This is a genomic window from Pseudomonas sp. MWU12-2037 (genome assembly GCF_023242345.1).
Classification (GTDB): Bacteria; Pseudomonadota; Gammaproteobacteria; order Pseudomonadales; family Pseudomonadaceae; genus Aquipseudomonas; species Aquipseudomonas gingeri_D.
Window position 1 is genome coordinate 115,343 of record NZ_JALLIZ010000006.1, and the last position, 57,671, is coordinate 173,013.

The following is a 57,671-nucleotide window of genomic DNA, read 5'->3' on the forward strand; positions in this document are numbered from 1 at the left end:
AACTGGGTGCGCCTGCTACAACGGTCCTGATGGCTTGGCTGCTTGCACTGCCCAGCCGGCCACTGCTCATCTCGGGCTCGAGACGCATCGAGGTGCTACGTGAGTCGGTAGATGCCTGCCAGCTAACGCTGACGAAAGATCACTGGTTCGAGCTTCTGAGCTCGGCACAGGGCCATGAGGTGCCGTAGATGGGCGATAACCGCACAGGTTTTCTCTGACTCAAACGGCTCTCCCAAACCCGGCACCAGAGCCAAACCTCCCTGCCCATCACGCTTTGCGGCCGACGTGTGCCCTCTCGTCGGCTTTTCGGCCTTCGCTCAGGCTCAACATCGATGCGCCACCCCGTTGACGAAATTAACCATTTGGTACATTTTCACGACGCCTGCTTGGCTGCCTCTGCCGATGCGTGAAAAAACAATGGAGGTCATTGCAATGACTCATGTAATCCTGGTGCTCAATGGCCCGAACCTGAACATGCTGGGCACTCGTGAGCCGGCCACTTACGGCTACGAAACACTGGCTGATGTCGCCGATCTGTGTGAACGCACGGCCGCCTCTCACGGTCTGCAAATCGAATTTCGCCAAACCAATCATGAAGGTGAACTCATCGACTGGATTCATCAGTCCCGAGGTCGCTGTGGAGGCATCGTGATCAACCCGGCAGCCTGGACCCATACCTCCGTGGCGATCCGCGACGCCTTGATCGCCGCAGAGTTACCGGTGATCGAAGTGCACCTGTCCAACGTGCACAAACGTGAAGAGTTCCGCCATCACTCATTTGTCTCGGCCATTGCTGTCGGCGTTATTTGCGGAATGGGAACCCACGGCTACCGTCTCGCCCTTGAACATTTCGCCCACTTATTGAAAGTCTGATCACCATGAACCTGAACAAGAAATCCGTACTGGCCGGCCTGATTGGTGCTGGTATCCAAGCCTCGCGTACACCGGCCATGCATGAACAGGAAGGTGATGCCCAGGGCATTCGCTATGTGTATCGGCTGATCGATCTGGATGCCTTGAAACTCGACGTCAACGGGCTGCCCGAACTGCTCAAGAGCGCTGAACGGATGGGTTACACCGGGCTCAATATCACCTATCCCTGCAAGCAGGCCATCCTCCCCTTGCTCGATGAGCTTTCTGACGAGGCGCGCGGTATTGGCGCGGTCAACACGGTGGTGTTCAGGGAGAGCAAGCGCATCGGCCACAACACCGATTGCCTTGGGTTTGCCGAGGGGTTTCGCCGTGGTCTTGCCCAGGCCGCACGTCACCGTGTGATACAGATGGGGGCTGGCGGCGCCGGTGCGGCGGTGGCACATGCGTTGCTGTCCGAAGGGGTCGGGCAACTGGCGATATTTGAAGTCGATCCGAGTCGCGCCCAGGCTCTGGTTGATAACCTGAACGCACACTTCGGAGCTGGACGGGCGATTGTCGGGCGGGATCTACCAGCAGCCCTTGCGGCGGCTGATGGCGTGGTCAATACCACCCCGGTGGGCATGGCAAAACTGCCTGGCACGCCACTGCCGGTGACACTTCTGCACGCCGGGTTATGGGTGGCCGAGATCATCTACTTCCCACTCGAAACCGAGCTGCTCAAACAGGCTCGCGCCTTGGGTTGCCGCACGCTGGATGGCGGCAGCATGGCCGTGTTCCAGGCAGTCAAGGCCTTCGAGCTGTTCACTGAGTGCCCGGCCGACGCCGAGCGCATGCAGGCGCACTTTAACAGCATGAACAGCTGAGCCCGAAAAACCGAGGCGGTGCGTCTATCAATCGCGCCGCCGCGGGTCTTCGCGCGGGAGCGTGAATATCAGATGCCGGCCTGCAAGTAGTGCAGCACCGACTCGCAAATCATCGCCTTGTGCCGATGCTTGATCTGTTCCTCGGAGAGATCGATCTGGAATATCTCACTGAAGGTATGCCGGTTGGAGACTCGATAAAAACAGAAGGAACTGATCAGCATATGCAAATCGATGGCCTCTACGCCCCGACGAAAAACCCCTTGGGCTTCACCGCGCAGTAACGTTTCCTTGATTGTCTCCAGGACGTGATGGCTCATCGAGCGAATCGCCGGGGACTGCTTGACGTTGGCACCGTTGTGGATGTTTTCGATGCCGACGATGCGTACGAAATCGACATTGCGGTCATGGTGATCGAACGTGAACTCCACAAGGCGCTGGATGGCTTGCAGTGGTTCCAGCTCGGCCAGCTGCAGCTGACTTTCTGTTCGCCTGATGTCGCCGTAGAGCTTCTCGAGGACTTCAACGTAGAGCTGTTCCTTGCTACCGAAGTAGTAATAGATCATGCGCTTCGATGTTTTCGTGCGCTCGGCGATGGCGTCGACCCGCGCACCGGACAAACCCAGGCTGACAAACTCGACAATGGCTGCCTGGAGGATGTCCTTGCGGGTTTGTTCCGGGTTGTTTTTTCGGCCTTTGTGCCGTGCTTCGAGGGGTTGAGGTGCACCGGCATCGGCGAAATTCGTCATTCTGGGCTCACGACCGCGTTGGAGTCGCCCGATTATGGGCTGAGCGTCTCCCGGAAGGAAGTCTCATTCAGAGCCTGGCCTGGCGCACGGCACCTCTACGGGACTTGGCCATCGCGGCCAGTCGCACCGCTACGTTGGCCGCGCCATAGCCGACATAACCCTTCTTGCGTTGCAGGATCTCGAAGAAAAAGCGGTCGCCGAACGGCTCCGTGTAGACGTGGAACAACTCGCCACCCTGGGCATCGCGGTCATAGAGCACGTTGAAATAGGCCAGCTCGCTGAGGAACTCATCGTCGAAGTCGAAGCGCGCCGCCAAGTCGTCATAGTAATTGAGCGGGATATCCAACAGCGGCACCTGAGCCGCCTTGGCGCGGCTGACTTCAGCAAAGATATCCTCACAGGAAAATGCAATATGGTGCACCCCTGAGCCCTGATAACTGGACAGTGCATGGGAGATCGCCGTGTTACGATTTTCCGAGATGTTCAGCGGCAAACGCACGGTGCTGCATTGGCTGCGCAACGCCCGGCTTTTGACCAGGCCGTAGGGATCGGGCAGCACCACTTCGTCGTCGGCCTCGAAGTCCAGCAAGCTTTTATAGAACAGTACCCAACTGTCGAGACTGTCCGCAGGCAACGCCATCGCCATGTGATCGATGCGCTGCAAGCCTCCTCCCGGCATCGCTTGTGGGTCCAACTTGAAATCGCTGTCGTAGATCGACTTGCCCGCCTCGGTCGGTTCAACCAGATAGATCAGGCTGCCATCCGGCGCACGTACGGAAGGAATCTCGCGTTCGTTGGGACCGACCAGGCCACGGTATGGCTGCCCCTTGTACATCTGCGCGCGTTCCAACGCCGCACTGCCGTTCTCGACCCGTAACGCCATGGCACATAGCGAAGGGCCGTGCGCCTCGAAAAAATTATGGGCGAACGAATAGGGTTCGGCGTTGAGCACGATCTTGATATCGCCTTGACCCAGCAGGCTGACCGCTTTCGAGCGATGCTGACCGAGACGGGCAAAGCCGAGGTTCTCCAGCCAAGTGGACAGCCGTGCACCCTGGGCTTCATCTACCGCGAACTCGAGGAACTCAACGCCGTCATAGCGGCTTGCCGAAGGTGGGTTGAAGAGTATGTCGGTGTTGATAGGCTCGGCATCTTTCTCCAACAGCCTGCGGGTCTTTTCTTCCAGGTACAGTAGCGAGCGCAGGCCGTCCGCAGCGTTGGCTCGAGGCGGCGCGGCACGGAAGCCATCGTTGAAGATTTCCAGCGACAACGGCCCGGTGTAACCGCTACGCAGGATTGGCGCGAGGAATCCGGCCAGATCAAACTCCCCCTGGCCGGGGAAGCAGCGGAAATGTCGGCTCCACTCCAGCACATCCATGGCCAACAGCGGCGCATCAGCCATCTGCACGAAGAAAATCTTGTCGCCGGGAATCTGCGCAATGGCACTGGGGTCGCCCTTGAGTGACAAGGTATGGAAGCTGTCGAGCAGCACGCCAAGCGCCGGATGATCGACCTGGCGTACCAGGTTCCACACCTGCTGCCAGGTGTTGACATGACGCCCCCACGCCAGCGCTTCGTAGCCAATCCGCAGGTTTCGAGCGCCGGCGCGCTCGGCGAGCAGGCTCAGGTCATCCAGAAGAATACGTTCATCGCCCAGCGAATCCGTAGCGGTGTTACTGCACACCAGAACCAGGTCGGTGCCCAGCTCCTGCATCAAGTCGAACTTTCGCTCGACGCGGTCGATATTGCGCTGCAAGCGATCACGACGGCAGCCTTCGAAGTCGCGAAACGGTTGAAACAAGGTGATAGCGATACCCAGATCAGCACACATCTGCCGGATGTTGCGCGGACTGCCATCATCGTAAAGGAGATCATTTTCGAAGATTTCCACACCGTCAAAACCCGCGGCCGCAATGGCTTCGAGTTTCTCCGGCAAGGTACCGCTCAAGGAAACGGTGGCAATCGAACGCTGCATGCTGCGGGCTCCTGGATGAATGCGGCTGCTACGGGCCGCCCTGTTAAAGCACCGGATTGATCAGCCTGTTCGGGGCCATGCTGGGTGCTGCAGCGAATTATTCGCTTGAGAAATTAGCACGACAATCACAAATGTACTAACCAGTTAGTTTTGTGTTCGATTATCGAACAGAAGCCGCCTTTGCCAATTGACGCTGTTTCGCTCGCTGCTCAAAACTAGCTGCACATTCATAGGACGAGCCCGCAACACCGTTAGCCAATGCCTTGGGAATTTAATCGTCCCCGGTCGTGTCACCCGCCAGCTCATAACAATTTCAAGAATAGGGCCTTAGCCATGTTTCAAACCGAAGTAACTTCCCGCACAACTGCGGCGCCCCCGGGTATCGGTGAAAAAATCCGCGATGCCATGGCCGTTGGCAAAACCCGCTGGGGCATGCTCGCCCTGGTATTTTTCGCCACCACACTGAACTACATAGACCGCGCCGCCCTTGGCATTATGCAGCCGCTCCTCGCCAAGGAAATGAGCTGGACGGCGATGGATTACGCCAACATCAACTTCTGGTTCCAGGTCGGTTATGCCATCGGCTTTGTGCTGCAAGGCCGCTTCATCGATCGGGTCGGCGTCAAGCGTGCGTTCTTCCTGGCCGTGTTGCTGTGGAGCTTCACCACGGGCGCCCATGGCCTGGCGACCTCTGCCGTCGGCTTCATGGTCTGCCGTTTCGTTCTCGGCCTGACCGAAGCCGCCAACTACCCGTCCTGCATGAAGACCACGCGACTGTGGTTCCCAGCCGGTGAGCGCGCTGTCGCGACCGGCATATTCAATGCCGGGACCAACGTTGGCGCGATGATGACCCCTGCCCTGCTGCCCTTGATCCTGTCCGTATGGGGCTGGCAAGCGGCGTTCATCTGCATGGGCCTGCTGGGCTTGATCTGGGTGGTGTGGTGGAGCTTGAAGTACCACAACCCCGAAGATCACCCCACCGTGCGCCAAAGCGAGCTGGATTACATCAATAAGGACGTCGAGCCGGCGTCGGCCAAAGTCCCCTTCTCACGCATCCTGCGTATGCGCGGCACCTGGGCGTTTGCCTTGGCCTATGCGCTCACGGCACCGGTGTTCTGGTTCTACCTGTACTGGCTGCCGCCGTTCCTCAATCAGCAATACAACTTGGGTATCAGCGTTACCCAGATGGGTATTCCGCTCATGCTGATCTGGTTGACGGCCGACTTCGGCAGTATCGGCGGCGGGATCCTTTCTTCCTGGCTGATCGGTCGCGGCATGCGTGCGACCACATCGCGACTGCTATCGATGTTGATATTCGCGATCACCATCATCGGCGTGATTTTCGCCGCCAATGCCAGCGGCTTGTGGATTGCGGTACTGGCCATTGCCCTGGCCGTCGGCGCACACCAGGCCTGGACTGCGAATATCTGGAGCCTGGTGATGGATTACACGCCCAAGGACCTGATCAGTACCGTGTTCGGTTTCGGCGGCATGTGCGCTGCGATTGGCGGCATGTTCATGACCCAGATCGTCGGCGCGGTACTGACCGCGACAAACAACAACTACAGCGTGCTGCTCATGATGATCCCGGCGATGTACTTCATCGCCCTGATCTGGATGTACTTCATGTCCCCGCGCGATGTTGAAGTCATCAAGGACTGATCACCCTTGATTGTTGGTAAAAGAGGCCGCCCTCCAGGCCTCTTTTCTTGAAGCATTCCCCGCAAGAAATGTTCAAAAGCACTAACCAGCCCCGAATTCGATGCCCTCATATAACTATAAGAAGGTCCCTTGCCATGCCCGAAATTCGTCATCTCATCAGCGCACTTCCAGCCGCTGTCGCCGCCAGCGTCCTTGTTCCAGTCACCACCCAGGCAGCCGGATTTATCGACGATGCCAACGTCAATCTGAATATTCGGAACTTCTTCATCAATCGTGATTTCGTCAACCCCGCCAACGCGCAACGCACTGCCCAGGAGTGGACCCAGAGCTTCATCCTCGACGCCCGTTCCGGCTTCACCCAAGGCACGGTCGGCTTTGGTGTCGATGTGCTGGGGCTGTATTCAATGAAGCTCGATGGCAGCAAGGGCACGGGGGGCACGCAGTTGCTGCCCATCCACAGTGACGGCTCTCCGGCAGATGATTTCGGACGTACTGGAGTGGCCGTCAAGGCGCGCTTTTCCAAGACGGAGTTGAAGGTCGGAGAATGGATGCCCGTACTGCCCATCCTGCGCTCCGATGACGGCCGCTCGCTGCCGCAAACCTTTCGCGGGGGACAGATCACGTCCAGGGAAATCGATGGCCTGACGCTTTATGGCGGCCAGTTCCGTGGCAACAGCCCACGCAACGATGGCCTCATGGAGGACATGTCGCTATTCAACGTGCCGAAGGTGACGTCCGACCGCTTCAACTTTGGTGGTGCCGAATACACCTTCAACGACAATCGCACCCAAGTCGGCGTGTGGCATGCCCAATTGGAAGATATCTACCAGCAGCAGTATTTCAACCTGACTCACCGTCAGCCGATGGGCGATTGGATACTGGGCGCCAACCTCGGTTTCTTCACCGGAAAGGACGATGGCAGCCATCTGGCAGGTCATCTTGATAACAAAACCTGGTCAGGGATGTTTTCGGCAAGGTACGCAGCCAACACCTTTTACCTCGGCCTGCAAAAGGTCAACGGCGACAACTGGATGCGGGTCAATGGCACCAGCGGCGGCACACTGGCCAACGACAGCTATAACTCCAGCTTCGACAACGCCGGCGAGCACTCCTGGCAACTGCGGCATGACTACGACTTCGCCGCCCTCGGCATCCCCGGCCTGACGATAATGAACCGCTACATCCGTGGCGACAACGTGCACACCACCAGTACCAGCAACGGCCGGGAGTGGGTGCGGGAGTCGGAGCTGGCTTACGTCATTCAGTCAGGCACCCTCAAAAACCTGTCGCTGAGGCTACGTAACTCAAACATGCGTCGAGACTACAGCACCAACGAGTTCGACGAGAATCGGTTGATTATCAGCTACCCGCTGTCGCTGCTGTAACAAGACGAAAAAAGCAGGGCGCCGGTCAACTGCGCGCCCTGCCGAGTTGCAGTCTGTGGCGCAGTTCCCCCCGATATCACCTCACGTAATATTGCCCCTCTATCCAAATGGTTACGGATAACGTCCATCTCGATACTCCTGCCCGACCTCGCGCAGCACATCCACACACCACTGGGCCGCCAATGACATCGGCAGCGCCGGATTGCTGCACAGCCCCACCGAACCACCGGGCTCGCGAATCCCCAGCTCCAGCTCCACCAACTCACCTCGACTCAGGTCTTGCCGTACAGCGTCGAATGGCGCCACCCAGATCGCCTGGCTGCACTGCACGTAACGTCGGCTCAAGGTTAATGACAGGGTTTCCAGTCTCTGGCTTGGCGGGCTGATGCCATGCTGCACAAACAGACTGTCGGCAAACTTGCGAATCGTCGTCCCCGCCAATGGCAACACCAATGGGTAGTCTTCAAGATTTTTAGGCGCCCGCGAATCGGCCAATAGCGGATGGCCGTTACGCACCACCAGGGTCATGGACTCGCTGTACAGATGTTCGAATGCCAGCCCAAGAATCTGCGGACTCTCGGTCATGCGCCCGACCACCAGGTCCAACTCACCGACCCGCAGTTGGGACAGCAGGTACGCACTCGGCCCAGTGACCACACTGACGACCAGCGCAGGATGTCGAGCGTGCAAACGGCAGACGACTTCCGGTACCAGCAAGCTTTCCACGGTGGAGAGTACGCCGAGCCTCGCGGTGACAGGTTCATGCTCGCCGGAACGCAGGCTGTTCACCCCCTCGCGTAGCGCTTGTACACTCGGCCCCGCATAACGCAGAAAAGCCACCCCGGCTTCAGTCAACACCGCACCGCTTTTACTGCGCGCGAACAGAGTTGTGGCCAGCAGGGTTTCCAGCTCTTTGAGGCTTTTGGAAAGCGCCGGCTGGCTGATCGCCAGTTTGTCCGAGGCGCGCGTCAGACTGCCTTGGCGGGCCACTTCGAGAAAACACAGCAGATGGCGGAATTTGATGCGGGTATCGATGTTCACTATGGACCTTGCCTGTCGGGTGAATGGATGAAACTGTTCGACCTGGAGGTGGATGACCGTCGCCAGTACTATCTGTGCCGACGCTCAGGTAGCTAACTGTCGAGGGATGGCGCCAACCTTTATGACTGGATCAAACGTTTGAAACAATAGCCCTGTATTCATATAGAGGTGGGCAACCTTGACCTCCATACTTGTCATCGGTGTAAACCGTTGCCCCTCAACAGCATCGCTCACTCCCCCCTTCCCGGCGCAGCACTCTTGAGGTGTATCGATGGACGTTGAACGCGCTCCCCGTACCAATATTTTCCGGGTTCTGTGGGGGCGCCTGAAAGAGCACCCGCTGTCGAAGCTGGGCCCCGGGCTCATCACCGGCGTGGCCGACGACGACCCTAGCGGCATCGCCACCTACTCACAGGCGGGCGCCCAATTCGGCTTGAACATGCTGTGGACGATGCCGCTGACTTTTCCCCTGATGGCCGCCGTTCAATCGATGTGCGCCAACCTCGGCCGAGTCACCGGCAAGGGACTCGCGGCCAACATCAAGACGGCCTTTCCACCCATTGTGCTACAGAGCGTCGTTCTGCTCCTGCTCATCGCCAATACCCTGAATATTGCCGCTGACGTGGCCGCCATGGGAGAGGTGGCGGAACTGGTCAGTGGCATCAACCGACACCTCATGACCGCGCTCTTCGTCTTCGGGACACTGGCACTGCAGATGTTCGTCCCTTACCACCGCTACGTGTTTTTCCTGAAGTGGCTGACGCTTTCGCTGCTGGCTTACGCCGCCGTACTGTTTACCGTGCATATCCCGTGGGAGCAGGTCGCCCTGCGTACCGCCTGGCCCCACTTCACCCCGGACGCGACCGCTGCCGCTGTGGTCGTCGCGATGTTCGGTACGACCATCAGCCCTTATCTGTTTTTCTGGCAGACCTCGGAAGAAGTCGAGGACATGCAGAACCCACCCCTGAATGCACCGCTCAATCAAGACCCGCGCGAAGCGCGCAAGGAGTTGCAACGTATCCGCTGGGACACCTGGAGTGGCATGCTCTACTCCAACATCACCGCCTACTTCATCATTCTCGCGACGGCCGTAACCCTGAACGTGGCTGGCGTGACCGACATCAACACCGCGGCACAAGCCGCCAGCGCCCTGCGGCCACTGGCCGGTGACTTCGCCTACCTGCTCTTCGCCCTCGGCATACTCGGCGTTGGCATGATCGGCGTACCGGTGCTCGCGGGCTCTGGCGCCTACGCCCTTTCCGAAGCGTTGGGCTGGAATGAAGGCCTCGAACGTAAAGTGCGCGACGCCCGGGGGTTCTACGGCATCATCGCCATCAGCGTACTTGCCGCACTGGCCATCCAGTACTCGCCCATCAGCCCCATGAAAGCGCTGTTCTGGAGTGCCGTGATCAACGGGGTCGTGGCGGTGCCGCTGATGGTGGTCATCATCATGCTGGTGTCGAAGAAATCGGTGATGGGTGACTTCACGGCAAGCCGGCCGTTGATTGCCCTGGGCTGGGTGGCGACGGCCGTGATGGGGGTGGCGGCGGTGGCGATGTTTGTTCTGGGGTAGGACTCAATGGGTCAGGGCCTTTATTGATTTTGTGCTTCAGGTGCTCCGATGGGATGTTGCCGAGACGGACTAGCAATGGAGCCAAAGGCGCGGCCAGCGGCGCCGGAGCGGGACCTTGCGAAACGCCTCCAGCAACTGATCAGTATTGATGCTCCGCTGCTCGGGGTCGAAGCTCAGCGTCTGGCGCAAGGCAGGCCAGAGACGGCCCGGCAGTTGTGCCGGACGTCGCAGGGTTCGCTCCAGACCTTGGTCCCTGGCCTTGAGCGCATCCAGACGATGGAAAGGGTGCATGCCGCTGGCCAGCTCATACAGCACGCATCCCAAGGCATAGATGTCCGTCGCGACCGATAACGGCGCCCCTTCCAGCAGTTCGGCTGCCGCATACGCCGGTGTCCAGGCCTTGAAGCGCGACCGGTTCAACTGCGCCAGCCCGGGCAACACACCCGCCATCGGCCGACCCAGGCCGAAATCGAACAGCCGCGGGCCATCCTTCGCCAACAGGACATTGCCGGGTTTCACATCGCCATGCAGCACCCCGCGCTGGTGCACATGGGCCAATGCCTCCGGCAGGCCAATGGCAATAGGCTGCAACACAGGCCAAGACAAGCCCTCGGGCCGCTCGCACAGCAACCGGTCCAGGCCCATTCCCTCGATCAACTCCTGGGTCATGAAGGTCCGCGCACAAGCAGTGTCGACTTCAAAACTGTAGGTACGTACCACACAGGGATGACACAGCCGTCGCATCAGGGCGAACTCGCTGTAGAGCAACGCACTGGCATCCGTGACATCGACAAAGTCGGGATTGAGCAGTTTCAACGCCACCCAAGGCGCCGGATCACCGAACTGCTCGTGCAGCAGATCCCGGGCCCGGTACACCACCCCCATTGCACCCGCCCCCAGCAGACGTTCGACACGGTAACGTTGCGCCAGAAGCAAAGGCAGTTCGCTGAGACGAGCCGTTGCCAAGGGTTCAAGACCTGGCAGGCAACCCTGTTGCCAGGGCCGAGGCGCCGTCATCGCTGCACGACCACGGCCGTCAGGTTGTCCTGCGCCGGACCGGCCAACGCGCACTCGAACAGTCGGTCCACCGCCCGGCGAGGTGAGCCGAGAGCCAAGGCGCCGCTGAGCTGTGTGTTGTCCACTGACTGATAAAGACCGTCACTGCATAACAGAAACGCGTCGCCCGGACGCACCTCGAACGTCAACACCTCCAGGCTCAGACGCGGCTGAGCACCGACCGCCCGTGTCAATGCATGATCGCCCGACTGTCGAGCTGCCCCCTCGGTCCCCCCGGGTTGCTCGGAGAGCCTTTGCTGCCAAAGCGAGTGATCCTTCGACAGCTGGTACAGGGATTGGTCACGCCACAGGTAACAGCGACTGTCTCCCGCCCAGATGCAGATGCCCTTGCCCTGCTCGACCAGCAGTGCAACCACGGTGCTGCCGATCACTCCACCCTGACGGTCGCACGCCAGGGTCAGCTCCTCGGTCAGGCGCCGGTTCAGCCAGTGCAGGCAACGCCTGACCGCTTCGCCGCGCAACTGCACATCAGGTTCGGGTGGCAGCATCGCCAGGTGGTTGACGATCAACTGGCTGGCAATGTCCCCCGATTGATGCCCCCCCAGACCGTCGGCCACGGCCCACAGGCCCAGGGCCGTACTGTCGAGAAACGCATCCTCGTTGCGCGTCCGAACCTTGCCGGGATCGGTACGCCCGGCGCTGCAAGGGAATTTCGAGCGCACCATCAGAGTTGCGCCGGCAGTTGAAAGCGCCGCACCGTTTCCAGTTCAAAAGGATTCGGTGAGCGCTGGCTGGCCAACAGGTAGTTGAATCGTGCCCCCGCCAGGTCCGCCTTCATCACCAGGACATCACGGCCACTGAGGTATTCGGTCTGCATCAGGTCCAGCAGGCGAAACAACGACCAGGGCCCGGTGTTCTTCTCGATCCCGACGGGACGCTCGGCCACCCGCTCCAATACCAGGCTGGTGCGTCCATCCTCGACTTCGCTGGGCCAATGGAACAGCACCGGTACCACCGGACCATGGCGGTACTCCATAGACTGATTGCCGAAACGGAACTCGGCACGGCTGACCACCGGGTCCAGCGTGTAAGGTTCTAGCCGGAAGCGAACCGACGGCTCCGGTGAATCGGGTTCGAAGAAGCTCTGGCGAATACGTTGCGCCCGCCCCATCTGTTGCAGCACCAGCGATGACATCGGCAACCCGAGTCCATCCACGCGACGCAACTGGTAGGCCCCCGACTCGTGGCTGACAAAAGGCCTCAGGTAATCATTGAAGAAACGTTCGACGACGCCTTGGGCCTTGAAAAACTCACGAAAGTCATTGAGGGCTACATCGCTGCTGCTATGGGCATGAAACGGATAACGCTGATGAATCGACTCCTTGTAGAAGCCATACACCTCATGCTGGTAGCGGCGGTCGACGTACTGATGGGCCAGCGTCAGGACCTGTCCCCAACTGTGATCGGCGATCACACCGAACCACTCGCTTACCGGCACCGGCAAACGGGCGGCGGCGGTACGCAGGTGCGTCATGGCATCGCGCTGGCCGCTCATTCGCGACTTTGCCAGTTCAAAAGCGGCCTGTTCCGGTTGATGGGCGCGCACCAGGGTCGCCAGTTGAGCCTGTAATTCGTTCAGCGCCTGCAAGGCCATGCGTAACTCGGCCGTGGGTGCCCCTTCATCGTCGAGCAGGTGGTGCAGAGGCTCGAAACGACGCTGCAAGGCCTCTCGACCGGCACTCGGCAAGCTGTTTGCCACGGCACCCGCGGCCTGGTCGGCGAGCACTGCCAAGGCTTTGCCCGGAGTGGCCGGCATGGCGTCGGTAGTGCCCTTCTCGCCATCGCTGCCCGCCGAGAAACGGGTATTTTCTCGCACCAGCGCCAAGGTCTTGATCAACGGCGAATCAACCGCGGACAAGGTCGTCAGGTAGCCGCTGCCCAAGCTCGCCTCCAGTAGCGGCTGCAGGGACAACGCCGCCACCGCCTCGCCCCAGTGCCGTGCATAATCGGAAAAGTAGAGTTGCTCCAACTCGACCATCAATTGACGCAACTCGGCGGCGCTCAGCGTGCGTTCTCCGAGCACCCAGTGCTCACGCTGGATCTGTCCGGCCAACGACGTGGCCAGGCTCAGGGCAAACTGCTGATAGCCGCGCTGGGTATACAAGCCGGCAATCCTATGATCGATGCCGGCCAAGGCGGCGCCCTGGCTGCCGAGATGCTGGCTGAGGCGATAGTCGGGCAGACGGCCGCCGTTCTGGCGCAAGCTGCGATAGACCACGCTCGCCAATGCCTCCTGGCGCAACAACTGGCGGGTTTGTGCAACCAGGTTGTCGTCGAGCGAATAGCTGAACGGTTGGGCCAGCAGACGATCCAGATGCGGCTCCAGATCGCCCGGCAGGCCCGGCTGTGCCTGGTGCTGGGCGGACCACTGGACAAGGATTTTCTCCTTGAGCCAGGACGCTTCGCGATGCTCGACCAGGCCCAGCATCAGGTAGGCCCGCAGGCTGTCGAGAAGGGTTTCACGATCAGGATGCTGACCACGCACCTGAGCCTCCAGACCACGGGCGATGTAAGGCAACAGCCGCTCACGCAGCGTTTGTTCGTAGGCCCGCTCGACCGGCGGCCGACTTTCGCCACCCTGGTAGAGGCCGTTGCGCTCGGACAGAGGTACCTCGCCGGGCGCCGGAAAGACCTGGGTCGCGGCATAGCTGATCTCCAGCGCCGCCAGCAAGGCTTGCCCGTCGTCCTGTGTAGCCGGAAGCAGCGGGTGTCGTGTCAATTCCCGGGCAAACTCACGGATTCGCTCAAGACGCTCATGATTGGAGGAAAAACCAATGCTCCAGATCAGCCCGAACACGGTCAGCACCCCCAACGCCGCGCCATACACTGCCTTTTGCCCCCACTCGATACGGCGTCGCTCTCGCCCGTCGAGCCCGGCGACATGCGCCTCGGGAAACACCACCTGCTCAAGCAGATCGGCGATAAAGCCTGGACGCTGGTCGCGCGCACACGTCAGGTAGACGCCGCGCAAGCGCAGGTCGCGGGAATGACTCTTGCCTGAAAACACCGCCTCGATGAAGCTCCCCAGTGGCGTGACGATACGCTCCAGGTGACGGGGAAACGCGAGAATCCGTGCGCGACGCTGGAGCAGGCGTTCCTGATGCAAACGTTGAATCAACTGGCTGTTGAGGCGCTGCAACAGGGCATCGAACATCTCCCGAAACACAGCTTTTCCAGGGCTGGACAGCGTCTTGGGGAAACTGAAACCCAGGACCTGCCCCCACTCCTCCCGTGACAAGGAATCAAAGAACTCCTCAAAACCAGCCAAACTATCGGCGTGGCTCAACACCAGGTAAACCGGCACCTCAACATGCAACGTCCGGCGTATTTCCAGCAGCCGTGAACGTGCTTGCAGCGCCAGCTTGTCGGCGGCCTGATCGTCCAGTTTGTCCAGGCTTTTCAGCGAAACCACCAGCAGAACACCATTGAGCGGCTGATGGCGACGACGGCGACGCAATAGCTCCAGTAGCGCCGACCAGACTCGGTTGTCGACAGCACCGTCGGGTTGCTGCAAATGCCCACCTGGTGCTTCAAGCAGCACCGCCGGCGCGGCGAAAAAGCCCTGGATATCCTGCCCATCTCCACCGCTGATCCGGGATTCCTCGTCTGCGGATCCCAGAACGGGCTCGAGCCCAAAACCTTCCAGCAGCGTGCTTTTCCCCGCGCCTTGAGGACCGATTACCAGGTACCAGGGCAGCGCTTTGCGTCCCTGCTTACCCTGACGTCGATAGAGTTCCGCGCTGTTCAAACGTCGCACCAATACCTGTAGACGCTGCTGCTGAGTGTCCAGGCGCTTATCGAGTCGGCGTTGCGTCAGCAGCCGTGCGTGGCTTGAATTCCTGTCTGCCTCGGCGTGCTGACGAAGGTTACGACGCCAACTGACCACGACCATGGACAGCCCCCAGCCCAGGAACAGCACGCTGATACTCAACAATCGGGCCGCGGCGGCGGCCCAGAACCGATAGTCGGCCACGGCGAGCCAGGGCCCCGCGAACCAGATGAACAAGGCCATGCCCAGCACCAGCAACAGGCTCCAGCACCAGGTCTGGCACAGCCCGGTGATCAGGCTCTTCAACATTTTTTTCATTTCACATCCTTGCGCAGATCGACCATCGGCGGGTTCAACGGTGGGTAATGTTGCAGCACCAACTTTCTCTGCTCCCCGAGCACCCAGGCAAATCCGCCGTACATGACGCCCAGGCAGGTCAGGGTAAAGAGTGGTACCAGCCAGCCGGGGACCGAGCGGACCCGTCTTGCCGGTTGCCGTCCCACCCCCTGCCAGCAGGGCGACAGCTCTCGGGCGGGCTCACCGCGGAGCTGACGAATCTGTCGATAGAGACTGTCGCGGGTGGCGTCCAGCGCCAGGGAACCGCGGTTGGCGATGCGGTATTTGCCTTCAAAACCCAACGCCAGGCAGAGGTACATGAGCTCCAGCAGGAAAAGGTGCTTGACCGGGTCCTGCAACAGCCGCTCCAGCAACTGGAAGAACTTCTCGCCACCAAAGGTCTCGTTGTGAAAGCGGCTGAGCAGGCTCATCTTCGACCAATGACCCTCCTGGCTGGCGGCAGCGCTCATGACCGCCTCGTCCAGCGCGGTACAGAGCACATAACGGGCGCTCATCACCTGGCTGGCCTCCAGCTCCAACTGCAGGGCGCGTGCTTCGAAAGCCTCGAGTTTCAACACCAGGCGCTCGTGTAGTGCACCCAGGCTACGGTCGCTTTCGTGACGACTGATGGCCGCCAGTTCTTCCAGCAGATCGGCCGCGGCGATCACCAGGCGGTTTATGCCCTGGGTAAGGGTTTCTTGCGGCCGGGTGCGGGAGGCATGAATCATCCGCGCCTGTAACTGCTCGACCTTCGGTACGGCATCGGCGTCCGTCAACGGCCCCTGGAACACGTTGCTCTCGTCGAGTCCGACCAGTACCGTCAGGTCGTCCCGGGGGGCCTGGGTTTCGTCCTTGTGCATGTTCAACTCCTGATAGCCCAGAAATGCAGTTCAAGTTCACCAAGCTCGCCCGACTGGTGAAAGGCGAACCCACCCGAACGGGCCAACTGCGCCAGTTCCTGGGCATTGGGCTCCAGGCTGAAATAGGTCTGGCCCGAATCAAAGGGAATCTGTCTCGGCGCGACGGGTAATGGCGTCACGCGGATGCCGGGCAGGTGCAGATTGACCAGGTCGCGAAGCCCCTCGACAGTGCCGACCTTCAAGTGCGCGGGCAGGCGCTGACGCAATTGCTCGCGGCCACAGTTGGCACTTGCGGCGATCACGAAGGTGGCGGAGCCGATCAGGTCAGAGTCCACCAGGGGAGAAACCAGGATGCCGTAATGGCGGGGCTCCAGGATCAGCTCGATGGCATGCTGTTCAAGGACCATGGACAGCAACTGACGCACCTCGACCATCAAGGCGCGAAAACTGCCGCCCTGGTCACCGTGTCGATAAGCAGGCACGAACTCAGGACGCCGGGAGCCGGCGGAGAACGTGGTCAACTCGCCGAGCACTTCGAGCAGCAAGCGATAAAGGCGTTCCGGGTGCAGCCCGGCCTGCTCCTGATGGTGGCGCAGCAACAGTTCGGTACGGTTGATCATTTGCAGCATGATGAACTCGCCCACCTCTGCCCCGCCGACCTTGCCATTGGAACGTATCCGCTCGGCCAGGCAGTGAGCTCGATTGTCCAGCAAGGCGATCACTTCCCTGAGGCAGGCACTCAGGAACTCGGAGGACTGCGTTTCGATCACCGTCGGCATGAACTCGGGGTCGAGGCTGATGGTCCGGTCGGCATTGCTGCCCTGTATCTGGCACAACGGCAGCTTGACCCAGGCCTGGTCGTTGCCTGACTCCCCCGCCAGCAATTGCAGATTGGGTTGGGCGCAGAGGATCGAACTGCGGGTCTGCGCGCCGGCATTGGAGTCCATGACTTCGGCTTCATAACTGCAATAACGCGCCAATACCTCTTCCTGGCTCGCTGACCGTGCCTCGATGTGATGACCCGTGACCAGGGGCAACGCCAGGTAGATCGGCATGGGACCACTGTTAGCCGGTATCTCCAGCATCAGGGGCTGGCGGCTGCCCTCCCTGTCGAACAAGCTGCCATCGGGCAATACGCCGGCCGCCCGATTGAGCACGACCTGGCCGATCTGCAGGAACTGCGGGTCGATCTCCACCTGGGTAAACCCCCAGAAATGACGGCTCGACAAGCGGGTCCGGGTCTTGAGTTGGTGGTCGTAGTACCGATCGTTGTGTTGCAGATGCTGAGGACGCAACAACATCCCTTCCTGCCAGATGACTTTGTGTCTGTTCATGGTCGGTGCTCCGTCCGGTCAGGTAATCCGGAAGCTTGATGAATGCCGGTGTGATCGAGCACCAGTCGGATCTCGCTGCGCTGGGTGTCAGGCAAGGTCAGGACGTGGCGCCAGCGGGTGTGGGGCAGATCGCGATAGGCCGCCAACAGCCCCACGTAGCGGCTGCCCGGGGCGATGCGCAGCTTGAGCGCCAGGTCTTCCCCGGGACGTAACTCCAGCTCCTGGGTGGCAATCAGATCCTGGGGAAGAGACTCCCTGGCGCGGTCGTAAAGACTGAAAAAATCGGCGTTTTCGAAGGCCACCGGGTGTTTGAGTTCAAACAAGCGCAACACGATGGGTGACGGTCGCCCATTGAGGTCGTGGTTCAACTGCTCACTGGCCTTCAGTTGCAAGTCCAGCTTGGTGACCGACGAAAAAGGCGATAGCGCCGAGCAGCCCGACAGCAGCCAGATAGCCGCGCCAAGTAACAACGAGCGGATCTCAAACATGCTCGTTCCCCTGGCTCGCGGAACGGGAAAGCCTGTCGGTCTGGCGAGCCAGTTGTGAACAGCTCGCGAGAAAATCCGTGGCGCTGACATGCCGTGCCAGTCGGGCGGCCTGCAGGGCCAGGTCTTCACGGCTGTGCTCATCGAGATCGCTCAGGTCGACACCCAGCACACGGCCGAAACGTTGCCAGAAATCAGCCGAGGGTGGCCCTGGCGAGTGCCTGCTGGCAATGACTGTCGAGGTGCCCCATTCGGGCAGTGGCACACGTTCCATAAGCCCGGGAGCATGATCCGAGTGCATCGACACCCGAGCGCTGGCCGCGGCGCTCAAGTGGTCCAGTTCACTGTAGATACGCTCCTGTTGATCCAATGCCCGCAACGGGTCGAGATCGAGCAGGACAGCCTCCGCCAGCTCCGGCCCGGGTTGAGGCAACGGCCTGACCACCGAGGGCCGTTGACGCAGATTGGCGCGCAGCTCGATACCTGCCAGCACATAGACTTCGCCGTCCTCGATACGCTGCTCGCGTCCTCTGGCCAGGAAGGCGCCACCGGGTTTGAGCTGGATGCCGTTGCGACTGGTATCGGTCAGGTAGAAAGCCCCATCGTGATAGCTGACCAGCGCGTGAAAACCGGAGAGATGCCGCGCCGGATCGACAAGGCTCAAATGGCATTCGGGGGCACGCCCGATGGTGCCGCCAGCGCGGGTGAAGGGACGGCTTTGCAAGGGACTGCCGACTCCCCTCTGTCCGGCGGACACATGAAAAATCAGTTCCATGAAACAGCACTCCTTGAACTATGAACGGCGATCGACCGCGGTGGCGTCACCCAACGAGCGATAGGCCTCGTCGTCAAATCTGTAGTTGCCGCTGCAACTCCAAAGCACAGCGATCACCAGCAACAGACACACACTCGATAACCAACGGCGAACAGACATTGTTTTCTCCACTAACAAAAACGAATACGCAGGCAGAACCGCTCAACTCGCACACTGGGCAAGATCGATGTTCAAACGCGCCATGCGATACAACAGGGTGCGACGAGGCAGCTCCAACTCACGGGCCACCTGGGATTTGTTGCCGCCGTTCTCACGAAGGGCCGTCAACAACAGATTTCGCTCTATCTGATCCATCCGGTCGCGCAGGCTTTTGCGGCCAGGGGCAGAACGCCCGGGATGCAAGGCAAAATGCCCGGCCAGCAGGACATCGCCCTCGCACAACAGAACGGCACGCTCCACCAGCGCCTTGAGCTCGCGAACATTGCCGGGAAAACCATAGGCACAGAGTTGCTCGATAGCCCCGTGCGACCATTGCAGCGGCGCTCGTAGCAGGCGCTGGCAGGTGCTTTGCGCAAAGTGTCGAGCCAGTAGCTGGATGTCGCCTTCGCGCTCACGCAAGGGCGGCAGCTCGATGGGAAACTGTGCCAGGCGGTAGTAGAGATCTTCGCGAAAGCGCCCGCTGGCCACCAATGCGGAAAGGTCGTGATGGGTTGCCGCGAGAATCCGGACATCTACACGATGGCTGTCATTGCAGCCCAGGGGACGGATTTCACCTTCCTGCAATACGCGTAACAGCTTGGCTTGTAGTGGCAACGCCAAGTCGCCGATCTCATCGAGCAACAAGGTCCCGCCATCGGCCAGGTCAAAGAGGCCACGGCGATCCCGATCAGCCCCGGTAAAAGCCCCCTTGCGAAAACCGAACAGCTCGCTTTCCAGCAGATTCTCAGGAACCGCGGCGCAGTTCTGCACGACGAAAGCACGGCTACGTCGAACACCATGCTCATGGATCGCACGCGCCACCAGTTCCTTCCCAGTGCCCGTCTCACCGCCCAGCAGGACCGTGAAATTGTTGTCCAGTACCTTGCCGATCAACCGCCAGGTTCGCTGCATGACCGCGCTGGAGCCGATCATCCCGAAGCGCTCGGTACCCTGCACAGGCAGACGAGCCGTAGTAGGTGGAGCAGATTTCAACAGTGGCAGCTGGGCCAATACCAGCGTTCCCAGCGCACCCAGCGCTTCCTCAAGGCCGGCCGGATCGATGCGCCGGGCGCTCGCGCAAACCAGCACACCCTGCTTGTGCCCAGGCAACGCAATGCACAGCAATGAGCGCCAGGGCTGTTCACTTCCCGGTAGAAAGCCGGTGTCATGGAGCCTGTCGTCAAGGTCGGCCAGATACAGCGATCGACCTTGTTCAAGGACATAACGTAGCAACGGCGGCACGGCCTGAGATTGAAAGGACCTGGCGAGCGAGCTGCTCTTGAACTGCGGTATATATTCATGACTCAGATGCAGGGTCGAGTCCTGCTCGTCCAGCCAGTACAACTGGCATAACTCGCAGACACTCAGCTGGCCCGCCATGCAAACGAATTCTTGCAATAGCGAGACGCTATCTTCTGCACGCGCCAGCTGAGCCAGTTTGGCCACCAGAGCCCTAGCCTCGTTAATCAACATAGTTGCCATGCTCAATAAAAGGTGTGATCAACCGTGACCGTGCCGTCGGATTTTTCCGGTTCCAGCCAACTGGACCAGCCCAGGCGACAGCTGTTTTCCGCACCCAGATGCAAATCTCGCCGCTGCGTCTCGCGTAACACCAGACGCACATCGAAGTTCAGTGGATCACGCAGGGTAAAACGCACCAACGCATTCAATATCGGATGGTTGGAACCACCGGGAAGAAACTCATGAAAACCCAGCCAATCCAGGTTTCTGATATGAACACGAAACTTTCCACTGCAGTCCGATACACAGGTTCCCAACACCAGATCATGTCCCAATGAACTGTTGGCAAGACTCAAGCGGTTCCGTTGATCCGGCACAATCATCAGCGTTCGCTTGACGCACTGCTCTATGGTTATTTCAACCCGGTTGAAGTAGTAACGCAGCACTGCCTCGATCAACGCCGCGCAATGGGCCCGCTGGCTCAGCAGCCCCAGATAGGGCAGCAGGCGCTTCCAATCCAGCTCCTCGGCCTGGCGAATATCCTCTCCCCCCAGGCCCGCCAGGGCATAAAGTTGTTCGGACAGCGGATCCGTGGCGCCATGGCGAAAACGCTTGTAATAACGATACTTCTGCCAGACGGGTAATATCAGCCGTTGAAGACGGTGATGAAAGACATCCAGGAAAGCTCGGGTTGCCTGTCCGGTTTCTGTTTCCTGAAGTACCTGTTCGGCATAAAACATCGGCAATGGAGAACTGGCACCACACAACGCCATCAGGTTGAAACGCAAACACGCACGTAACGAACCGGCCTCTTCAAAGAACGTCACCTTGTCAACGTCACTGCCGGGAAAAGCAAAACTTGGGTTGGCCTGAAATTCAAGTTTCTCGTACAGGCTGTCTTCATCCAGATCGGGGTAGGCTTCACGTAATCTGGTAATCACCACCCGGACGGCTTGAAACAGCGTGTATTCTCGAATCGTACAGGTCAACGCATTCAAAACAGCGGTTGTTGCCCCAAACGTGGCGTCCATTTATAAACCTCTCCCTTGGCACTGAGAACGTGCAACTCATGAAATGAATTAAGTCCGACATACAGTGCGAAAAACTCGTTGAGTACCGTGGCAAACAGGAACAGGTCGCCTTCTCCGCCAAAGTGTTGCGGGTCCATCGCCAACTCCGTGCGCAGGCCTCGCAGGGGAAGACCGCCATAAAGTCGATCGGTCGCTTGATGGCGGATGGACTTGAGACCGGCGAGGCGCTGCTGGCTGACTTCCTGCAGCCGCGTGTCGTGGTGACTGGCAAAGTCATAGGTCTCGAGCACCTTGCGCAGTGCCGTGATATTGGCCAACGACAAGTAATTCAGTGACATGTTGCTGATGAGTTTCCAGAGCATGCCCTGCCCCAGGGGCGGCGGATAAAAGCGACTGGCCGGGGTGATATTGCGAAAACTCAAGGACTCCGGAAGACCGCTGCCGGCATGACAGATATCGCCCACTGAAAGACGCTGGGGCAGATTCTGATTGGTGCAGGTGAGTTCAGTGGATAGCGTCTCGGCCAGTAACACACCCTCGCTGCTAAAGCGCACATAAGTGTCCAGACCGTCGTGTGCCAACGAAGGGCGCTGACGCAGGGTGTAATGCGCGACCGACTGCCCCGGGCCGCAATGGCTATCGTGCTCGAAGGATTCGAAAGGCACAAAATCACGATAACCCAAGCCTCCCGCGCGCCACCCGGTCATGCGATCCACCGAATACACACCGCACTGACCGGCCTCGTACTCGGTCGGCAGCAACAGGTACTCGTCCTGCTTGCCATCCAGTTGCAGGGGCAACCCATCGTGCGGGAACAAATTGACAATGGGTGTGCAGTACAACTTGATGTTCTCAAGCGTGGGCCGCAACTCCCGCGTCTCATCCGCCGCCTTGATCGTGAAACGAACTTCCAACCCACGCACGTTGGCCAGGACATCGTCCGGGAACTGCTTCAAGGCCTCCAGCCCGAGCAGATCGACAAACAGGAACTTCTCCTTGAAGGAGAAATACTCCTGCAACAGGCGATAACCGCGGAAGGTGTTGAGCGGGTACGGAATCAAGGCTTCGTCTTCGGCGAAACCCACGGGTGACATCGATTGGGCCGCCAGGGAAAACGACTGCGGCATTCCCCCGTTGTCCAATAGTACCTGCCCATCACGGCCCAGTAATACGACACTAATGCCTTGCAGATGACGTGAAAAATTGAGATAGAGCATCTGGCTGATATAACGCTCACCCGCCAGGTGCAGACGCAAGCGTTTGAGTTCCAGCTGCCCCAGGTGACCTTCGCCCGTCATGTTCAATTGCAGGCTCAACAGGCTCCGATCACCCTTTGTCGAATAGCTCAAGGCACTCAAGGCAAGTGGCAGCACCTCAGTGGAATAGCAGGTGCGAAAACGGCAACGCACACCGTCGATACCACGGCTCTCGACCGACGAATGACGAGGTATCTCCAGCGCCGGCGCGGCCAACGGCGACGGATCGAACTCGAGCACACTGAAGGCCGGCAATGGCCGCATATAGTTGGGCCATAACAGTTGCATGAGTGAGTGCGTCAGTTCCGGCAGTTCGTCATCCAACCGTTCGCGCAAGCGCCCGGTCAGAAACGCGAACCCTTCGAACAAACGCTCGACATCCGGATCACTGCCACTCTCCCCCAGAAAAGGCGCCAGGGCCGGATTACGCTCGGAAAAGCGCCGACCGAGCGTGCGCAGGGCACTCAACTCACTCTGGTAATATCGATTGAACGACGACACAGCTCACTCCTCATCCGCTTTGACGGTCACTTCGCAGCGCTCATCCAGTACCGCCAGAAAACGGACCCTGTGTTTCAGATTGCCCACTTCGAGCATTCCCTCGATGCTGAAAGACAGCCTCAGCGAGCCCGGCGCAGAAGAACCGGGCACGACCGAAACGGCAGAAAGTCGCGGCTCATAGGTTTCTATGAATTGACCTATGGCCCGGGCGGTTTCGACCAGGACGTCGTACTGGCTCAGGCGCATATCGTTGATATCCGGAAGGCCATAATCCGGCAGCGCCTGGACGCTGCCTCGCCGACTGCCCAGCATCCGTGTCAAGTGGCTGGCCACCGACGCATTGACCGCGCGTTCCAGGCTCCAGCCCTGGCGATGCAAGGCCTGGCCACTCAACCGTTCGAACAGACTGCCGTAAGCCATGGCCTTAGACCGGTTGGTCTTTATCGAGCTTGCCGACCAGGGACAACGTGAAGTCGGCCCCCATGTACTTGAAGTGCGGTCGAACGCTCAAGCCGATCCGGTACCAACCCGGCTCGCCCTCGACATCGCTGACCGCGATGTTGACTGCCCGCAAGGGCCGTCGTCCGCGGACTTCCGCACTGGGGTTGTCCTGATCGGCGACGTACTGGCGTATCCATTTGTTCAGTTCCAGCTCCAGGTCGGTGCGTTCTTTCCAGGAACCCAGTTGCTCGCGCTGCAGGACTTTCAGGTAATGTGCCAGGCGGTTGACGATAAACAGATAAGGCAGCTGTGCACCGAGCTTGTAGTTCAGTTCGGCATCCTTGCCCTCTTCGCTGTTGCCGAAGAACTTCGGCTGCTGAACGGAGTTGGCCGAAAAGAACGCGGCGTTGTCGCTACCCTTGCGCATCGCCAATGAAATGAAACCCTGCTCGGCCAATTCGTACTCTCGGCGGTCCGACACCAGGATCTCGGTAGGAATCTTGGTCTCGATTTCACCCATGCTTTCAAAATGGTGCAGAGGCAGGTCCTCCACCGCCCCGCCGCTTTGCGGCCCGATGATGTTCGGACACCAGCGGTACCGGGCAAAACTGTCGGTCAGCCGGGTGGCAAAGGCGTAGGCGGTATTGCCCCATAGGTAATGCTCGTGATCGCCACTGACGTTTTCCTTGTAGACAAAGGTCTTCACCGGATTGTTTTCCGGATCGTAAGGGCTGCGTAGCAGAAACCGTGGCAGTGTCAGGGCCAGGTGACGCGCATCTTCCTGCTGCCGGAAGCTCTGCCATTTGGCGAATTGCGGTCCCTCGAAGTGATCCCGCAGATCCTTTATGTCGGGCAGCCCGGTAAAGCTCTCCAGGCCGAAGAAACGTGGGCCGGCAGCGGCAATGAACGGCGCATGGGCCATGGACGCCACGCTGGCGACATACTGCATCGTTCGCACATCGGGTGCACTGGGCGAAAACGCATAGTTGCCGATGATCGCTCCGACCGGCTCACCGCCGAACTGGCCGTACTCCGCCGTATAGACATGCTTGTAGAGACCCGACTGGGTCACTTCCGGAGAGTCTTCGAAGTCCTCCAGCAGATCCTGCTTGGAGACATTCATCAGCTCGATCTTGATGTTTTCACGGAAGTTGGTCCGGTCCACCAGCAGGTGCAGGCCACGCCAGGACGACTCCAGGGACTGGAATTGCTCATGGTGCAGGATTTCATCCATCTGCCGGCTGAGCTTCATGTCGATCTGCGCAATCATGCGATCGACCAGGGCCTTTTTGACCGGCTCGCCGCTGTTCTGTGGTTTGAGCAACTCCTCGACAAAGGCGGATATGCCGCGCTTGGCCACCTCGTAGGCGTCGTCCTCGGGGGTCAGTTTCGTCTCGGCGATGATGCAATCGAGCACGCCATAGTCCGAGGTCAACTCACGGTGCTGCTGCAGGGTATCGTTAGTAGTCACAATGGCTTCCTTGTTATCAGTTGGGTTCGGCGGGCGAAGGGTCCAGGCCGAGTTCAATCAGTGCCCGGTCGCGCAACTGTCCATCGGCAAGCACACCTTCTATCGCGCGCCTGAACGCTGGCGCATTACCCAATGGCCCCTTGAGGGCAACCAATGCCTCGCGCAGGGCCATCAGCTCCTTGAGCTCGGGAATCTGCTCGACGAGATGGGCCGGGCCAAAATCCTTCATGCCACGCACGCTCAGGTCGACCGCCAGTTCCGCAGCCGGCTGGTTGTCCTTGAGTACGTTGCGTACATTAAACTGAAGGCGCAGTTGTTGTTTTTCCATGACATCGTCAAAACTGTTCTTGTCGATGCTGATGGGCTTTCGGTCCTCAACTTTGCGTTCATCCGGACGCTGGACAAAATCGCCGACCACCAGAAGTTTCAAGGGAAGTTCCACATCCTCCACGGCGCCGCCCTGCGCTGGTTTGAATGTAATATTGATACGTTCCTTCAAGGGTTGAGAAGATTCTCGGGCCATGGGCTACTCTCTTTTCCATTTTAAATAATGACCGCGTCAAGATTCAGATGACAAAGACGGCGATACGCCCGCGCCCTGTCTTCTTGCGTGTCGGTGGTTTCAGGCAGTGCTTCAAAACACTGATACAGCAGATGCAATACTTCCGCGGCCAGATCCGGTTCCCAAGTCTGCAATCCCGACGCCTGTAGCTGTTGATCGAGGGCATCGAGTTTCAACCTGGCCAACTCGTACTGCCTGGCCTGAAAGCACAACTTGACTAGCGCCAGCTGCCAGAAAAAAACGGCGCGCTGCCCACGGGCCGCCTGCATGCCCTTCGTCAGTAACTGGACCGCGGACTTGAAGCCATCCTTGAGCAATACCGGCTGAACGTCCTGCAGCGCCTGCTCCCAGGCCGCATCGACCGGCACTCCATCGCGGGCACTCGGCGCTACAGCCGGTCGCAGATGCAATAAAACACGGCTGCTGATCCAGCCTCTTGTCGCGCCATCCGCAAACGGCACACCATCGTGGAAGCGCAGTTCGGCGATGCCGGGAAGCCGTTCGAGAAACAGCGCAAAATGCAACTCCAACTCCCGCACCGCCTGGCTCAGACTCAAGGCCTGAAGGCACTCCCAGAGCATGCGCAGACCATCGAACCAGAATGGCGCCCCGGTCAGCGTGGCTTCCAATTTTGGCAACAACGCCTCATGGTCACCGCGTGCCAAGGCCTCGGCGTAGATCCTCAGCGTATCCAGCGGTGGCGCCCTCAATGCCGTGATCTGCTCGCCGTCATGCTCCGGCAGCCGTTCGATGGGCAGCCAGAGCAGCGTCCGACTCAAGCCCAGTGCCTTGGCCGTCGCCGCTTTCTGGCGTAGCCACCAGGCACACAACGGACGGGCCAGTTCCTGTTGCAGACGCAGGCTTTTCTGCGCCTCCTTCTCGCCATCAATGCGAACTCCATGGGTGGATGAACCGGAAGCAGCCGAGGGCGTCCAGGCATTCATGTCCGCTGCCTGGGACGACTCGGACCGGCGAGCCGATGGGCGATTGGCCCAGCTCGACAGGCGCCGTGCAATCGGACTGATCTGCGGAGCTTCACCGGCCAGCCGCTCATCCAGCAGTTTGTCCAGCTCATTGAGGCGCGCCGCCAGCGCGGTAAGAACGGACGCCTGCTCGACCTCCCGGCATTCACCTTCCAGCGCCTTTTCGATTTGCGCGATCAGCCAGCCGATAGCCGCCGAGCGGGTACGCGGCTTGAGCGGGTGCAGCACTGGCCAGTGGTATTCACACAGGTGGCCGACCAACTCCAGCCCGGCCAGCAAGCCGGGGAACGCCGCCTGCTTATAGAGCGCCCAGGTCATCCAGCAAGCGACCCGCAGATCCTTGGAGTGATGACGCAGGATTACCTCGCTTTCGACCTTGACCTTGTGCCAATCCACTCCGTCGGTGGCACAAGGGGAAAGAGCCTTGCCCAACTCCCGCTCGATACTTTCGTACTCACCGGAAAAGCGCACGTCATCGCCGGCAAAGTTATCAACGAAAACCGGAACGCTCGCCAACTCGAAACAATAAGACTGCAATATGCTCGGACAGGTCATCCTTGGCCTACATAAAATTAATCAATAAAAAAAGCCGAATATCCAACAACACAGTATTACAAACCCACAAGAAAACGCGATTTTTCCTAATCACCAAACAAGCTTAGAAGTTGATTGCTATGTTCACAATGGAAAAAACCACAGCAGCACGTAGGAAATGTCTACATAAAGAATAAGATCACATGTAACTCCCAAAAACATTAAAACCACCTAAATCATTCCACTTCTAACAACAAGGCCCAGCAATACAAAAACATAAAACCAGACACTTCATTTTTTCCATATAAGGTGCCCTGCTCGGTAACCAGACCTTCAGCCACTGGATCGGCTTCAGCCAGACGCTGCTGTGCGATCGGCGTTTCCTGGATCTGCTGAGCATGGGCAGACGGACTTTTCATCAGACGTACTGGGCGGCATGGCCTTCGACATCCACTTTCCGATCCCTGAGCCCTTAACAACCTCCCTACAATCTCTCTATTGAGCCATGCTCTGCCCGCGACCTAAACTCCCCGGCCCTCACACGAGAAGCCCTCATGACAGCACCTGACTCCCCCATCGCCGGGTCGGACCACCGCTGGCTCGCCTTGATCGTCCTGTGCCTCGGGGTACTGATGATCGTGCTCGACACCACCATCGTTAACGTCGCGCTGCCGTCGATCCAGACCGATCTGCACTTCACGCAAACCTCCCTCGCCTGGGTGGTAAACGCCTATATGCTGACCTTCGGCGGCTTTCTACTGCTGGGCGGTCGCCTGGGTGATCTCTACGGCCATCGACGCCTGTTCCTGCTCGGTATCGGCTTCTTCACCCTCGCCTCGCTGGCCTGTGGCCTGGCCCACAACCAGGAAACGCTGATCTGGGCCCGGGCCTTTCAAGGCCTGGCCGCCGCCGTGGTGACCGCCGTGGCCCTGTCGCTGATCATGGACCTGTTCAGCGAACCGGCCGACCGGGCCAAGGCCATGGGCGTCTACGGTTTTGTCTGTGCCGGTGGAGGTAGCCTGGGCGCCCTGCTCGGCGGCGTGCTCACCAGCACCTTGAGCTGGCACTGGATCTTCCTGGTCAACCTGCCGATCGGCGTGGTGGTGATCGCACTGTCCCTGCGCCTGCTCTCGAAAACCCTCAACCAGCACCCGTCCCGCGACCTCGATGTGGCCGGCGCACTCAGCGTGACCGCCTCGCTGATGCTGGCGGTCTACGCCATCGTCAATGGCAACGAAATGGGCTGGACATCACTGCGCACCGTCGCGCAACTGCTGATTGCCGTCGGCCTGCTGCTGGCCTTCCTGGTCATCGAGACCCGCGTAAAAGTCCCGCTGATGCCGTTGCGCCTGTTCCGCCTGCGCAACCTGGCCATCGCCAATATCATCGGCGTGCTCTGGGCCGCCGCGATGTTCGCCTGGTTCTTCCTGTCGGCGCTGTACATGCAGTTGGTGCTGGGCTACACGCCCTGGGAGGTGGGACTGGCGTTCCTGCCCGCGAACCTGATCATGGCGGTCTTTTCCCTGGGTATCTCGGCCAGGCTGGTGATGCGTTTCGGCATTCGCCTGCCCCTGGCGGTCGGGCTGGCGCTGGCGACCCTGGGGCTGCTGCTGTTCGCCCAGGCGCCGGTCGACGGCCACTTCCTGCCCGACATTCTCCCGGGCATGCTATTGCTCGGCCTGGGCGCGGGCATTGCCTTCAATCCGTTGCTGCTGGCGGCGATGAATGACGTCGCGCCGTCCGAGTCGGGGCTGGCTTCCGGCGTGGTCAATACCGCTTTCATGATGGGTGGCGCGCTGGGATTGGCGGCACTGGCCAGCCTGGCCGCGGCGCGTACCGAATCGCATCTGGCAGCAGGAGTGTCGGCACTCTCGGCCCTCAACGCCGGCTATCAGAGCGCCTTTCTGGTGGGCGCGGTGTTTGCCGCGCTGGGTGCGGGCCTGGCCGCGGTCATGATGCGCAACAAAAGCGGTGAAAGCCTGGGTGGTGCCGAGGCCTAGCTTGCAGCCTGACGTTCGAGCCGGCCGATATCAGCCATGAATTTCTCCGCCGGCAAGGGGTGCCCCAGCAAGTAGCCTTGCAAGGAGTCGCACCCCAGGCGGGTGAGAAAGTTCTGCTGCATGTCGGTTTCCACCCCTTCGGCGACAATCCGTAACCCCAGCGCCTGGCCCAGGGCGACAATGGCCGAAACGATCGCCGCATCATCGGAGTCATGCTCCAAGTCGCGGACAAAACCACGGTCGATCTTCAACTCGTTGGCCGGCAGGCGCTTGAGGTACATCAAGCTCGAATAGCCGGTGCCGAAATCGTCGATGGACAGGTCCACGCCCATGTCCGAAAGCTTCTGCAACACTTCCATACTCGCATCGGCGTCACTCATGGCCGTGGTTTCGGTGATCTCCAGGGTCAGGCTGTTGGCCGGCAACTGATGCCGGGCCAGGGCGTTGGCCACGCTGTCGACCAGGCCCACATGGCAAAACTGCAGGGCCGAGAGATTCACCGCGATACGCCAGTCCTGGTAGCCCTGCTCATACCACAAGCGCATTTGCCGACACGCTTCGTTCAGTACCCAGTCGCCGATGGGGATGATCAGGCCGGTCTTTTCCGCCAGGGCGATGAACTTGTCCGGCAGCAACAACCCTTCCTCGGGGTGCTCCCAGCGCAACAGAGCCTCGGCGCCGATCGGTGTGCCCTTCAGGGCGTCGAACTTGGGTTGGTAAAAAAGACGGAACTGTTGCTGTTCCAAGGCCTGGCGCAGGTCCTGCAAGAGTTGCAACTGCTTGCGGGCGTTGCTGTTCATCGAGGCATCGAAGAAGCTGTGGCCGTTTTTGCCCGCCCCCTTGGCGTGATACATCGCCGCGTCGGCGTTCATCAGCAATTCTTCGGCGGTCTGACCGTTGCCCGGGAACAGCACGATGCCGAGGCTCGCGGAGATCAGCAGGTCGTGGTCGCCCACCCGGAACGGCCGGGAGATCAGGCCGACCTGACGCGACGCCACTTGCAGCGCATCGTCCGGCTCGGCCAACTGCACCAGCAACACGAACTCATCACCACCGATGCGCGCCAGGGTGTCCTGGCCGCGCAGATCTTCGCGCAGGCGCAGGGCGACTTCGCGCAGCAACTGATCGCCCATGTGGTGGCCGAACGCATCGTTGACCGGCTTGAAGCCGTCCAGATCGATAAACATCAGCGCAAAGCAACCGCCTTCGTCCGTGGCCTTGTGCATCGCCTGGTCGATCCGGTCCGCCAGCAGCACACGGTTCGGCAAGCCGGTCAGGGTGTCATGCAGCGCCAAATGGATGAGTTCCTGGTTCGCCTGACTCAGCGAATTGGCCAGCATGGCGGTCCGGGCTTCGAGTCGGGCATCGAGCAGCGAGGTCAACAGGGCGATGGACAGCACCGCCAGGCTGGTGACCAACACCAGATTGTCCAGCCCCTTACCGGACAACCCGCTGCCCACCGCGCCACAGAAACTGCCCTGGCTGAAGTTGGCGGCCGCCATGCCGGTGTAGTGCATGCCGACAATCGCCAACCCCATGACAACCGACGCACCGCTACGGGCCAGGCGCACATAGGGTGTGCTGCGCCGCAGGTGAAAGGCGATCCACAAGGCCGCCGCCGAGGCCACCACGGCAATCACCAGTGAGGCGCCGAACAGGGTCGGGTCGTAATCGATACCGGGCTGCATCTGCAGTGCCGCCATGCCGCAATAGTGCATGGCACTGATGCCAGCCCCCATGATCAGGGCGCCGAGGGCCAATTGCACCACCGGCAGGCTGGGCTGGCTGACCAGCCAAAGGGCAAAGCCGCTGGAAAGAATCGCAATCAGCAGTGACAGCAACGTCAGTGGGCCGTCGTAGGCCAAGGCAATCGGCAGCTTGAACGCGAGCATGCCGATAAAGTGCATGGACCATACCCCCACGCCCATGGCCATGGCACCGCCGGCCATCCACAGGTACACCGCCCGTCCGCTGGCCGTGGCAATGCGCCCGGCCAGATCCAGCGCGGTATAAGAGGCCAGGATCGCCACACAAAGGGACATGAAGACCAGCGCGGAGGAATAGCTACCAATGAGCATGGCGAATCTCTGAAACATCGAACCGGGCAATGCCCGAACTCGGTGAAAAAACGGCGGATTGTACCTGCTTCCCTGCGAGTGCACGGTGGAATATTGGCTACTGGCCATTATTCAGGAGGACCTGCCCGACGTATAGGTCAGCGCCCAGGGAAGACCGACCAACGGCATGCTGTATCGATTATGCGCAGGCTCGACCGGCCCAACACTATTTGACGTGCTGGTCGCCTAATCGATGATAGCCGATCAGGCGTAAGTCGCTCCGGTCTCAGGCCTGATCAAGCCCTCTCTCCCGGAGATTCACGTTTGACCCGCTCGATATAACGCGCCACCGCCGGGGCCTTTTCAAAACGCCGATAAATCAGCGACAACCAGGAACTTACCTCGCAGCCGTGGATCGGTCGATACACCACATTCGGCAGGTTCACATGGCCGACCACCGATTCGGGCACCACCGCCACGCCCTGCCCCAGGGACACCGCCGCGATCACCGCCACCAGCCCGCCGGGCTGCGGCCCCAGCTTCGGCGCATAACCACCCTGGGCGGCGACCTGCAGGGTGCCGCTGATCTGCTCCGGCAGAATGAAGGTTTCATTCTGCAAATGTTCGGTGCCGATCTGTTTCAGACGGCACAACCAGGCATCGTCCGCCACGGCCAGCACAAACCCTTCGGCGTTCAGGCGCACCGCATCCACGCCCTCGGGCAAGGACATCGGCGAGCGCACATAACCGATATCGAAACGTCCCTCGGCGATCAACCCAGGCAGCACCGCCATCGGGCTTTCGCGCACCGTAAGGCTGACCTCGGCGAACTCCCGGCCGAAGGCCTTGACCTGGCGCTGCAGCACCCCGGAATACACCGCCGAGGCTACATAACCGAGTTCGATATGCCCGACTTCACCGCGTCCGGCCCGCTGCGCATTGCGCTGGGCGAACTCGAACTGGCGTACCGTTGCTTCGGCTTCCGGCAGCAGTGCCGCACCGGCTTCGGTGAGGGTGACCTCGCGCTGCCCACGCAAAAACAGCCGGGTGCCGAGAGCGACCTCCATATCCTGGATCTGTCGACTAAGGGTCGGCGGCGCGATATCCAGCTGCTCGGCCGCCCGGGTGAAATTGCGTTGCCGGGCCACCGCCAGGAAATAGCGGAAATGACGAATTTCCATACAGGCATTAGCTCAAAGGTAATGAAGTACCGAAGCCCACCTAACAAGGTCGCGTACAGCCCGCGATAAGCTGCTTCTACCGCCACAGTAGAGAGCTTGTACCATGCGCGTCAAATCCCTTATTCCATTGTTTTTTGTCTGCATGAGCCTGCCGTTGGTGGCAACAGCCGACTCATCACCCGCCATTGCCCACAAGGCAATCCTTGACCTGGGGCTGGCCCGTACGCTGCTCGAGGCCGCCGAGCAGGCAGCCACGGCAAAAGGCTGGCCCTGCGCAATTGTGGTGGTCGATGACGGCGGCTGGCCGGTCCTCGGCGAACGCATGAACGGCGCCCCCGTAGTGGCCGGTATTCAACTGGCCGAAGGCAAGGCCCGAACGTCGGCGCTGTTCAAACGGCCGTCGGGCGATCTGGAAAACGCCGTCAACGGCGGACGCCAGGCCGCCCTCAGCGCCGGCCTGGTGATGATGAAAGGGGCACAGCCGATTCGCCTCGAAGGCCAGGTGATCGGCGCCATCGGCATCAGCGCCGACACCCCGGCCCATGACGATGAAATCGCCCTGGCCGCCATCGCCGCCCTGCCGTCGCAGGCCCAGCCATGAGCCGGGTCAGCCCACGCTTGACACTGCTGACCGCCTCCGGCGTCTGCTCGTTGATTGTCCTCGATACCAATATCGTCGCCGTCACCCTGCCCAGCATTGCCCGCGACCTGGGGGCCAACTTCGCCGATATCGAATGGGTGGTCAGTGCCTACATGCTGGCCTTCGCCGCCCTGCTGCTGCCGGCGGGGAGCATCGCCGACCGCTTCGGCCGACGCAAAACCCTGCTCTGGGGCCTGACCCTGTTCATCCTCGCGTCACTGGGCTGTGGCGCCGCACCCGACAGCCTGTTCCTCGATATCGCCCGCGCCATCAAGGGCGTCGGTGCCGCGCTGTTGCTGACCTCCGCCCTCGCCTCCATCGGCCACGTCTTTCACGACGAGGCCGAGCGGGCCAAGGCCTGGGCCTTCTGGGGTGCCTGCATGGGAGTCGCCATGACCGCCGCGCCAACCCTCGGCGGGCTGATTACCCAGTACCTGGGCTGGCGCTGGATTTTCTACCTCAACCTGCCGGTGGGCCTGCTGCTGATGGCGATGGTCCGCCACGCCGTGCCGGAATCCCGGGACAGCCAGGCGGCGCGCCTGGATCCCTGGGGCAGCCTGGCCTTCAGCGGCGCGTTGCTGTGCCTGATCTGGGGCTTGATCGAGGCCAATCGCATCGGCTGGAACAGCCCGCTGACCTACACCCGGCTGCTGGGCGGCGCTGCGCTGCTGGGCCTGTTCGTGTTCGTCGAACGGGTGCAACAACGGCCGATGGTCGACCTGCAACTGTTCCGCCACCCGCGCTTTATCGGTGCCCTGCTGGGGATGTTCGCCTATGCCGGTTGCGCCCAGGTGATGATGACCCTGCTGCCGTTCTACCTGCAGAACGGCCTGGGCTTTTCCGCCGTGGCTTCGGGCCTGGGCATGTTGCCCTTCGCCCTGGCCATGCTGATCTGCCCGCGTATCGGTATTCGACTGGCCTCACGGTTCGCCCCGGCGACAATGATGGCGAGCGGCCTGACCCTGGTCGGTTGCGGCAACCTGCTCAGTGCCTGGGCGGTCGGCAGTGGCAACTACCTGCCATTTGCCCTGGCGATTGCCGTGACCGGTGCCGGCGCCGGACTGCTCAACGGCGACACCCAGAAAAACATCATGGCCTGCGTACCCCGGGAACGGGCCGGCATGGCCTCGGGGATGAGCACCACCATGCGCTTCAGCGCGATCATGCTGACCATCGGTGTGTTCGGTGCCCTGCTCGCCAGCCATACCGAGCAATTGCTCCAGGCCAGCCTCGCCACCCAGGCCGCGCCCTGGCTCGATCAGGCCCGGGCGATTGCCTCGCGGGTGGTCGCCGGTGATATGCCGGCGGCCATGGCAACGCTGCCGGAGTCCGCACGCCAGGTGGTCCAGCCTCTGGCTCGCGCAGCCTTCGTCGGGGGCTTTGCCACGGTGCTCTGGGTCGCGGGCTTGCTGGCGTTGTCAGGGGCGTTGGTGGTGGGCAGTTTGATGCGCCATCCGCTGCCCGCCAGCCGCTCTTATTCATTGGCCAGGGAATAAATCCGTACGGGGCTCGTCGCACGGGCACTGAAATTATTCAGCCGCCCAATTTAGAAGCCCTTACAGTGGTAGCCGTGGTTGCGGGGACTGGATCGACGCCAATACCCGCTCGGTGTTTTCCGTGCAACTGACCCCATCGGGTCGGTTGCGGATGCTATTGACGATCCCCAACAACTGCATTTTGCTATGGGCCAGGCGCGCCTGCATGGCTTCGATCTGATCGATCTTGCGCTCCAGGCTGTCGACCATGACCTCATGGCCCAAGCCCCCGGTCTCGGCCACCGGCACCAACGCCCGTAGTTCCTCGAGACTGAAACCCGCCTGCTGTGCGCACTGGATGATCGACAATGTCTGCAACACCTCGGCCGGATACTCACGGTAGCCGTTGGCCTGGCGCTGTACCTTGCGAATCAACCCCTGGGCTTCGTAAAACCTGATCTTCGACGCCGCCAGGCCACTGCGCAGGGCCAGTTCACCGATCTTCATAAGAGGCCTCGAATGGACGCTTGACATTAAAGTTAGGTTTAAGCTTAGCCTGAACTCCCCACTACCCCGGAGTCAAGCATGTCCCCCTTTCAAGCACTGCTCTTGCCCAACGGCGTACAGATCCCGAATCGCATCGCCAAGGCCGCCATGGAAGAGAACATGGCTGACCTGGATAACGCGCCTTCCGCTCAGTTGATGGAACTCTACCGCGCCTGGGCCGACGGTGAACCGGGTTTGCTGCTGACGGGTAACGTGATGATCGACCGTCGCGCCATGACCGGCCCGGGCGGTGTGGTGCTGGAAGATGAAAAACACCTGGAAAAATTCCGCCAGTGGGCCGCCATTGGCCGGGCCAAGGGCGCGCAATTCTGGATGCAGATAAACCATCCGGGGCGCCAGACCATGGCCAATCTCGGCCAGATCGCCTGGGCACCGTCCGCGGTGGCGCTGGATATGGGCGGCTTCTCGAAAATGTTCGCCGAACCTCGCCCCATGAGCGAAGCGGATATCGAAGAGGTGATCGGCCGTTTCGCCAACAGCGCCCGTCTCGCCGAGCAAGCGGGATTCACCGGTGTAGAGATCCATGCTGCCCACGGCTACTTGATCAGCCAGTTTCTCTCACCGCTGAGCAACCAGCGCGGCGACCGTTGGGGCGGCTCGCTGGAAAATCGCGCCCGCTTGTTGCTGTCGGTGGTCAAGGCGATAAGGGCCGTTGTCTCGCCGGACTTTTGCGTGGCGATCAAACTCAACTCGGCGGACTTCCAGCGCGGCGGCTTCGACGCTGACGATGCCCGCCAGGTGATCGAATGGCTGAACGACTTGCCGGTGGATCTGGTCGAGCTTTCAGGCGGTAGCTATGAGGCTCCGGCCATGCAGGGCGAAGCACGGGACGGTCGCACCCTGGCGCGCGAGGCCTACTTCATGGAAATGGCCGGCGAGTTGGCGAAGGTGGCGAAAATGCCGGTGATGGTCACCGGCGGCATTCGGCGCTTGCCCATCGTCGAACAGGTGCTGGACAGCGGCATCGCCATGGCCGGTATCGGCACTGCGTTGGCTGTGGAACCGCACCTGCCCCGACACTGGCGCGAAGGCCGCGACAGCCATCCGCAATTGCCACCGATCCACTGGAAGAAAAAGCCGCTGGCGGCCTTGGCGAACATGGCGGTGGTCAAGTTCCAACTGCAGCGCCTGAGCAAGGGCAAGCGCCCTCACCCCGAGGTTTCGGCGGTGTGGGCGCTGGTGCTGGATCGGTTGTTTATCGGTCGAAGGACAAAGCAGTATCGCGCGGCGATGAAGAACCTGAGCGCCTGATCCCGTTAGCGCCCGGCAAACCGCAACCGAGACAGCATCTTCAAATCGCCATCCTTGTAATACCCATCGCTCCAGCTGTTGTCCGGCGACAGCGGCTGGACCTGCTTGAGCTCCAGCTTCTTCGCGTAATAGCGAAACCGGTAGTGCTCATAAAAGCGCAGGATCTCCAGGCCATAACGATCCGCCAGATCGGTATCGCCACGAATCACCAGGTAGTTTTCGTCATTGCCATCGCTGGCGCCGACGCTGAGGTTGTGGCTACCACTGATAATGGTCGGCGCGTCGGTGGTGAAGTCAGTGACGATGGCCTTGGTATGCACCAGCAGGTTGCCCTTCTGGCCAAGGAGCCCCTCCTTGATCCAGCCCTCCAGGCCGGTATTGAGCAGCGCCGTGGCCACGAAATCATCCGTCCGATCGGCATGAATCCCGGAGATGCTGCTGGCGGTGTTCTGCAAGCCGAAACGCAGCACATCGTCGTGGGGCTTGCCGAGCAAGGCGTCGAGGATTTCCTGGGGCAAGGCAAAGGCCGTGGCGAACAGCACATCCTTCTGCGCCGCCGTAATGATCTGCACGAACTCCTTCAGATCGCCCTGTCCGGTACGCGGGGAAAACCCGGCGAACAGCGGCTGGCTCGGGTCCATGGGATTGTTCTGGGTGATCCACTTGCGGGTCGCCACCACATCCGCCGGCGCCGCCCAGATCTCCTCGAAGACCTGGGTGTACTCGGTGGCCAGGCGGACGTCGTCAAGCACGTGCACCACGTTGGCCTGACGATAGACACCATTGGCGGTGAAGTTGGTGCTGCCACAGAGCACGGCTTCAGGCCGGTACTCGCCACCGGCGTCGCGCTGACTGAGCACGATGAACTTGTCATGGAAGATATTGCTGGTGACCCGACCCCGTTTGCTCTCGGCCGGAATCGGCGCCAGGCTCTGCTCGTTCAGGGTGGTGTCCTCATCACCGACCTTGGCGTGGTAGAGCACGCGAATCCGCACACCGCGCTGCTGCGCCGCGTTCACCGCATCGACTATCGCTTTCAACTGATACTCGTAGATGGCGATATCCAGGCCCCACTGCACATCCGCTGCACGGGCAATAAAACCCAGCAACTCTTCCAGCAGGCCGTTTTCCAACCACAGCCGCGCCGCATCGGGCCAGGCTTCGATGGGCAGGTTTTTCTGGGTGGTGATCAGTTTGTCCAGATCCGGAAATTTGCGTTCGAAGCCCTGGCTGGCCGCCACCGCACGGTTGAAGATCACCCGCTGGCCCTTGGGCAGGCCATTGTCGGTGGTCACCGTCACCGCCAGCGATTCGCCCAGTTGCGGCGCATCAGGCGTGCCGTAGGCCAGGTGCACCCGGTAGTTGCAGGTGCTGCCGGGCTCGACGTTGTAGTCGGCCCAACGGAATTTCTGCAAAGGTGCCAGATTGCTCGGGGTCGCGTGGTACTGGGGGAAGGTGTGTTCCTTGCCGGGGAACGTCAGGCTGTTGAACAGGAACTCCCAGGGCCCGCTGCCTTCCTGGCGTTCGATGGCAAAACCGAGCAGGCCGGCCCGCCGCGATTCGGCCAGGTCGATGGCCAGCAACACGCCACTGGTCCCGGCGTAGGCCTTGACCCGAAAATCGTCCTGGGGATTGCTCTGAAGTACGCGCATGCACCACATCCTTGGGAAGTCCGCTGAGGTGTTCGAGCGTAGCGAATTTTTATGACGCCAGGCACTTCATACGCGACTTTCACCATGAAATTTTCCATCCAAGGTTTCAGCCGTCCGACCTTGATCAACGACAAGCGGCGAGTTACCGTCTGACTCCATCCGGTGCCCACGACGCCAGAACCAGAGAGGACATGCCATGGAATCCCCCTTGCACCCCAGCGTAGGGCCGGCCCTCAGCTTCAACGGCGGCTTCGTCGACACCCTGGGTTTCCTCGCCTTGCAAGGGCTGTTCACCGCCCACGTCACCGGCAACTTCGTCACCCTGGGGGTGAGCATTGTCCATGGCACCTCAGGCGCACTGCCCAAGCTGATCGCGCTACCGGTATTCGTGCTGGTGGTGGGGCTGACGCACCTGGCCGCGGTGGCCATCCATCGTCGGGGGCTGACGCCGCTGCGCCTGCTGCTGGTGACCCATACGCTGATACTGGCCGCCTTCGCTTTCCTGGCGATTTTCTGGGGCCCCTTTATCGACGGCGACAGCACGACGGCGCTGATCACCGGCATGACCGGGGTCACCGCCATGGCGATTCAGAACGCCATTTCCCGCCAGCATATGAAAGGCACCCCGCCGACCACGCTGATGACGGGCAACGTCACCCAGTTCGCCGTCGATGTGTTTGCCCTGTGGACCGAGCGGGACATCCAGCAACGGAGCGTGATCAAACAACGTCTGAAACCGATTTGCACGACGCTGCTGGCCTTTGCCTCAGGCTGCGTCAGCGCCGCCCTGCTCTATCTGGCCTGGGGATTGTGGGCGCTGATTCTGCCGGTAGTGGTCGCCGTGGGCGTCTGCCTGGGTGTCTACCGCGGCGACCGGCTCAAGCCGTAACCGGCGTTACCCCTCAATGCCCGTGCGTCGAGGGGTGAGTGTGGGCCTGCAATGAATCGGGCACACCGGTACGAACCAACCCGCCCTCCTCGATCCAGATGCAGGTTTGTTCATAGGCACGCTGCAACAGGGCGTCGGTCTGGCTGAAGTCAAAGACCGAGATCCCCAAGGGACACAAAGGCGCTACCACGTGAATACCCGCCCGGTGCGCGTAGAGTTCGATATCCCGCACCAATTGCCGCATGCTCATCAGGTTCAACGTGTGCAGCGCCAGGGCCACCAGGCCGGCCGGCGGTTGTGGGCAGGCGCAGCCGAAGCCCGTCGGCACCACCACGATGCGGTTGGCCCCCAGGTCGACCGCGCTGGCAATCGGTGTATTACTCGCCACACCACCGTCGATCAACAACTTGTCGCCAACCCTCACACAAGGAAATACCAACGGGATAGCCGCACTGGCCAGCAGCGCCTGTTCCGCGCTGCCGCTGGACAACAGCTCTTCGGCCCCCGTCAGCAGGTTGGTGGTGACGATATGCAGTGGCAGGACCGTGTCTTCGATCCGTGCCACGGGCAACGCTCGCTTGACCAGTCGCTCCAGCGCCGTGGCCTGCAACAGAAAGCCGCGCCGATTGATCAGCGCCCCCAGGGTATCGAGTAACGACAGGGGAAACACATCGCCCTTGCGCAAACTGCGCCAGAAGTCCGCCAGCTCCGCCACCCCCTGCGCGGTGGGCCGTGCGGCAAAGTAGGCGCCGTTGATGGCACCGACCGACGCGCCGATCACCAGGTCAAAGTTCACCCGGGCCTCCACCAGGGCCTTGAGCATGCCCACCTGGACCGCGCCGAGGCTCCCACCTCCAGCCAACACGAGGGCAGTTTTGACAGCGTGCATGGCAGGCCTCGCTCGTACTCAATGACGGTCATACAGGAGCATAGCTGGTGACTTGAAACTCAACGCGATAGCCAACTAGTATTGGGTCCGGACTCAATCCTCCTTGGCCGTGAACGAGACAGTGCTCCTTTCTTCAGATCGAGAGGGCGTTCTTCATGGAGCCTCGGGATAGTTGCGTGTCCAGCACAGTAACCGGTTCAAGCCCCAGGGGCTGCCAGGATTCCCTTCACCGCATCAAAAGGACAGGATCAATGAAGCTTATCGGTATGCTGGACTCTCCCTACGTGCGCCGGGTCGCCATCACCCTCAAGCACCTGGGCATCGCCTTCGAACACCAGTCGGTCTCGGTGTTTCGTGACTTCGAGCGCTTTGCGCAGATCAACCCGGTGGTCAAGGCCCCGACCCTGGTCTGCGACAGCGGTGAAGTGTTGATGGACTCCGGACTGATTCTCGAGTACCTGGCGCTGATCGCCGGTCCCGGCCAGGCCTATGCCAGCCTGGCCGAGCAGGTGCGCGGACTGCGACTGATCGGGCTGGCCCTGGCCGCCTGCGAAAAATCGGTGCAGATCGTCTATGAGAAGAATCTGCGTCCCGCGGAGAAACAGCATGGTCCCTGGCTGGAACGGGTTGGCGGCCAGTTGGCAGCCGCCTACACGCAGATCGAGAACGAACTGTCACGCCAGCAACTGCCCCAAGACGGCACGATTCGTCAGGAAGGCATCAGCCTGGCGGTTGCCTGGAGCTTCAGCAAGATGATGCTCCCCGAGCAATGCCTGGCGGCACACTATCCGCACCTCGAACAATTCACGGCCTATGCCGAGCGCCTGGAGATTTTCGTCAGCACTCCGGCCACCTGATTCCCCGCTTCCTCCCACACCTGTTGATCCTGTCGGCGGTCAGTGATCTGGCCGCCGTCGGCGCTGGTCTCTGCCTGCCTGTCTACCGCGGCGACCGGCTTCAACCGTAGGGCTCGGGCTTTCCCCCATATCGTATGAAGCGTCCGCTTCCCCGAAGACCAGCGATCAACATTTCAAGCGACAAATAGCCGAAAAGCGTTTACTTATAAACAGCACTATCCAGCCGCTTCCCAAATTCAACAACCCTGCTTGTATAAGCCCCGCTTTTATCTAAACTCGACCCCTTAAAATCTACACCTCCCTCCAACTCAAGGCCCAACAATGAAGTACTGGAAAGACCAATTACTGCGAGACCTGCCTTATATCAAGGACACTGAAACGCTATTCGCGGCGACAGAACTTCTGATTCGGCAACTTGGTTTCAAGCACTATGCCTACACCTTCTACACTTCACCCTCACCCCTGTGCGGTTCTGCCCAATCACACAACAACTATCCTCCTGCCTGGAACAGGCTCTATCAACAACGCCACTTCCAGTCCATCGATCCGATCACCCTGCACTGCCAGCATTCACTGCTCCCCCTGCTGTGGTCGGACGAGGCCTTTATCAGGCACCCCGACTTTCGAGAGCAACAAAAAAATCATGGCCTGGCCCACGGACTGTCCCAATCCACCCATGACGCCCTCAGTCGAAAAAGCATTCTAAGCATCGCGCGAACGGCCCCGGCGCTTTCACTCGAAGAGTTTCATGAAAAATCGAACCATGCCATCTGGCTATGCAACTTACTGCATATCATCATGACCGATATACAATTGTCCCTCGACAGCCCCCACAAACTTTCACCGCGGGAGGTCGAGGTACTCAGATGGTCCGCCCTCGGGAAGACCGTGGGGCAAATCGCCCAACTGCTGCAGTTGAGCGAGCGTACGGTAAATTTTCACATCGGCGCCGCCATCCGGAAGCTCGGGGCCGCCAACAAGACCGCCGCGGTGGCGAGGGCAGCCTTGCACGGCCTGATTTGAAAGCCGTCATGGGTCTTCATTCAAGCCAGTGCATCGAGCATCACCCATCCCAACACCCGACCGCACACTTCAACGATCGGCTTCACATCATTCACTTGGCTGTTATTGTCTTTTGAAGTATTGGCGTCGCTGTAGCGAAATAGACCCAGGCTCCCATTCGGCTCCGGATAAAGGTAGTCTACCCGCTGTACGCCATCGAGCATAAATACGCACACTGTCTTTTCTTCAATCTTCGCCAGCGAAGGTTCAAATGCAACAAGCGCCCCACCAGGAATTCTCCCCCCCATATTATCGCCGAGCATACGCACCCAGCGGACAGACGTACTCTTTACTTCCGTCCCCCAGGACACCTTGTCACAAACAACCCGATCGACCTGCTGCTTTTTATCGTCCCGTTCCGGATACTTGAGCCCCCGTCCCTCACGCAGCCAGCGAACATTGACCGATAACAAAGCGGCAATCGCTTCTTGCCGCCGCAACGGCACACCCCGATTAAACCAATTATTTACATGCTGGGCCTTGACACCACAATAGAGCGCAAAATCAGTTGCCGTTAAATGACACTCCTTGAGAAGTGCCCTCAGACGCGCCCCTGACCCTACCGCCACATCCATTTGACGGTGATGCATTAACGTTGAGAGATCCATTCAGTCATATTCCTTGCCGAACATCTTATGAAAATTACCACGCCATTCAACTTATCGACCAGACAGAAACAATTACTAAAACTTATCCAGTTTAAAACGTTTAATCAGAGAAGGCTTATTCCCAGGAAATCAACCTGACTTCGATTGATCCGGGAAAAACATCCCGCCTGAGGGGAGGGTCGATTCAGCGGTGCCAGAGAGCCCGGTCGCGACCAAGGCTTCGACTGCTCGGTCCGAGCCCGGCCAATTCGAAAAGCCATAGTGGCAAACTGGCATTTCGGCAAAACTCGACAATACTTCGCGCGAACGGAATTCGCAGTTCCTCTTTCCCCTCGAAAAGGAGTTCGCCATGAAGTCGCAAGAACTGGAACTTGACGTGGCCGTGGTCGGCGGTGGTGTCTCGGGCTGCTACAGCGCCTGGCGTCTGCAACAGGTTCATGGCGATACGCAAAACATTGCCTTGTTCGAATACAGCGACCGGATCGGCGGACGCCTGTTCAGTATCACCCTGCCAGGCTTGCCCAATGTGGTCGCCGAGGTCGGCGGCATGCGCTACATCCCGGGCCCTGACGGCCATGTGGTGGTGGACAGCCTGGTCAAGCACCTCAAGCTGCCCAGCCAGGATTTCCCCATGGGCGCGCCCAAGCCGGTCTATTCGAAGAACAACCTGTTCTACCTGCGCGGCAAGCGCTTCCGTTATCGCGACTTCGTCGAAGCCCCGGAAAAAATCCCCTACGACCTGGCCTGGTCCGAGCGCGGCTTCTGCCCCGAGGACTTGCAGGTCAAGGTGATGAACTACGTCTACCCCGGCTTCGACAAACTCAACCTGTGCCAGCAGATGCAGGTCAGCGTGTTCGGCAAGGAAATCTGGCGGTACGGCTTCTGGGACCTGCTCTACCGGGTGATGAGCAATGAGGGTTACCAGTTCATGAAGGATGCCGGCGGCTATGACGCCAATGTCGCCAACGCCAGCGCCGTGACCCAGCTTCCGGCCACCGAATACAAGGACACCACCGAGTTCCTGACCCTGACCAAGGGTTTCCAGAGCCTGCCCCTGACCCTGGCGGCAAAGTTCGCCAAGCTGCCCGGAAAACTGCCGGGCAAGCAGCGGGTACAGATGAACCAGCGGCTGACCGCCATCAGCTACGCCAAGGACGCCGACTTCCCCTACCGCCTGCACTTCCAGGCCACCGCCACGGTGGACGGCAGTACCCGCGACAGCGGCGGCCAGTCCGTGGTCAAGGCGAAGAAAATCATCCTGGCCATGCCCCGCCGGTCCCTGGAACTGATCGACTCGCCGTTCTTCAGCGATCCCTGGCTCAAGGACAATCTCGGCTCGGTGCTGGTGCAATCGGCCTTCAAACTCTTCCTTGCCTACGAGCAACCCTGGTGGCGCGCCCTCGGCTTGGTGGCCGGGCGTTCGGTCACCGACCTGCCGGTGCGGCAGATCTACTACATGGGCACCGAATGCGAGCAGAAAGGCGGCGAACCGACGCTCAACTCGTTGCTGATGGCCTCCTACAACGACATCGGCACCGTACCGTTCTGGAAAGGCCTGGAAGGCGGTGCGCCCTTTGTTGGCCACACGCCTGTCAACCTGGCCGGCCTGCTCAAGGCCGAACCGGTGGTGCCCAGGACCCAGTTCACCGTCAGCGACGAAATGGTCCGGGTAGCGCAGATGCAGGTCACCCAGGTCCATGACCAGGTGGAACTGCCGCGCCCCTACTCGGCGGTCTATCACGCTTGGGACGCCGATCCGTACGGCGGCGGCTGGCATGAATGGAAAGCCAATTACCGGCTCGACCAGATCATCTGCCGCATGCGCCGGCCGGTGGAAAACCAGCAGATCCATATCGTCGGCGAGGCCTACTCCTATGGCCAGGGTTGGGTCGAAGGCGCCCTGACCGTGGCCGAATCGACACTCCAGGACTTCTTCGGGCTCAAGCGTCCGACCTGGTTACCCAAGCACTACGCCCTGCTGCCAGTGCCGACACCCGACGGCTGTGCCCTGCAACCGGGCCAGCGCCCGGCCTGCAAGGACTGCGCGGACACCCTGAATGAAGTGACTCAATTTGCCTATAAGGGGATCGACCATGGCAATACGTAGAGACTTTACTGTCGCTGACTACCTGCTGGCACGACTCCTTCAACTGGGTGTGCACAAGGTGTTCCAGGTCCCCGGCGATTATGTGTCGGGATTTATGGATGCCCTGGAGAAGTCCGCCGATATCCAGCCGGTCGGCGAAGTCAATGAAATGAGTGCCGCCTACGCCGCCGACGGTTACGCCCGTTATGCCGGGATCGGCGCGGTATCGCTGCAATACGGTGTCGGCACCTTCAGCGCGGTGAATGCCATTGCCGGCGCCTATGTCGAGCGCAACCCGGTGGTGGTTATCAGTGCCAGTCCGTCGGCGAAGAATCGCCAGATCATCTGGGCGGCGGACGTCCTGTTCCATCACTCCACCGGCGACCTGGACGTCGGGCGCAAGGTGTTCGAGAACATCACCGTCGCCTGCGAACTGCTGGATGACAGCCGTACCGCACCGGCACTGATCGACCGGGCGCTGGTCGCCGCCATCAGCCAGCGCCGGCCGATCTACCTGGAAGCCTGGCAGAACGTCTGGGGCGAACCTTGCGAGGAACCCGTCGGCGAACTGTCTCCCGTGCCGGCCGCCTGCGATCTGCTGTCCCTGGAAGCGGCGGTCGAGACCTCGGTGCAACGCCTGCGCGAGGCGAAAAAGCCGTTGATCATGCTCGGCATCGAGATCGCCCGTTTCGGCTTGCAAAAGCAGGCGCTGCACCTGATCGAAGCCAGCGGCCTGTCGTTCACCACCTCATTGGAAGCCAAGACCGTTGTCGACGAGAACCACCCGCAATTTATCGGCACCTATGCCGGCACCGCCTCACGGCTGTGGACCCAGGAGTTGGTGGACCAGACCGATTGCATCCTGGCCCTCGGGGTCATCTTCACCGACGACTACCTGCAACTGCTGAAGAAGGATTTCGGCCAGATCATCCTGGTCAACACCCAGCTGGCCCGCACCGGCTTGCAGTACTACCCCCATGTTCCGCTGCCGCAGTACCTCACCGCGCTGACCAGCGCACTCGGCCTGGACGATGATTTCCCGCTGCCCCTGCGCCCGCGCGAACCACTCTCGCCGCTGCTCAAGGCAACCGACCATGACACGCCCCTGAGTTACGAGCGGTTCCTCGACACCCTCGCCGATTTCGCCCGGGAGCAACGCCTGTGGGACAACAGCGCGCTGATCCTCGGTGAAAGTTCGGCGCTGTACGCCGCCAGCAATATCATGGGCATGCCCGAGAACAGCTTTGTCGCCGATGCCATCTGGGGTTCCCTCGGTCACGAGACCGGCTGTGCCCTGGGAGTGGCCATGGGTGGCCAGCGCCGGCCGCTGGTGGTCGCCGGCGACGGCGGCTTCATGATGATGTGCCAGTCGCTGTCGACCCTGGTGCGCAATCGCGTGAATGCCGTGGTGTTCGTCATGAGCAACGAGGTCTACGCCATCGAGCAGGCCTTTGTGAACATCAACGCCTTCAAGGAACACGGCGAGTTCGCAGCGTTCGACATCCTGCCCAGCTGGGATTACCTGGCCCTGGCCCAGGGTTTCGGCGCCAAGGGCTACAAGGTCTCGACCCTGGGTGAATTGCGCGAACTGCTGCTCAAACTGCTGGTGATCGACGAGACCGTGCTGGTCCAGGTGGTCATTCCGCAAAAAGACCTGGCGCCCCAGATCGAACGACTCGCGTCCTGAAAGGAGCATTCACTACATGGCTGTATTGCGTCTTGCTGTCGCTGCCCTGCTGCTCACCGGCCTGTCCGTGGCCCAGGCCCATACCCACGGGCCTGAAACGGCCGAAACTCCGAAACGTTTCACACCCGTCTCGCCGGACACCCCGTACCTCGAAGTCCTGCAGCAATGCGTCAGCCAGAAGGACACCGAACAGGGCCAGTTGCTCTCGGGCCTGGGCGGCACGCGCTACCCCATGGTCAGCCTGAAGGACGCCGACCGGGTCGAAGCTTTCTATAGCCAGGGCATGGCCCTGCAATACGGCTTCAATTTCTCCGAAGCAATCCGCGCCTTCTACCAGGCCAGCCGTTTCGACGAAGGTTCGGCGATGCCTTATTGGGGTATTGCCCTGTCGGCCAACTCCAATATCAACAGCGACGCCACTCCCGGTTGCGACCAACTGGCCTATCGCTCGGCGCAGATTGCACTGGAGCACGCCAATGCTCGCCTCAAGGACCCGGACGCCAAGGCCCGTTTCAGCGAAGGGCAGTTGCAGCGTGAAGTCGATTACGCCAAGGCGTTCCTCAGCGCCTATACCCTCAAGGACGGCCAGGTCAGCCTCGACGGCGACGGCAAACAACACTACGCCGACGCCATGAAAGAACTGTCGCAGACCTATTTCGACGACCTCGATGCCGCCACCCTCTACGCCGACGCCCTGCTCAATCTGACACCCTGGAAATGGTGGGACGGCGAGGAGGCGGTCTCCGATCAGGTCCACCCGACGCCGGCGGCCTATCAGGCGCTGCAAGTGCTCAACCGCGTACTGGTGCAGGACAAGCTGCACACCGGTGCCAATCACTTCTATATCCACGCCATCGAGGAGTCGCCGTTCCCCGACAACGGGTTGCCCATGGCCAATCGCTTCCGCGACCAGAATCCGGCCATCGGGCACCTGGTGCACATGGCCTCGCATATCTACCAGCGCACCGGCAATAACGCCCTGGCCAGCGTCGCCAACTACACGGCGGTTTCGGTGGACCGGGCCTACGCCCATCAGGTCGGCCCGCAGAGCCCCTACCCGTTGCATTACCTGGGCCACAACATTCACTTCCTGATCTGGACCCTGTCCATCGAAGGCCGTCAGAACGAAGCCATGAACATGGCCGAGGAACTGGTGGAGAACACCACGCAGTATTCGGCGCTGGAGTTCCTCTGCAAGCAGTACCCCGACGAGATCCGCACCAAGTCGGACTACTTCTATGCCGTGCCCTATTACTTTGCCGTGCGCTTCCAGGACTGGGCAGCGCTGGAGCGTATCGAACCGAAGATCGAGCAGGGTCTGAAGACCATCAACGAGACCTGCACCCAGGCCGACAAGGATTGGCAGCCACTGACCGCGCCTTACACCCGGGTAATGGCCGCTTATGCCAAGGCTTATCGGCAGTTGGCCGAGGACGGGGCGGACAAGGAGAAGGTCAACGACGCGCTCAAGGGCTACTGGCAGGCGGTGACCGATACCCTGAAAGCCTCACCGGCTCTCAACTACGGCAACAACAAGGCCTCGGAGCTGTTTCGCATCGCCAACCTGATCCTGCTGAACAAGGCCCAGGACAGCAGCCACGGCAAGCTGGACTTGGCGTCACTGCGGGAAACCGCTGCGAAGGTGTTTGGCAAGGATCCCTCACAGGCCTTGGCCACTGACCTCAAGTCACTCCAGGGCGATAACCAGGAACAGATCATCGGCGCCTGGCGCAAGGCGGTCTCCATCCAGGACGCACTGAGCTATAACGAGCCGCCGGACTGGTATTACACCTTGCGTGAGTCCCTGGGCTACGCACTGTTGGCCCAGGGCAAGGCGGCCGAAGCCGAGAAGGTTTTCCGTGAAGACCTGATGGGCAATCGCCTCAGTGGTCGTTCGCTCAACGGGCTGAAGCTCAGCCTGCAACAACAGCCGGACAAGCCGGTGCCGACGCTGCTCGACAAACAACTGCAGACCGCCTGGCGCAACGCGACCATCAGCGCCGCGCCATCAGGCTTCACCACACAAGCGGTTCTGAAAGCCGGCGACTAGCCCGGCAGGCACTGGAAGTCGCCGGTCTCGGCGACTTGCTTGCCATGGGAGTCCATCAGGCGCGCGTTGACTTCCTGGCCCAGGCTCGACTCCACCAGCTTGTAGTGCTCGCCGGCCTTGAACTGGTTGAAGCTGACTTCACCCGAACAGTCCTGCTGGTTGCCATCGCCCCACGGCATCTCCACCAGCATCACGTCCAGCTTGTGGGCGCCAGGTGGCACTTCGAAGAAACGCCCGTCATCGATTTTCTTGCCATCGACCTTCTCGGCGAGCATGTCGTTCGGCGCTTCATTTTGCAGACCGATCCAGGCTTCGCTCGGATCCGCTTTCGGCATCGGGCCGGCACACGCGGACAGCAGAAAAGCCAGGCCCAGGGTTGGAATCAGCATCAGGGGTTTGAATGTCATGGTGTTCTACCTCAAAAAATGAAAAAGCTGTCAGCGGTTAAATGCAGGAAAACTTCCTGGAATGGGCCACGGTCACGCCTTGGTCGTTCACCAGCTCAGCCCCTACATCCGCACCCGATCCCGACTCCACCAGGTGATAGCGCTTGCCGGCCTTGAACTGGTCGTAGTCCACCTGACCGATGCACTCGGGCTGTTCGGTATTGCCGTTGGCCCCCTGGACCAGGAGCACTTTCAGATCGTGCTTGCCCGGCGCCACTTCGAAGTAGCGGCCGTCATCGACGCGCTTGCCATCCACACGCTCTGCCAGCAGGTCGTCGCTCGACTCCTGCCCCAGGCCGATCCAGGCTTCGCTCGGATCAGCCTTGGGCACTGGCGCTGCGCAGGCAGACAGCAGGCAAACCAGTCCAAGGGTCGAAATCAGCATCAGCGGCTTAAGTGTCATTGAATGAATTCCTCTCATCTTCAAGTGCTTTATCGCTGGACGGAAAATCCGTCTAATCGAGGCAAAGAGTGGCGGACTAGAGGCTCTTGTACAAATGAACACACATGAAGGGATTTTCAGTCCTTATCTAAAAGATCCTTCATGTTGGTGAAAGCTAAACGTTAAGTTCCAGACGCAAGACTGCCGGTGTTTGCAATTCCACTCCCCGGAGGTTCAGGCATGCTCGGGCTGGTAAAGACCGCACTGCTCAAGCCCTACACGTTTATCGTGTTGGCGATATTCATCTGCATCATCGGGCCGCTGGCGGCCATGCGTACCCCCACCGATGTGTTTCCCGATATCGGTATCCCGGTGGTCGCAGTGGTCTGGCAATACAACGGCCTGTCCCCAGAGGACATGGCCGGCCGGGTGATCTACACCTACGAACGCTCCTTGAGCTCCACGGTCAACGACATCGAACATATCGAGTCGCAATCGCTACCTGGCATGGGCATCGTCAAGATCTTCTTTCAGCCGGGAGTGGACATCCGCACCGCCAACGCCCAGGTGACCGCGGTCTCGCAGACCGTGCTCAAGCAAATGCCGCCAGGGATCACCCCGCCGCTGATCCTCAACTACAGCGCCTCGACGGTGCCGATCCTGCAGATGGCGTTTTCCAGTCCGACGCTGTCTGAAGCGAAGATTCGTGACCTGGTACAGAACAATATCCGCCTGCCACTGACCTCCGTTCCGGGCCTGGCAATTCCGACGCCGATGGGCGGCAAGCAACGCCAGATCACCCTCGACCTCGATCCCCAGGCGCTGGCCGCCAAGGGCCTCTCGGCGCAGGATGTGGGCAATGCCCTGGCCGCGCAGAACCAGATCATTCCGGTGGGTACCGCCAAACTCGGCCCCTACGAATACACCGTGCTGCTGAACAACAGCCCGAAAGTCATCGAAGAACTCAACGACCTGCCGATCAAAACCGTCGACGGCGCCCTGATCACCATCGGCCAGGTGGCCCACGTGCGTGACGGCTCGCCGCCACAGACCAATATCGTGCGGGTCGATGGCCGCCGCGCGGTGCTGATGCCGGCGATGAAGAACGGCAATATTTCCACCCTGTCGATCGTCGACAACATCCGCAACATGCTGCCGCTGATCAATGAAACCCTGCCGCCGGAGCTCAAGACCTCGCTGCTGGGCGACGCTTCGGTGTTCGTCAAGCAGTCGGTGGGCAGCGTGGCCCGCGAAGGCATCATCGCCGCCCTGCTGACCAGTGCGATGATCCTGCTGTTCCTTGGCAGCTGGCGCTCGACCCTGATCATTACCGCCTCGATTCCATTGGCGGTGCTCTCGGCCATCGCCCTGCTGGCCGCCACCGGCCAGACTCTCAACGTCATGACCCTCGGTGGTCTGGCGCTGGCGGTGGGGATCCTGGTGGACGATGCGACGGTGACCATCGAGAACATCAACTGGCACCTGGAACAGGGCAAGGCGGTCAACGATGCGATCCTCGACGGCGCGAAACAGATCGTCGGCCCGGCCTTCGTTTCGCTGCTGTGTATCTGCATCGTGTTCGTACCGATGTTCATGCTGCAAGGCATCGCCGGCTTCCTGTTCCGGCCGATGGCCCTGGCGGTGATCTTCGCCATGGCCAGTTCCTTCATCCTCTCGCGGACCCTGGTGCCGACCCTGGCGATGTTCCTGCTCAAGCCCCATATGGTCGAGGGCGGCAGCGGTCATCATCCCGAAGATGAATTTATCAACCATCACGAAGGCGAACAGCACCGCAAGCCACGCAACCGCCTGCTGCAAGGCGCACTGAATTTCCAGCAGGGCTTCGAGCGCGGCTTCTCCACGGTACGTGACGTCTACCATGGCCTGCTGACCCTGGCGCTGGGTTGCCGCAAGCGCTTCCTGCTGGGTTTCCTCGCCTGTGTGCTGGCCTCCTTCAGCCTGCTGCCGAGCCTGGGCGAAGACTTCTTCCCGGCCACCGACGCCGGTGCCCTGGCCCTGCACGTACGCCTGCCGCTGGGTACGCGAATCGAAGAAAGCGCCGCGACCTTCGACCGTATCGAAGCACGGATCCGCGAGGTGATTCCCGCCGAGGAACTGGACAACATCGTCGACAACATCGGTATTCCGTTGAGCGGTATCGACATGGCCTATAGCAGCAGCGGCACCATCGGCCCGCAGGATGGCGATATCCAGGTCACCCTCAAGGCCGATCACCAGCCCACCGCCGACTACGTGAAAAAACTGCGCACGGCTTTGCCGGAAAGCTTCCCCGGCAGCCAGTTCGCCTTCCTCCCGGCGGATATCAGCAGCCAGATACTCAACTTCGGCGCGCCGGCTCCGCTGGACGTGAAAATCTCCGGACGCAGTGCCGAGGAAAACCGCGTCTTCGCCCTCGAACTGCAACGACGCCTGCAACACGTACCGGGGATCGCCGACCTGCGGATCCAGCAATCGGTCGGCTACCCGTCGCTGGAAGTGAAGGTCGACCGCATGCGCGCCAAGGGCCTGGGCATTACCGAACGTGATGTGACCAACAGCATGGTCGCCTCCCTGGCCGGCAGCTCCCAGGTGGCGCCGACCTTCTGGCTCAACCCGGCCAACGGCGTATCCTATGGCGTGGTCGCGGCCACTCCGCAATACCGCCTGGACAGCCTGCCATCACTGGAAGCACTGCCGGTCACCGGTAGCAACGGCCAGTCGCAGATCCTCGGCGGCCTGGCGACCATCAATCGGGTACAGAGCCCTGCGGTGGTGACCCACTACAACATCCAGCCGACCCTGGACATCTACGCCAGCGTGCAAGGCCGAGACCTCGGCGCGGTGGCCCATGACATCCAGAAGATCCTCGACGATGCCTCGTCCTTGCGGCCCAAGGGCGCGATTGTCAGCCTGCACGGACAGATCGATGCCCTCCATGAAGCCTTCGGTGGCCTGAGCTTCGGCCTGCTCGGCGCGGTGGTGCTGATCTACCTGCTGATCGTGGTCAACTTCCAGTCCTGGGTCGACCCGTTCGTGATCATCACCGCCCTGCCCGCGGCCCTCGCCGGGATTGTCTGGATGCTGTTCTTGAGCGGCACCTCGCTGTCGGTGCCGGCCCTGACCGGGGCCATCCTCTGCATGGGCGTGGCCACCGCCAACTCGATCCTGGTGGTGAGCTTCTGCCGCGAGCGCCTGGCCGAACACGGCGATGCCCTCAAGGCCGCCCTGGAAGCCGGCTACACCCGTTTCCGTCCGGTTTGCATGACGGCCCTGGCGATGATCATCGGCATGTTGCCGCTGGCCCTTTCCGAAGAACAGAACGCCCCCCTCGGACGCGCCGTGATCGGCGGTCTGATCCTGGCGACCACTGCCACCCTGCTGTTCGTCCCCGTGGTGTTCAGCCTGGTGCATGGCCGCCGACCTATTCGCGCCGTAGCTGGAGAAAACACCCATGACTGATCGCAAACCTTCGGGCAAACGCCTGCTTTACATGGGCGTCGGCGGTCTGACCCTGGCCGCCTTGCTGGTCGCCAACGGGATTGCCGCGCGAACCCGCCACGAAAAATCCGTGACCGCCTGGACCGAAACCGCCGCCATCCCCATGGTCAGCGTCTTCAAGCCGGCGCAGAACGCCGCCGGCGACACCCTGCGCCTGCCGGCCCACCTGGAAGCCTGGAGCAAGGCGCCGATCCATGCGCGGGTCAGCGGCTACCTGAAAGACTGGAAAACCGACATCGGCAGCCAGGTCAAGGCCGGCCAGATACTCGCCGAAATCGACAGCCCGGATCTCGACCAGCAGGTCGCCCAGGCCCATGCCCACCTGGTGCAGGAACAGGCCAATGCGCGCCTGGCCGAAACCACCGCCACCCGTTGGCAGAACCTGGTGGCGACCCATTCGGTATCACGCCAGGAGGCCGATGAAAAAAGCTCCAATGCCGCCGCGGCCAAGGCCAATGTCGAAGCCGCCGCCGCCGACTACGCGCGGCTGTCGGCACTGGAAGCGTACAAGACCATTCGCGCGCCCTTCGCCGGCACCATCACCGCCCGCAACACCGATATCGGCCAGCTGATCAAGGCCGACAACGACAGCGATCCGGAACTCTTCGATATCGCCGACACCCATCAACTGCGGCTCTACGTACCGATTCCGCAGAACTACGCCAGCGTGATCCGTCCCGGCCTCGAGGTGAAGCTGACGGTACCGGAACATCCGGGCCAGCAGTTCAACGCAAAATTGCTGGGCAACTCCACCGCGATCGACTCGCGCTCCGGCACCCTGCTGGCACAGTTCGTCGCCGAGAACCCGGACAACGTCCTGCTGCCGGGCGACTATGCCGAGGCGACCCTGCCGATCCCGGCGGACACCCATGGCGTCAGCATTCCGGCCAGCGCCTTGATCTTCCGTGCCCAGGGCACCCAGGTGGCGGTGCTGGACGCCCAGTCCCATGTGCACCTGCGTGACATCCACATCGGCCTGGACCTGGGTGAGCGCCTGGTCATCGACCAGGGCCTGAAACCCGCCGACACCGTGATCGACAACCCGCCGGACGCCCTGCGCGAAGGCGACCCGGTAAAACTCGCCGACGCCGGAGGCCAACATGTCCCCAAGGCTTAAGCTCAGCGCCTGGCTCCTGATGATCGCGGCCTTGCAGGGCTGTTCCCTGGCACCGACCTACAAGCCGCCGCAACTCGACTTGCCGGAGCACTATCGCGAACAGACCAGCGACGGCCCGTGGCACCTGGCACAACCGGGCGACAAGCTGTCGGAACAATGGTGGTCGCTGTTCCAGGACTCACACCTCAACGACCTGCAGCAGCGCCTGCTCAAGGCCAACCCTGACCTGGCCGCCGCCCTGGCGCACTACGACGGTGCCCAGGCCTATGCGAGCCAGTTGCATGCCGGGCTGTTCCCGCAGATCAGCGCCAGCGCGCAGCCCCTGCGCCAGCGCCAATCGGACAATCGCCCGTTACGCGGCAGCACCCAGCCGGCGGTATACAACAGCAACACCGCAGGCTTTGCGCTGAACTTCGACCTCGACCTGTGGGGACGGATTCGCAACCAGGTGGCCGCCGGCGATGCCCAGGCCCAGGCCTCCGGCGACGACCTGGCGGTGGCGCGCCTGAGCCTGCAACAGCAATTGGCGACCTTGTATATCCAGCTCAATGGACTGGACGCCCAGAGTCGGATTCTCAGCAGTTCCCTGGATGACTACACCCAGGCGCTGCAACTGACCCGTGACCGCTACCAGGGCCAGATCGCTTCGGAACTCGACCTGACCCGTGCCCAGAGCCAACTGGCCGAGGCCCAGGCACAACTGGACGACGTACGCGGCCAACGCAACCTGGCCGAACATGCGATTGCCGAACTGGTGGGTGAACCGGCCAGTGACTTCCAGTTGCCGCCGACCCAGGCGATCCTGACCATTCCCAAGGTACCCGGCGCCCTGCCCAGCGGCTTGCTGCAACGCCGTCCGGATATCGCCGCGGCGGAACGCCGGGTGTTTGCCGCCAATGCCGGGATCGGCGTGGCCAAGGCCGCCTGGTACCCGGACTTCAGCCTGACCGGCCTGCTCGGCGGCCAGACCCAGGGCAGCGGCAGCCTACTGTCGACGGGTAATCGCTATTGGGCATTGGGGCCGCTGGTCAACCTGCCGATTTTCGATGGCGGGCGTCTCAGTGCCCAGGAGCATCAGGCCAAGGCCGAATTCGACGAGGCTTCGGCCCATTACCGCAGCCAGGTCCTGCGCGCGGTGCGCGAAGTCGAGGACAACCTGGCGCAACTGCGCGACTTGCAGCGCGAGGCCCTGGATGAGCAAGCGGCGGTCAATGCCGCGCAGAACACCCAGACCCTGGCGATGAACAGCTACCAGGCCGGGGCCGTGAACTACCTGGATGTGGTGACGGCGCAGACGGCGGCATTGCAGACCCAGCGACAGTTGCAGGCGTTGCAGACCCGACAGCTGCAGGCCAGCATCGGCCTGATGGCCGCCCTGGGTGGCGGTTGGAGCGTCCAGGGCTGAACGCGGTTCCTGTAGGAGCCAGCTTGCCGGCGATTGCGATGTCACCTTCACCACCGCTATCGCTGGCAAGCCAGCTCAGGTCTCGTGGCGTACAAGAGACCTCGTTTCCTGACTGCGCAACTTCTGTCCCACCACTGGGATGAAAAACACCGCCTCCAGCTCCGCAGCGCCTGCAACACAAGGCCCCCATCCATCTGGCAACTTCCTGCCCGCTCATGCGCAACACCTTGCGCACTTTTCCTGAAGAAACACCCTTTAAATCTAGAAATCTTCTAGAAAATCAAAGTAACTAGTTGTTTTTAAACAAAAACCAAAGAACAGGCACAACTCTTGATCTGTAGACCTGCGAACCCATCGAGTTTCCCTTGATGGCAAACAGCACCTCTTCGGACAAGGAATTCATCCATGCCAACACCTGCCTACCTGACCCTGCAGGGCACCAAGCAAGGCCTGATCACCGCGGGTACCTTTACCCAGGACTCGGTCGGAAACATCTACCAGGAAGGTCATGAAGACCAGATCCTGGTCCAGGGCTTCGCCCACGACGTCACCATCCCCCGCGACCCGCAGTCCGGGCAACCGACCGGCCAGCGCGTGCACCAGCCCCTGATGATCAGCAAGGTCTTCGACAAGTCCTCGCCGCTGATCTTCAGCGCCCTGACCAGCGGGGAAAAACTGACCAAATGCCGCCTGGAGTGGTACCGCACCTCCTCCTCCGGCACCCAGGAACACTATTTCACCATCGAGCTGGAAGACGCCATCGTCGTCGACGTGAAATCGCGCATGCCCAACTGCCAGGACCCGAACCAGGCGCACTTCACCCATCTGGAAGACGTGTTCTTCAGCTACCGCAAGATCACCTGGACCCACGAAGTTGCGGGCACCTCAGCCTCCGATGACTGGCGCTCCCCGGTGATCTGATTGCCCTTTGGCGTCGTTCGGCCTCGCTGACGACGCCTTCCACCGTTCCCTCAAACCCTTTGGCGCGCTACGGCCTCGGCATTGGCGAAGGTTTCGTGCGGCCCTGATTTCACGCCAAAGGGTTTTCCAAGGAGGAATATATGCCAGCGCCGGCCAATCAACCTCGCTTCAGCCTGACCGTCGAGGACTTCGAACACCCATTGCAGGTCGCCGCCTTCACCGGCCGTGAGGCCCTGAACCAGCCCTTCAGCTTCGATCTGGAGCTGGTGGCCGAGCGGGATCTCGATCTGCAAAGCCTGCTGCACAAGCAAGCCTTTCTCAGACTCTGCACCTCGGGTGCGGGTATCCACGGGCAGTTCCATCGCGTCGCCCAAGGGGCACGGGGCAGACGCCTGGCGCATTACCAGGCCTGCCTGCGCCCACGCCTTGCCGACCTCGAACACCGTATCAACCAGCGCATCTTCCAGCACCTCAGTACCCCGCAAATCATCGCGCGGGTGCTCAATGACCACGGCCTGTTCAGCAACCACTACCGCTTCCACCTCGGTGGCCACTATCCAGAGCGGGAATATTGCGTGCAGTACCGAGAGTCCGACCTGCACTTCATCCAGCGTCTGTGCGAAGAAGAAGGCCTGCATTTCCACTTCCAGCATGACCCCGGCAGCCACACCCTGGTGTTTGGCGACGACCAGGCGTTTTTCCCCACGCAAGCGCCTCGGCGTTATCAAACAGACAGCGGCCTGGCAGCCCCGAGCGCGGTCATCAAGCACTTCAACGTCCGCCTGGAAACCCGCAGCAGCGGCGTCGCGCGACGGGACTACGACTTCGAGAATCCCGGCCGGCCCCTTGAACAGATCAGTCGCGGCGAACGGCTGCCAGATCTCGAGGACTACGCCTTCCCGGCGCTCGGTATCGACCCGCAGCATCGTAAACAACGGGCTCAACGTGCCCTGGAGCGACACCGCTGCACCTTCCGCCAAGCCCGGGGCCGAAGCGATATCCCCGTTCTGTCGAGCGGCCATCTGCTGACGCTCAGCGAACATCCGAACGACGACTGGAATGCCCTCTGGCTGCTGACCGAAATCAACCACGAAGGCCGGCAACCGCAAGTCCTGGAAGAGCTCACCGCCACCGCCAACACGGCGGACGGCTTCCGGCAGGGCTATCGAAACAGCTTCCGCGCCCTGCCCGGCGACACGCCTTTTCGCCCCGCACCGAGCCACCCGAAACCGCGCATCGATGGCAGCCAGACCGCCGTGGTCACGGGCCCGCCGGGCGAGGAGATCCATTGCGATGCCCATGGCCGGATCAAGGTGCAGTTCCACTGGGATCGGGCAGCGCCCCACAACGATTCCAGCAGTGGCTGGCTGAGGGTCGCCTCGGCCTGGGCCGGAAACGGCCATGGAGCGGTGAGCATCCCCCGTGTCGGCATGGAGGTGCTGGTGAGCTTTCTCGAAGGCGACCCGGATCAGCCGCTGATTACCGGTTGCCTGCACCATGGGCGCAACCGACCGCCCTACGAGTTACCCGCCCACAAGACCCGCAGCGTCTTCAAGACCCTCAGTTCACCCGGCGGTGGCGGCTTCAACGAGCTGCGTATCGAGGACCGCAAGGGCCAGGAGCATATCTACCTGCACGCCCAGCGTGACTGGCAACAGGTGGTCGAACACGACCAGTTCATCCAGATCGGTCATGAACGCCACGACAGCGTGACCGCCAACAGCTACCGCGAACTCAAGGCCGACGAACATCGCAGCAC

At 60.9% G+C, this 57,671-nt stretch carries 47 protein-coding genes (2 of these 47 running past the window's edge); 21 read left to right on the forward strand and 26 right to left on the reverse strand.

What is annotated here, in order from left to right:
* The 3 genes from M5B42_RS12880 to M5B42_RS12890 all read left to right on the forward strand — a co-directional run.
* Nucleotides 1–188 carry the 3' portion of an aldo/keto reductase gene (locus tag M5B42_RS12880; RefSeq protein WP_248746050.1) on the forward strand. Its footprint begins 733 nt before the window's first position, so the window shows 188 of its 921 coding nt (coding positions 734–921); its start codon lies beyond the left edge, outside the window; it ends in the stop codon at nt 186–188.
* A gap of 244 nt (nt 189–432) precedes the next feature.
* Nucleotides 433–873: a type II 3-dehydroquinate dehydratase gene (aroQ, locus tag M5B42_RS12885; RefSeq protein ID WP_103494873.1), complete on the forward strand. Its 441-nt coding sequence runs from the start codon at nt 433–435 to the stop codon at nt 871–873.
* A 5-nt stretch (nt 874–878) separates the two neighbouring features.
* Nucleotides 879–1,736, forward strand: a complete 858-nt coding sequence (locus tag M5B42_RS12890; protein WP_248746051.1) for a shikimate dehydrogenase — start codon at nt 879–881, stop codon at nt 1,734–1,736.
* A 68-nt stretch (nt 1,737–1,804) separates the two neighbouring features.
* On the opposite strand, the gene M5B42_RS12895 is transcribed toward M5B42_RS12890, so the two are convergent.
* Entirely contained in the window at nt 1,805–2,482 is a 678-nt protein-coding gene (locus tag M5B42_RS12895; RefSeq protein WP_103494875.1) for a TetR family transcriptional regulator, read from the reverse strand.
* Between the two features lie 67 nt (nt 2,483–2,549).
* The gene (gene quiC, locus M5B42_RS12900) at nt 2,550–4,457 is read right to left on the reverse strand and encodes a 3-dehydroshikimate dehydratase QuiC (RefSeq protein ID WP_248746052.1); all 1,908 of its coding nucleotides are present in this window, start codon (nt 4,455–4,457) and stop codon (nt 2,550–2,552) included.
* Between the two features lie 333 nt (nt 4,458–4,790).
* Here quiC and M5B42_RS12905 point away from each other — a divergent pair, with 333 nt between their 5' ends.
* Together M5B42_RS12905 and M5B42_RS12910 are read left to right on the forward strand one after the other, a co-directional pair.
* On the forward strand, nt 4,791–6,119 hold the full coding sequence (locus M5B42_RS12905; RefSeq protein WP_103494877.1) for an MFS transporter: 1,329 nt from the start codon (nt 4,791–4,793) through the stop codon (nt 6,117–6,119).
* Nucleotides 6,120–6,253: 134 nt separating this feature from the next.
* A complete protein-coding gene (locus M5B42_RS12910; protein WP_248746053.1) occupies nt 6,254–7,504 on the forward strand; it encodes an OprD family porin in 1,251 nt (416 codons plus the stop codon).
* 111 nt (nt 7,505–7,615) lie between these two features.
* Here M5B42_RS12910 and pcaQ read toward each other — a convergent pair whose 3' ends face one another.
* Nucleotides 7,616–8,545 carry a pca operon transcription factor PcaQ gene (gene pcaQ, locus M5B42_RS12915; RefSeq protein WP_248746054.1) on the reverse strand — a complete coding sequence of 310 codons (930 nt, stop codon included), beginning with the start codon at nt 8,543–8,545 and terminating at the stop codon, nt 7,616–7,618.
* 271 nt (nt 8,546–8,816) lie between these two features.
* Here pcaQ and M5B42_RS12920 point away from each other — a divergent pair, with 271 nt between their 5' ends.
* Nucleotides 8,817–10,118, forward strand: coding sequence for a divalent metal cation transporter (locus M5B42_RS12920; RefSeq protein ID WP_248746055.1), 1,302 nt, complete (start codon nt 8,817–8,819; stop codon nt 10,116–10,118).
* 69 nt (nt 10,119–10,187) lie between these two features.
* On the opposite strand, the gene M5B42_RS12925 is transcribed toward M5B42_RS12920, so the two are convergent.
* From M5B42_RS12925 to M5B42_RS12995, 15 genes are all read right to left on the reverse strand, one after another.
* Nucleotides 10,188–11,084 carry a serine/threonine-protein kinase gene (locus M5B42_RS12925; RefSeq protein WP_248746056.1) on the reverse strand — a complete coding sequence of 299 codons (897 nt, stop codon included), beginning with the start codon at nt 11,082–11,084 and terminating at the stop codon, nt 10,188–10,190.
* A gap of 47 nt (nt 11,085–11,131) precedes the next feature.
* Nucleotides 11,132–11,863 carry a PP2C family serine/threonine-protein phosphatase gene (locus M5B42_RS12930; protein ID WP_248746240.1) on the reverse strand — a complete coding sequence of 244 codons (732 nt, stop codon included), beginning with the start codon at nt 11,861–11,863 and terminating at the stop codon, nt 11,132–11,134.
* Entirely contained in the window at nt 11,860–15,282 is a 3,423-nt protein-coding gene (tssM, locus tag M5B42_RS12935; protein ID WP_248746057.1) for a type VI secretion system membrane subunit TssM, read from the reverse strand. The genes M5B42_RS12930 and tssM overlap by 4 nt, the downstream gene beginning before the upstream one ends.
* Nucleotides 15,279–16,160, reverse strand: coding sequence for a type IVB secretion system protein IcmH/DotU (icmH, locus tag M5B42_RS12940; RefSeq protein WP_248746058.1), 882 nt, complete (start codon nt 16,158–16,160; stop codon nt 15,279–15,281). The genes tssM and icmH overlap by 4 nt, the downstream gene beginning before the upstream one ends.
* A 2-nt stretch (nt 16,161–16,162) precedes the next feature.
* Nucleotides 16,163–17,494: a type VI secretion system baseplate subunit TssK gene (tssK, locus tag M5B42_RS12945; protein WP_248746059.1), complete on the reverse strand. Its 1,332-nt coding sequence runs from the start codon at nt 17,492–17,494 to the stop codon at nt 16,163–16,165.
* Nucleotides 17,491–17,982, reverse strand: coding sequence for a type VI secretion system lipoprotein TssJ (gene tssJ / locus M5B42_RS12950; protein ID WP_177098669.1), 492 nt, complete (start codon nt 17,980–17,982; stop codon nt 17,491–17,493). The genes tssK and tssJ overlap by 4 nt, the downstream gene beginning before the upstream one ends.
* A complete protein-coding gene (locus tag M5B42_RS12955; protein ID WP_248746060.1) occupies nt 17,975–18,754 on the reverse strand; it encodes an FHA domain-containing protein in 780 nt (259 codons plus the stop codon). Before M5B42_RS12955 ends, tssJ begins: the two co-directional genes overlap by 8 nt.
* A 201-nt stretch (nt 18,755–18,955) precedes the next feature.
* Entirely contained in the window at nt 18,956–20,434 is a 1,479-nt protein-coding gene (locus M5B42_RS12960) for a sigma 54-interacting transcriptional regulator (RefSeq protein WP_248746061.1), read from the reverse strand.
* 2 nt (nt 20,435–20,436) lie between these two features.
* Entirely contained in the window at nt 20,437–21,444 is a 1,008-nt protein-coding gene (gene tssG / locus M5B42_RS12965) for a type VI secretion system baseplate subunit TssG (RefSeq protein WP_248746062.1), read from the reverse strand.
* Nucleotides 21,408–23,201: a type VI secretion system baseplate subunit TssF gene (gene tssF / locus M5B42_RS12970; RefSeq protein ID WP_248746063.1), complete on the reverse strand. Its 1,794-nt coding sequence runs from the start codon at nt 23,199–23,201 to the stop codon at nt 21,408–21,410. Before tssF ends, tssG begins: the two co-directional genes overlap by 37 nt.
* Before the next feature lie 3 nt (nt 23,202–23,204).
* Complete coding sequence (tssE, locus tag M5B42_RS12975; RefSeq protein WP_177098674.1) at nt 23,205–23,621, reverse strand: type VI secretion system baseplate subunit TssE; 417 nt, start codon at nt 23,619–23,621, stop codon at nt 23,205–23,207.
* A 4-nt stretch (nt 23,622–23,625) separates the two neighbouring features.
* Nucleotides 23,626–25,095: a type VI secretion system contractile sheath large subunit gene (gene tssC, locus M5B42_RS12980; RefSeq protein WP_248746241.1), complete on the reverse strand. Its 1,470-nt coding sequence runs from the start codon at nt 25,093–25,095 to the stop codon at nt 23,626–23,628.
* 34 nt (nt 25,096–25,129) lie between these two features.
* The gene (gene tssB, locus M5B42_RS12985; protein WP_248746064.1) at nt 25,130–25,636 is read right to left on the reverse strand and encodes a type VI secretion system contractile sheath small subunit; all 507 of its coding nucleotides are present in this window, start codon (nt 25,634–25,636) and stop codon (nt 25,130–25,132) included.
* 20 nt (nt 25,637–25,656) lie between these two features.
* Nucleotides 25,657–27,213 carry a type VI secretion system protein TssA gene (gene tssA / locus M5B42_RS12990; protein WP_248746065.1) on the reverse strand — a complete coding sequence of 519 codons (1,557 nt, stop codon included), beginning with the start codon at nt 27,211–27,213 and terminating at the stop codon, nt 25,657–25,659.
* Between the two features lie 215 nt (nt 27,214–27,428).
* Nucleotides 27,429–27,611, reverse strand: a complete 183-nt coding sequence (locus tag M5B42_RS12995; RefSeq protein WP_248746066.1) for a hypothetical protein — start codon at nt 27,609–27,611, stop codon at nt 27,429–27,431.
* Between the two features lie 135 nt (nt 27,612–27,746).
* On the opposite strand from M5B42_RS12995, the gene M5B42_RS13000 reads away from it, so the two are divergent.
* Nucleotides 27,747–29,192 (forward strand): DHA2 family efflux MFS transporter permease subunit, encoded by a 1,446-nt coding sequence (locus M5B42_RS13000; RefSeq protein WP_248746067.1) that lies wholly within the window; start codon nt 27,747–27,749, stop codon nt 29,190–29,192.
* On the opposite strand, the gene M5B42_RS13005 is transcribed toward M5B42_RS13000, so the two are convergent.
* Together M5B42_RS13005 and M5B42_RS13010 are read right to left on the reverse strand one after the other, a co-directional pair.
* The gene (locus M5B42_RS13005) at nt 29,189–31,270 is read right to left on the reverse strand and encodes an EAL domain-containing protein (protein ID WP_248746068.1); all 2,082 of its coding nucleotides are present in this window, start codon (nt 31,268–31,270) and stop codon (nt 29,189–29,191) included. The two genes, M5B42_RS13000 and M5B42_RS13005, sit on opposite strands and share 4 nt — an antisense overlap.
* Nucleotides 31,271–31,545: 275 nt before the next feature.
* The gene (locus tag M5B42_RS13010; RefSeq protein WP_248746069.1) at nt 31,546–32,430 is read right to left on the reverse strand and encodes a LysR substrate-binding domain-containing protein; all 885 of its coding nucleotides are present in this window, start codon (nt 32,428–32,430) and stop codon (nt 31,546–31,548) included.
* Nucleotides 32,431–32,572: 142 nt separating this feature from the next.
* On the opposite strand from M5B42_RS13010, the gene M5B42_RS13015 reads away from it, so the two are divergent.
* Together M5B42_RS13015 and M5B42_RS13020 are read left to right on the forward strand one after the other, a co-directional pair.
* Nucleotides 32,573–33,031 carry a heme-binding protein gene (locus M5B42_RS13015; protein WP_218171169.1) on the forward strand — a complete coding sequence of 153 codons (459 nt, stop codon included), beginning with the start codon at nt 32,573–32,575 and terminating at the stop codon, nt 33,029–33,031.
* Entirely contained in the window at nt 33,028–34,566 is a 1,539-nt protein-coding gene (locus M5B42_RS13020) for an MFS transporter (RefSeq protein WP_248746070.1), read from the forward strand. Before M5B42_RS13015 ends, M5B42_RS13020 begins: the two co-directional genes overlap by 4 nt.
* A gap of 60 nt (nt 34,567–34,626) precedes the next feature.
* Here the strand turns inward: M5B42_RS13020 and M5B42_RS13025 are convergent, their stop codons facing one another.
* Entirely contained in the window at nt 34,627–35,052 is a 426-nt protein-coding gene (locus M5B42_RS13025) for a MerR family transcriptional regulator (protein WP_103497014.1), read from the reverse strand.
* Nucleotides 35,053–35,130: 78 nt separating this feature from the next.
* On the opposite strand from M5B42_RS13025, the gene M5B42_RS13030 reads away from it, so the two are divergent.
* On the forward strand, nt 35,131–36,363 hold the full coding sequence (locus tag M5B42_RS13030) for an NADH:flavin oxidoreductase/NADH oxidase family protein (RefSeq protein WP_248746071.1): 1,233 nt from the start codon (nt 35,131–35,133) through the stop codon (nt 36,361–36,363).
* A 5-nt stretch (nt 36,364–36,368) separates the two neighbouring features.
* On the opposite strand, the gene M5B42_RS13035 is transcribed toward M5B42_RS13030, so the two are convergent.
* Entirely contained in the window at nt 36,369–38,015 is a 1,647-nt protein-coding gene (locus M5B42_RS13035; protein ID WP_248746072.1) for a phospholipase D-like domain-containing protein, read from the reverse strand.
* A 196-nt stretch (nt 38,016–38,211) separates the two neighbouring features.
* Here M5B42_RS13035 and M5B42_RS13040 point away from each other — a divergent pair, with 196 nt between their 5' ends.
* Nucleotides 38,212–38,904 carry a YoaK family protein gene (locus tag M5B42_RS13040; protein WP_248746073.1) on the forward strand — a complete coding sequence of 231 codons (693 nt, stop codon included), beginning with the start codon at nt 38,212–38,214 and terminating at the stop codon, nt 38,902–38,904.
* Nucleotides 38,905–38,917: 13 nt separating this feature from the next.
* Here the strand turns inward: M5B42_RS13040 and M5B42_RS13045 are convergent, their stop codons facing one another.
* Nucleotides 38,918–39,793 (reverse strand): patatin-like phospholipase family protein, encoded by an 876-nt coding sequence (locus M5B42_RS13045; protein ID WP_177098682.1) that lies wholly within the window; start codon nt 39,791–39,793, stop codon nt 38,918–38,920.
* A gap of 251 nt (nt 39,794–40,044) precedes the next feature.
* Between M5B42_RS13045 and M5B42_RS13050 the strand changes: the two genes are divergently transcribed.
* Together M5B42_RS13050 and M5B42_RS13055 are read left to right on the forward strand one after the other, a co-directional pair.
* Complete coding sequence (locus M5B42_RS13050; protein ID WP_177098683.1) at nt 40,045–40,650, forward strand: glutathione S-transferase N-terminal domain-containing protein; 606 nt, start codon at nt 40,045–40,047, stop codon at nt 40,648–40,650.
* A gap of 321 nt (nt 40,651–40,971) precedes the next feature.
* The gene (locus M5B42_RS13055; RefSeq protein ID WP_248746074.1) at nt 40,972–41,673 is read left to right on the forward strand and encodes a LuxR family transcriptional regulator; all 702 of its coding nucleotides are present in this window, start codon (nt 40,972–40,974) and stop codon (nt 41,671–41,673) included.
* Between the two features lie 20 nt (nt 41,674–41,693).
* Here the strand turns inward: M5B42_RS13055 and M5B42_RS13060 are convergent, their stop codons facing one another.
* Nucleotides 41,694–42,320 carry a helix-turn-helix transcriptional regulator gene (locus M5B42_RS13060; RefSeq protein WP_248746075.1) on the reverse strand — a complete coding sequence of 209 codons (627 nt, stop codon included), beginning with the start codon at nt 42,318–42,320 and terminating at the stop codon, nt 41,694–41,696.
* A 349-nt stretch (nt 42,321–42,669) separates the two neighbouring features.
* Here M5B42_RS13060 and M5B42_RS13065 point away from each other — a divergent pair, with 349 nt between their 5' ends.
* Genes M5B42_RS13065 through M5B42_RS13075 form a run of 3 tightly spaced genes read left to right on the forward strand, consistent with a single transcriptional unit; the run spans nt 42,670 to nt 48,143 of the window.
* The gene (locus tag M5B42_RS13065; RefSeq protein WP_248746076.1) at nt 42,670–44,427 is read left to right on the forward strand and encodes an FAD-dependent oxidoreductase; all 1,758 of its coding nucleotides are present in this window, start codon (nt 42,670–42,672) and stop codon (nt 44,425–44,427) included.
* A complete protein-coding gene (locus M5B42_RS13070) occupies nt 44,414–46,093 on the forward strand; it encodes a thiamine pyrophosphate-binding protein (protein WP_248746077.1) in 1,680 nt (559 codons plus the stop codon). The genes M5B42_RS13065 and M5B42_RS13070 overlap by 14 nt, the downstream gene beginning before the upstream one ends.
* A 16-nt stretch (nt 46,094–46,109) precedes the next feature.
* Entirely contained in the window at nt 46,110–48,143 is a 2,034-nt protein-coding gene (locus tag M5B42_RS13075; protein WP_248746078.1) for a hypothetical protein, read from the forward strand.
* On the opposite strand, the gene M5B42_RS13080 is transcribed toward M5B42_RS13075, so the two are convergent.
* Nucleotides 48,140–48,550 carry a hypothetical protein gene (locus tag M5B42_RS13080; protein WP_152741899.1) on the reverse strand — a complete coding sequence of 137 codons (411 nt, stop codon included), beginning with the start codon at nt 48,548–48,550 and terminating at the stop codon, nt 48,140–48,142. The two genes, M5B42_RS13075 and M5B42_RS13080, sit on opposite strands and share 4 nt — an antisense overlap.
* A gap of 37 nt (nt 48,551–48,587) precedes the next feature.
* Complete coding sequence (locus tag M5B42_RS13085) at nt 48,588–48,992, reverse strand: hypothetical protein (RefSeq protein WP_248746079.1); 405 nt, start codon at nt 48,990–48,992, stop codon at nt 48,588–48,590.
* Nucleotides 48,993–49,211: 219 nt separating this feature from the next.
* On the opposite strand from M5B42_RS13085, the gene M5B42_RS13090 reads away from it, so the two are divergent.
* The 5 genes from M5B42_RS13090 to tssI form a co-directional block, all read left to right on the forward strand.
* Nucleotides 49,212–52,430, forward strand: coding sequence for an efflux RND transporter permease subunit (locus tag M5B42_RS13090; RefSeq protein WP_152741900.1), 3,219 nt, complete (start codon nt 49,212–49,214; stop codon nt 52,428–52,430).
* Nucleotides 52,423–53,586, forward strand: coding sequence for an efflux RND transporter periplasmic adaptor subunit (locus tag M5B42_RS13095; protein WP_152741901.1), 1,164 nt, complete (start codon nt 52,423–52,425; stop codon nt 53,584–53,586). Before M5B42_RS13090 ends, M5B42_RS13095 begins: the two co-directional genes overlap by 8 nt.
* Nucleotides 53,570–54,991, forward strand: a complete 1,422-nt coding sequence (locus M5B42_RS13100) for an efflux transporter outer membrane subunit (protein WP_248746080.1) — start codon at nt 53,570–53,572, stop codon at nt 54,989–54,991. The genes M5B42_RS13095 and M5B42_RS13100 overlap by 17 nt, the downstream gene beginning before the upstream one ends.
* A gap of 405 nt (nt 54,992–55,396) precedes the next feature.
* Nucleotides 55,397–55,912 carry an Hcp family type VI secretion system effector gene (locus M5B42_RS13105; protein WP_152741903.1) on the forward strand — a complete coding sequence of 172 codons (516 nt, stop codon included), beginning with the start codon at nt 55,397–55,399 and terminating at the stop codon, nt 55,910–55,912.
* A 140-nt stretch (nt 55,913–56,052) separates the two neighbouring features.
* Nucleotides 56,053–57,671, forward strand: the 5' portion of a protein-coding gene (gene tssI, locus M5B42_RS13110) for a type VI secretion system tip protein TssI/VgrG (protein ID WP_248746081.1). Its footprint extends 412 nt past the window's final position; 1,619 of the gene's 2,031 nt are visible here — the first part of the coding sequence; the start codon lies at nt 56,053–56,055; the stop codon falls past the right edge of the window.

Excerpts from the sequence above, each read along its gene's own strand:
- M5B42_RS13065 (WP_248746076.1), top strand. The coding sequence starts at position 42,670 with ATGAAGTCGCAAGAACTGGAACTTGACGTGGCCGTGGTCGGCGGTGGT.
- tssM (WP_248746057.1), bottom strand. The coding sequence starts at position 15,282 with ATGAAAAAAATGTTGAAGAGCCTGATCACCGGGCTGTGCCAGACCTGG.
- M5B42_RS13035 (WP_248746072.1), bottom strand. The coding sequence starts at position 38,015 with ATGCGCGTACTTCAGAGCAATCCCCAGGACGATTTTCGGGTCAAGGCC.
- M5B42_RS13020 (WP_248746070.1), top strand. The coding sequence starts at position 33,028 with ATGAGCCGGGTCAGCCCACGCTTGACACTGCTGACCGCCTCCGGCGTC.
- icmH (WP_248746058.1), bottom strand. The coding sequence starts at position 16,160 with ATGCACAAGGACGAAACCCAGGCCCCCCGGGACGACCTGACGGTACTG.
- M5B42_RS12960 (WP_248746061.1), bottom strand. The coding sequence starts at position 20,434 with ATGGCAACTATGTTGATTAACGAGGCTAGGGCTCTGGTGGCCAAACTG.
- M5B42_RS13030 (WP_248746071.1), top strand. The coding sequence starts at position 35,131 with ATGTCCCCCTTTCAAGCACTGCTCTTGCCCAACGGCGTACAGATCCCG.
- M5B42_RS13100 (WP_248746080.1), top strand. The coding sequence starts at position 53,570 with ATGTCCCCAAGGCTTAAGCTCAGCGCCTGGCTCCTGATGATCGCGGCC.
- M5B42_RS12955 (WP_248746060.1), bottom strand. The coding sequence starts at position 18,754 with ATGGAACTGATTTTTCATGTGTCCGCCGGACAGAGGGGAGTCGGCAGT.
- M5B42_RS13085 (WP_248746079.1), bottom strand. The coding sequence starts at position 48,992 with ATGACACTTAAGCCGCTGATGCTGATTTCGACCCTTGGACTGGTTTGC.
- M5B42_RS13050 (WP_177098683.1), top strand. The coding sequence starts at position 40,045 with ATGAAGCTTATCGGTATGCTGGACTCTCCCTACGTGCGCCGGGTCGCC.
- M5B42_RS12890 (WP_248746051.1), top strand. The coding sequence starts at position 879 with ATGAACCTGAACAAGAAATCCGTACTGGCCGGCCTGATTGGTGCTGGT.
- tssB (WP_248746064.1), bottom strand. The coding sequence starts at position 25,636 with ATGGCCCGAGAATCTTCTCAACCCTTGAAGGAACGTATCAATATTACA.
- tssK (WP_248746059.1), bottom strand. The coding sequence starts at position 17,494 with ATGAACAGACACAAAGTCATCTGGCAGGAAGGGATGTTGTTGCGTCCT.
- tssA (WP_248746065.1), bottom strand. The coding sequence starts at position 27,213 with ATGACCTGTCCGAGCATATTGCAGTCTTATTGTTTCGAGTTGGCGAGC.
- M5B42_RS12995 (WP_248746066.1), bottom strand. The coding sequence starts at position 27,611 with ATGAAAAGTCCGTCTGCCCATGCTCAGCAGATCCAGGAAACGCCGATC.
- M5B42_RS12905 (WP_103494877.1), top strand. The coding sequence starts at position 4,791 with ATGTTTCAAACCGAAGTAACTTCCCGCACAACTGCGGCGCCCCCGGGT.
- M5B42_RS13090 (WP_152741900.1), top strand. The coding sequence starts at position 49,212 with ATGCTCGGGCTGGTAAAGACCGCACTGCTCAAGCCCTACACGTTTATC.
- quiC (WP_248746052.1), bottom strand. The coding sequence starts at position 4,457 with ATGCAGCGTTCGATTGCCACCGTTTCCTTGAGCGGTACCTTGCCGGAG.
- M5B42_RS13070 (WP_248746077.1), top strand. The coding sequence starts at position 44,414 with ATGGCAATACGTAGAGACTTTACTGTCGCTGACTACCTGCTGGCACGA.
- aroQ (WP_103494873.1), top strand. The coding sequence starts at position 433 with ATGACTCATGTAATCCTGGTGCTCAATGGCCCGAACCTGAACATGCTG.
- M5B42_RS13015 (WP_218171169.1), top strand. The coding sequence starts at position 32,573 with ATGAGCCTGCCGTTGGTGGCAACAGCCGACTCATCACCCGCCATTGCC.
- tssG (WP_248746062.1), bottom strand. The coding sequence starts at position 21,444 with ATGGACGCCACGTTTGGGGCAACAACCGCTGTTTTGAATGCGTTGACC.
- M5B42_RS13105 (WP_152741903.1), top strand. The coding sequence starts at position 55,397 with ATGCCAACACCTGCCTACCTGACCCTGCAGGGCACCAAGCAAGGCCTG.
- M5B42_RS13060 (WP_248746075.1), bottom strand. The coding sequence starts at position 42,320 with ATGGATCTCTCAACGTTAATGCATCACCGTCAAATGGATGTGGCGGTA.
- M5B42_RS13080 (WP_152741899.1), bottom strand. The coding sequence starts at position 48,550 with ATGACATTCAAACCCCTGATGCTGATTCCAACCCTGGGCCTGGCTTTT.
- M5B42_RS13055 (WP_248746074.1), top strand. The coding sequence starts at position 40,972 with ATGAAGTACTGGAAAGACCAATTACTGCGAGACCTGCCTTATATCAAG.
- tssE (WP_177098674.1), bottom strand. The coding sequence starts at position 23,621 with ATGGCTTACGGCAGTCTGTTCGAACGGTTGAGTGGCCAGGCCTTGCAT.
- tssJ (WP_177098669.1), bottom strand. The coding sequence starts at position 17,982 with ATGTTTGAGATCCGCTCGTTGTTACTTGGCGCGGCTATCTGGCTGCTG.
- M5B42_RS13010 (WP_248746069.1), bottom strand. The coding sequence starts at position 32,430 with ATGGAAATTCGTCATTTCCGCTATTTCCTGGCGGTGGCCCGGCAACGC.
- M5B42_RS13005 (WP_248746068.1), bottom strand. The coding sequence starts at position 31,270 with ATGCTCATTGGTAGCTATTCCTCCGCGCTGGTCTTCATGTCCCTTTGT.
- M5B42_RS13095 (WP_152741901.1), top strand. The coding sequence starts at position 52,423 with ATGACTGATCGCAAACCTTCGGGCAAACGCCTGCTTTACATGGGCGTC.
- M5B42_RS13075 (WP_248746078.1), top strand. The coding sequence starts at position 46,110 with ATGGCTGTATTGCGTCTTGCTGTCGCTGCCCTGCTGCTCACCGGCCTG.
- M5B42_RS12895 (WP_103494875.1), bottom strand. The coding sequence starts at position 2,482 with ATGACGAATTTCGCCGATGCCGGTGCACCTCAACCCCTCGAAGCACGG.
- M5B42_RS12910 (WP_248746053.1), top strand. The coding sequence starts at position 6,254 with ATGCCCGAAATTCGTCATCTCATCAGCGCACTTCCAGCCGCTGTCGCC.
- M5B42_RS13040 (WP_248746073.1), top strand. The coding sequence starts at position 38,212 with ATGGAATCCCCCTTGCACCCCAGCGTAGGGCCGGCCCTCAGCTTCAAC.
- M5B42_RS12920 (WP_248746055.1), top strand. The coding sequence starts at position 8,817 with ATGGACGTTGAACGCGCTCCCCGTACCAATATTTTCCGGGTTCTGTGG.
- M5B42_RS13045 (WP_177098682.1), bottom strand. The coding sequence starts at position 39,793 with ATGCACGCTGTCAAAACTGCCCTCGTGTTGGCTGGAGGTGGGAGCCTC.
- M5B42_RS13025 (WP_103497014.1), bottom strand. The coding sequence starts at position 35,052 with ATGAAGATCGGTGAACTGGCCCTGCGCAGTGGCCTGGCGGCGTCGAAG.
- M5B42_RS13000 (WP_248746067.1), top strand. The coding sequence starts at position 27,747 with ATGACAGCACCTGACTCCCCCATCGCCGGGTCGGACCACCGCTGGCTC.